Genomic DNA, 55,902 nt, shown 5'->3' on the forward strand with positions numbered 1-55,902 from the left:
GTCGTCTTTAAAGCGACGGCCAATCAGACGTTTAATGGCGTAAAGGGTGTTTTCTGGGTTAGTGACGGCTTGGCGTTTAGCGGCCTGACCCACCAGCGTTTCACCATCATCGGTATAGGCGATGATAGAAGGCGTTGTGCGGCCGCCTTCGGCGTTCTCAATTACTTTAGCGCTGTCACCATCGAGCACGGCCACACAAGAGTTAGTGGTGCCCAGGTCGATACCAATTATACGTCCCATAGCAATACCTCGAATTCGGTTGTTACAAAACTGGAAATTTATCTTTTAAAGCGTGTCTGCGGGTTTCCCCGCGGGGTTGCCCTTTATTTGGGGGCCGCCGCTGACATTTCAAGGGCTTTTTTTCACACTCTTATTTAAGACTCTGTGCCGCCGGTGGCTTAATCGGCCTTTTTACTCACTACGACCATGGCTGGGCGCACCAAGCGTCCATTGAGCAAATAGCCTTTCTGCATAACGTCCATCACGGTGTTCGGATCAAGATCCGGGTTAGGCACCATGGTCATGGCTTCATGCACCTGTGGGTCGAAGGGCTCGCCATGGGGCTCAATGCTTTCAACGCCGAACTTGTTGAGTACCCCCAACTGCATCTTCAAGGTCATAGAGACGCCTTCCCGGTGAACCTCAGAGGCCCCCTCTTCCATGGTCTCAAGGGCTTTTTCCAGGCTATCCACCACCGGCAGCAGCTCTTTAACAAACTTCTCTAGGGCAAACTTGCGCGCTTTCTCGGCTTCCTGCTCAGCGCGGCGACGCACATTTTGTGCTTCAGCGGCGGCGCGCAGGGCTTGATCCTTGGCGTCGGCCAGGCTCTGCTCTAACTCGCCTACTTGGGCGGCCAGCATTTCCGCTTCAGGGTTGTCGGAGCTGCCTTCTAGTGGCTCTTCGTCATTGATCAGGCCTTCCAGCTCGCCCTCCATCAAGCGCTCTTCAACGACCCTCTCAGCCGCTTGCTCGGCGCCCTCGGCTTCATGCTCGTGGCGGGCCAGCTCATCGTCCATGGGTGTTTGCGGTTCTTTCGCCATGTTGTGCTCCTAAAATGTAAGGCGCTGCCACACCGGGCTTCGCGCAAAAAGTGAGGGTATTAAATAGCTATGCACGCTATATGGGGGCCATAAATTCCATCTCAAGAGGTGCATTGAAGTGAGTTATTAACTACTGTATAAATCAACAACTATTGGATAAGTATCCAGCTTCTATGCTGTACCGCCTCAGGAGGCGCCATGCTTACTCAGCTAGCTATTCAAGATTTCGCCATTGTCGATCACTTAGAACTCGACTTAACCGGCGGCATGACCGCGATTACCGGGGAAACCGGGGCGGGCAAGTCGATTCTGTTAGGCGCCCTTGGGCTGTGCCTGGGCGAGCGCGCTGATGCCGGTAGCGTGCGCCACGGCCGCGAGCGTACTGACCTCTCCGCGCGCTTTGATATTCAGCACCTGCCCGCCGCCGTCGAGTGGCTGACCGCCCGGGAGCTTCCGGCAGAAGAGTGCTTACTGCGCCGCGTGGTCACCGCCAACGGTCGTTCCAAAGCATGGATCAACGGCCAACCCGCGACCATCTCCGACCTGAAATCTCTCGGCGAGCAGCTGATTCAAATTCATGGCCAGCATGCTCATCACGCTTTGATGCGCGAAGAGACCCACCTTGCCTTGCTGGACGATTACGCCGGCCTAAACGATGCCACCGCTCAATTAGCCGAAACGTTCCGCGAATGGCGCAATGCACGTCGTCGGCTGAAGAAGCTAAGCGAAGAAGGCAGCGAAGTAGAGGCCAAACGGCAATTGCTGCGCTACCAGGTAGAGGAGCTGGATCAACTCGCGTTAGCAGAGGGCGAATTAGCCACGCTAGAAGAAGAGCAGCACACCCTCGCCCATGCTGAAGAGACGCTGCGCGAAACCCAGTTTGCCGCCGACTGCTGCGCCAGCGATGAGGGCGGCGCACTGTCTTTACTCAATCAGGCCTTCGCTCACTTAAGCGCACTACCAGGGAGTGATAAAGGCACCCTGGCCAACACGCTAGCCATGCTGAGCGATGCGCGCATTCAAGTAGAAGAGGCCTCCAGCGAACTCAACCGCCTCGCCAGCACCACCGAATTAGACCCTGAACGGCTCGCCTGGGTAGAAGAGCGCATGACCGATGTCCATCGCATTGCTCGCAAGCACCACGTTGCCCCTGAAGAGCTGTGCGCCCTGCATGCCGATTTACAGCGGGAGGTCGCGCAGCTCGAAGAGGGGGGCAATGACCTGGAGGCCCTCAGTGCACGGGTAGTCGAGCTCCGCGAAGCGTACCGCCAAAAGGCGAAGAAACTCACCGAGAACCGTCAAAAAGCCGCGCTTCGCTTGGGCAAAGAGGTGCAGCAGCAGTTAGGCTTTTTGGCCATGGGTAAAGCGCGCTTTGAAGTGGAGGTCACCGCCAAAGACGCGCCCTCCCCTGAAGGCCTTGACCGCGTGCAGTTTTTAATTAGCGCCAACCCCGGCCAGCCTGCGCGCCCATTAACCAAGGTCGCTTCCGGCGGCGAATTATCGCGGATTAGTCTCGCCATTCAAGTCGTCGCGGCGACGCACTCAACGGTGCCCAGCCTGGTATTTGACGAAGTGGATGTGGGTATCTCGGGCGCCACCGCAGAGATCGTTGGCCAACTGCTGCGCAAACTGGGTGAAAACGGTCAGGTAATGACCGTTACTCACCTGCCGCAAGTAGCCGCACAGGCACACCAGCACCTACATATCGAGAAACAGGCGAAACGTGACACCACGCTAACCCAAATGGCGCTGCTCGACGAGCAGGGCCGCATCAGCGAACTGGCACGCATGCTGGGCGGTGTAACGCTTTCAGACCAAACACTCGCCCACGCGCGGGAGATGCTTCACGCCAGCCAGCGTCCGCCACACTGATACCAAATACCTGATACGCCCAATAACTGGATAAACACAAACGCCCCTATCCACTAGGCGAATTCACTTAGCGAATTCGGCCCAGTAGATTAGGGGCGCTGACATTTCGACCAACGACTAATGCTTTAAACTAGCGATGACCTAGGAGCGTTATTTCTTGTTCGTCGGCCCGCTGTCCTGGCGTGTTACGTCGGAACCACGCGGACGCACATATAGCACCAGGGCATGATCCACTAGTTCGTAGCCGTGCTCCTCAGCAATTTCTTGCTGACGACGCTCAATGATCTCATCAACAAATTCAATGATCTCACCGCTTTCAAGGCACACCATGTGGTCATGGTGATCCTCTTGGGTCATCTCGAATACCGCATGTCCTCCGTCAAAATTATGACGAATAACCAAGCCCGCTGACTCAAACTGAGTCAAAACGCGGTATACGGTTGCCAAGCCAACATCTTCGCCCGCATCGATCAGTGTTTTGTACACTTCTTCCGCGCTAAGGTGGTGCTGACCCGAAACATTTTCGAGAATTTGAAGTATCTTGACGCGCGGCAGGGTCACTTTTAGACCGGCTTTGCGCAATTCATGGTTCTGATCGGCCATGGTCGCTCTTCGCAGTAACTGGTTAGGTCGGGTATGATCAACCGAAACCACGATAGTGAAGAATAGGCCCAAATGCAAAAATTGACTCAAATCATCACGCTCTCCGTTGCTCTTACCGTCATTAGCGGCTGCAGCTACGTCGGCGTGTACAAGCGCGATATTCCCCAAGGCAACCTGATCACCCAGGAAATGGTCAGCCAGCTTCAGCCAGGAATGACCCAAGAGCAGGTGACTTATGTGATGGGCAGACCGCTGCTAGAAGCGCCCTTTGACGCCAGCCAGTGGGATTATGTGTTTCGTTTAGATAAAGCGTATGGCGATGTAGAGCAGCGCCGCGTAACGCTCACCTTCGATCCCCAGGGTCGTCTAGTGAACGTTGAGCAAGAAGGCGATTTATCTAAACCGTTGCCACTCGAAGGTGAGAGCAACATGGGGCCTGCAACGGAAGGCGTTGACCCAATGGATGCACTACCTGAAGAGAGCACCCAGACACGGCCACCAGCGAGCGTACAGCCTGTTCAACAGCTTTAGCTTTAGCGGTGCCCTAGGTCGCTCGCTTGGCGCTTAGCGCGCTCTAGTCGAGCGGCCTTGGGGTCAATGGCCAATGGCCGGTAAACTTCAACCCGATCCCCGTCACGTAACGGCTGGGTATCAGGGTTGCGTAGCGCCTTTCCGAAGATACCCAGCGGTGCCTCGGCAAACGTATCGCCGGGCACCTCAGGAAATAGTGCGGGCAAATCAGCCAAGGCAACGGCCTGGCGCGCTGTAGTGCCCTCAGGCACTCGCAGAGCCACTATGCGCTGTTTTGATGGAAGCGCATAGGCCACCTCAACGGCGAGCGTTTCAGCGACCATACAGCTCGTTAGCGCGCTTGGTGAAGGCATCAACTAGCTGTCCGGCGATTTGCTGGAAGAGTTTTCCGAATGCCATGCCGAGCAGGCGATTGGCGAATTCAAACTCCATTTCCAAACTCACTTTGCAGGCGCCCTCTCCCATGGGGATAAACAGCCAACGGCCTTTAAGTCGCTTGAAGGGGCCTTTTACCAGCGAAAGCTCTATACGCTCGGGCGCATAAAGCTCGTTGCGAGTCGTAATAGTTTGCTCGACGCCGGCGCGTCCTAGGGTCATTTCGCCGATCAGATGCACATCATCATGCTCAAGCAAACGTGCCTGACGGCAGCCTGGCAAAAACTCCGGGTAGCGCTCGAAGTCATTAACCAGATCGAACATTTTCTGGGGGGTGTGCCGCACTAAGGCGGAACGATTGACGGTTGGCATTGACCTCTCCGCTGACTTCACAGTGCCCAAAGCGTATCATGGGAAACAATTTTCAGACCTTAAATGGTATCACGCCTCCCCAAATAACGAAGGGGATGCCACTGACAGATTAATTATGAGGTTCCATGGCCACTAAGAAAGGTAACAGTAAAGGTCCCGGTAGCAGCGTCATTGCCCAAAACAAGAAGGCCCGATTTGAATACCATATCGATGAAACCTTCGAGGCAGGTTTAGCACTCGCTGGCTGGGAAGTTAAAAGCATGCGGGCCGGTAAAGCTCAGCTCACCGATACCTACATTTTGGTACGCAACGGCGAGGCGTTTCTGCTGGGTAGTCATGTGATGCCGCTTAACACGGCAAGCACCCACGAGATTGCCGACCCGACGCGCACCCGTAAACTGCTGCTGCATCGTAAAGAGATCGCTAAGATCTTTTCAGTCACCCAGGACAAAGGTCATACCTGTGTGCCCCTTAAGCTTTACTGGAAGCGCAATAAAGTGAAGTGTGAGTTGGCGCTCGTGACTGGTAAACAGCTGCATGACAAGCGCGCGACAGAAAAAGACCGCGACTGGAACCGTCAAAAAGGGCGGATTATGCGGGAACATACCAAGGCTTAACTGGTCAATCAGCTGTGAGCACGTTAGAATGCTCACCTGTATTAAGGGGGCGACATGGTTTCGACGCCGGTGACAACCCTTGCGGTGCATGCCGAGAGCGTGATGTATCTCGTAAATCCCACATCACGAAAAAATAGTCGCAAATGACGAAAACTACGCTCAAGGCGCGCTAGCAGCTTAAACACTGTTAGCTTCTTGTCTGGCCCCAAGGTGATGTGCCTATTCATCACTGCGGGGATACGAGCTAAAGCTGATAGGACCGCGTTTGGTGGTGTCTTCTCGCCAAGCGTTAAACTTTAGAAGGCTCGCGTTGCTGAATCCTGACCGTCGGAGTCAGTCGCGCTAAACTAAATGACGGAATCTAAGCATGTAGAGCCAATAGGCGCGTGCTGGCGGACGCGGGTTCAATTCCCGCCGCCTCCACCACCTTACTATACAAATCAAGCACCTACGGGTGCTTTTTTGTGCCTGTGGGGTGAAAAGGGCCTGTTTAGGAATAGCGTGTGGCGCTCATACGGCTGTCGTTTGTTCGACAGCAGATGTCGGCCAAGAGCGGTCTTTTAGGCGACACTGTGAAGCAGCGCTCAGGTCAGATTGCCTGAAAGAGCCCAATGCTCCTCAGTCAATATAACGATAGGCACTCCACTATCTCTGTACTCGACCGCCTTCTCAATTTTTCGACCAAATGTCTCGTGGGCCCAACTGTCTGTCACGTAAGTTCCGAGAACAAGGTAATTGAGATTCTTATTAACGCCTTTCGCGATAGCTCCTCCGAGGGACTCGGTTGCTTCATGGCATTGCTTCCGAGACCCGAACGCGCAGGTTCCAGTGAATAGAAACGATGTTCCCTCAAAAACTATTTCGGGAAGTGGCTCATTAATCGGAAGAGAGGAAGTCTTTGCTAATTCACCGATCTCAGTCGAATCACCTGAAATTTTACGAAGTATTGCCAATAACTCGTCTGACTCTTCCTTGTCGAGCACGCCATCTTCAAGCATAGCGGAGACTTTCTGGAGTAAATTGATAATTATTGGGTTGTCACTGGATTGACGGTTCTGAACAAGCCAACTCATCAGAAATTCAGCTTCAGCTTGATTTACATTTCCGTCAGCCAGAACTCCCTTGCTCAAACCGATGAGCGTGTCGATTTGACGGTCTTGGATGTTCTTTCTATTGAATTTCGCAAAAATGTCCATAGTAAAAACTTCCCCTCGTGCTTAACGCCGCGCTCACCGGATAATTATGAGCGTAGCGACTAATTTATCTGCGTGTAGTGCTTGGTAATACCTATTTACTCTGATATTCCGGTAACTCGCAGCTTAAGCGATAGAATTTATGTGGAACATCAATCTCTCTTTCAAAAAAAGATTTTAAGTCCTCTACATTAGTAACTTTTACATCTGCCAGTACTGTTGACTGTGATGGACCTAAGTAGACAACTGGCACCCCTCCCCGAACATTGGCGCATTGGTTTTTACTATTGAAGTCTAACATGTGAGCCAATTTGTATATTTTTGATGGTAAAGCCTCTTCACTTAGATCATTTTTTGACCACCCCCAAAAAACAACCAATAAAATAGTTGCCAATATAGGAAATACAAATGAATGAACGGGCGGCAACTCGTAGCTTCTGCCATCGCTGAACTTTGACTTAATATATCCAATGGCATTGAATGCAAAAAGTATCGCAACGATTCCCACTAAGGCTAGAAATGGAAGTACGTAATGGAAGAAAAACAAACTAGACGTAAAAGTTAAGGTAAACGGGAATGCTGATGCATCAACACCAAATACGGAATTTATAGAGCCTGCTGCTTTTCCTGTAGAAAAGACAACTAGCCCTGAAACTGCAATTGATGCAACTAGCTTAGTAAACCCGAATTTCCATAGATTGCGGAAAATTGAGAACTTTTCAATTGACACCCCAATATACAGAGTAGCTAGCAAAATCCCCCAAATCTTTATAGTAAAGCTATTTTGTTGCAACCAATTAAAGTCATGGTTTTCTCTGGAACCGTTGAAAATTAGTAAAAGTGCTATAAATGCTAGGATCCCAAGCGACCAGCTAAGATTGAAATCTTTCTGTTCTGACTCTTTTTTTCGTTTCCTATCTTCCTTTTTCTGCCTTTCAAGAATTTCATAGACGTAAGTTTTTAAAGTGCTAGCACTAATATTTGATTTTTCATTCACAGAAATTTCTTCGTAAAGTGCAGCTAAGTATTCGTCTTTGCTTGAAGGCTTTTTAAACTTAAATTCCAATTCTTTATTTTCGTACACTTTTATTCCTTGTGATGTATGATGACCGTAAAACTTGACCGAAAAGCATAGCTTTTTGGGGTCAAGTACTTACGCACATTATAGCCAACTTGACATATACTCACTTTTACTATCTATCTCCGCATTTAATTGATATTCAAATGTTTCGAGAGCATCACTAACCCTTCCAACAACCGATGAAAACACTTCTATATTAATGTGTTTCAAGTCTTTATTTGGCAATTCTCCATCTTTCATCTTACTGTATCGAAAATTCATCGACTCTGGATCAATGATGCATAGTTCATCCATGATTCTATCTATGAACTTTATTTCTTCTTGATTACTACTATTATTTAGCTTTCTGTAGTAACCTTTCACTTGCGGCCAAAGATTTTTAATCTTGTGATTATTTGGCACTTTTCCTTCTCTCTCATGGAGCTTAATATTGAGCTCCAATAATTTCTTAAGCTGCAACTCAATGTGGTGCCGATAAAGGAATACTATCGGATATATAAGATAATCTATTTCCGCTCTGTCTTTACTTATTTTCATTACCAATGAATCAGCAGCTTTCTTGTAGCCATATATGTACCCATGCGACATATCTGGCTGGAAATTTAAGCATGCATTAGTCTGCCAATCCCCATTTTCAGAAAATAACGATTCTAAATCCATACGTCCTCCATAAGCTATAACGCCTTGCTCACCGGAAAATTAGGAGCCTAGCGAGTAATTTTTCCGAGTGCAGCAACTGGTTAGGCATTCATGATGCTTGTGCATACGCGCACCTTTATACTAGGCGGGGCCATTTTATCAAACTTATGTTCCGAAACGGCGACATTTTTTAAACCGGAAAGCCCATCGCTGTCAGTCACTAAGATAACTTCATTGTATCTACTAAGCAGTTCCATGACGGGCGCCAGTAGATCTGTACTTCCTCCATCGATGTAAAGTATCTCTGAAAAGCCTAGCTCACTAGGCTCCCATTCGCCAACGACCTTAGTGTCAGCGGCAGCTAGCTTTTTGGGAAGCTCTGTTGCCGTGAGATTACGAATAAACGAACTCATCTCTTCAGACCTCATGATTAAACTCATGGATCCAGAAACATCCAGTAGCAAGACTTTATCGCTAGCAGCCGTTTCGGATGGTTTGGGCCAGCTTTTGACTGGTTCGCCTATGCATTTTTGCACTGCAGACGCAAGTTGCTCACGCGCCTCCCAGTTTGAAGTAGTTAATTTACCAATTGCAAAGCAGCGATCACGAACACTCCATGATAAGTCGTAAACAGATTCGCTTATGGGTCCATGATTAACAAGATAGACTTTTCCTTCTTCAACGGCACGAGCATAATCTTCAAACATAGCTACAAACTTCGATTTATTGGATCGTTTGTAATGTTTCACCTCAACTGCCATACCGCAAAACTCTTTCCCATTTTTGAGGGCCCAGAGTCCATAATCAGGTTGAACGCCTGCTTTTCGGCCTTCTCCCCGCGGGTTTTCCAACGGAATTCGACGTTCACTTATCAATCGGAAGGAATCTAATGAAGAATGGACTGTAGCTATGTGCGTTTCATGAAATGAGAATGCGATCCTGCCATTGTCGTGGTGAATCTCGACATCATGGGCATTTAGCGCGCGAATTATTTCAGTCGCAATCCACACAGAAAACAGATCATACCGTTTTTTCCAGATTGGGAGTGACAGTACGGACTCTAGATCTTTAATCGTGACGCTGACTTCAAGCGGCCTTGTGTGAAACCGACTAGTAATAGAACCAAGCTCTTCGCCTAGCTTCCGCAGTTCGGCATTAGATAACGAAGTAGCGGCAGATATCGCAACGACAAAAGTTTTTAGCCAATAATCAGTTTCGTTTTGCGATATATTGCGAAATTCGAGACCATCAGATGGGTCTTGAGCAATTCTGTTATCATAAAGCGCTTTTAACGACGAAGGTGTCAACCCTAGGTTTAGTAGCAACTTCAATGCGGCGTGAGCAATTGAAGCACAAGCCTCCAACTCGCTTGGACACTGTGGAGGGAGGAGAGACGCGGGTAGCGGGAGGTAATTGTCATTGTTGTACGCTACGACCCACGCTCTAACGTCGTCTTTTACATTAAGCACTTCGTTTCCAAATGACTTCCTGATCTCATTATGGATTGATTGGCGCTCACGAAATCGTTCCCAAAGTTGCCACACGGCCTTTTTGTCGATAGCGGGGACATTAATTTCTGAGTTCGCGATGGCATCCCAGTTATTCAGCCATTTGCGAAAATGTTCTAGGTCAAGATCGACGTCACCAACCCTCAGGATCCATTGGCTTTCACCTTTCGTGGCTTTCCCATGTTCGAAAAAACCCAGAATATTGCGAAACATCTCTATATAGGGATGTAATGAATGGAAGAATGCTTCAACGAATGCCTCAAGGCTTGCGGTAGAGAGCGCTTCTTCCAAAGATTCCGCATTGGGATTGAGATGATCGCAGATTCGTCCCTCTAGCCCCTCATCCCGACCATCTAGTTCTAGACCGCCCTTCTCGCACAAGTAGTGCCAGGCTGAAATAGCATCTTCGTGAATTGGTGGTTTCATGCATACCCTGCCTAACAGGTATTAGGCTTCTCATCTTATGATTGGATGAACCCGCTGGCATGTTTGTCCGAACAATCCAGCCTGTCAAACGCCTTCAAGTCTATGATTCTTTTATTAATTAGTTTTAATTAGGCCAAATATCCCCAATTCGCACGCCTGCTGCATTGCCCGGCACCTCCACCTTGGGCGATTACCTGCTTTGCTGCATCTATGATCCACATACCCAATCCAGATTATCACAGCATGCTTAAGACGACTGATTTTCTTGGGTTTGGGCTTTCAACGCCGCCGTTGTAAGGTCAGCAGAAGCTGCTATGGATAAGAAGGCTCACAGTCAGCGCGTTATCCACGCTCATTCGGTGCCCTTGCGAGAACGCAAACCGGGTGGGATAACCGCATGCAGGTGCGGGAAGAACCAACTTTTACCGCAGATTGGATTAGCTGCTCAGCTATCTGAACAATCAACTTATTGCAGGCAATAGCCATCACCTGGGTGATGGCATAGTTGCGCGGTATGGGAATAACGCGGGGTTGGAGAGAGTGGAGACTGCTTAACGCTTTTCCCTCCACTTTCGCGGATCAATTCGCCCTTCGTACATCGGTAATTCCAGCACCGGGTCATCCTCCCGGAACTGAGACCACATACGGTTCAAACCTGCGGTGCCGAAGCTGCGTACACGCTCGACCTCATCCAGGTTGAGTACATCGGTGAGAATGCCCGGGGTGGCGCCGGGCATTCTGGCGCGGATACGGCCTTCGGGGTCGACGATTAGGCTCTGCCCCTCGCCAGAGGGCGAGGCCGCATTGGCGCTGACCATATACACCTGATTGAAAATAGCATTGGCCTGCACCAGGATTTGCTCTTGTGCGCGATCGCAGGTGGTGGTGGCCACCTGATTGATGATCACGTCGGCCCCCAGCCAAGCCAGTTGGCGCACCGTCTCGGGAAACCAGATATCGTAGCAGATGGCCAGGCCGACCCGGCCTATGCCTGGCACCTCGAACACTTCAAAGCGATCTCCCGGTTGATAGGGTTCAAAAGGTCGCCAGGGGAAGCACTTACGGTAGGCGGCTACGCGCTCACCTTCGGGCGAATAGACCGGCGCGGTGTTGTACAGGTGCCCATCCTCCCCCCGTTCACATAGCGTGCCGGGCAGCAGCCATATCCCCAGGTTGCGGGCGATCCGTGACAAATGCTGGTTGCGTGGGCCATCTATGGGTTCAGCAGCGGCTTCCAGTTGCTCCTTGCGCTGCTGAGGCGTCCCCGTAGCAGCGCACAAATGGATCTCGGGATAGACCACCATTCTCGGCTGTTCAAAATCAGCGCCAAAGTCGCTCAGGTGCACCGCCAGTTCGGCCTCGAAGGCCTGCAGTTCGGTGTCAGTGCCATGCTGCCGCGAGGCTTCCTGCACCACGAGCACGGGCAAATATCTGGACATGGTCGGTCTCCGTTTTAAAGGGTCGCTTTTACCTAGCTGGATGCTGGCTCAGGCTCTGACTCATCAAAATCCACTTCCGGCGGTTCACGACGGAAAAAGCGGGTCAAATAGGCCAGTTGGGCGAGCCCGATGGAAAGCCAGATCAAGCCAAGAATAAAGGCGTTGACGTCCAGTTTACTCATCAGCCAAAGGTTAACCAGGGCGCCGATGAGCGGCACTAGCATCCCTCTAATCACACCATACTGGCGCCTTGCATCGGCGTCTTTGCTGACCAGAAAGATCACTGACAGGTTCACCATCGTGAAGGCGATAAAGGCACCGAAATTGATAAACGAGGCAGCCGATAATACATCGAGGAACAAGGCGATAACACCGATAGCGCCCGTGAGCACGATGTTGAACACCGGCGTATGAAAGCGTGAATGCAGCGCACCAAACAGCTTAGGCGGCAGTACCGCATCCCGCCCCATGGCAAACAGCAGCCGAGAGGCACTGGCTTGTGCAGCCAGGCCAGAGGTGAACTGGGCGAGCACCATACCGGCCAGAAAAATAGCCCCGAAGAGATCGGCACCGATCGTCGTGGCAATTTCAAAGGCGGCGGAGTCGGAATTTACAAAACTGCTGCCAGGATGCACCAGTTGGGTTGTGTAACCCACCAACACGTATATACCGCCGCCGATCAGCGCGGTGAGCATAATGGCCTTGGGAATATTGCGCTTTGGATCGATGGTTTCTTCGGTCAGCGTAGTGACGGCGTCGAAGCCTAGAAACGAGTAAGCGGCCACCGCGGCGCCTGCGGCAATCGCGGTAAAGCCAGCCTCTTCACCCAAGAATGGCCCCAAGCTAAAAAGCGCGTCGCTGCCGCCGGTCGCAAAGACATGACGCACCGACAGCAGCACGAAAAAAGCGATCACCAAGATCTGAAACACCATCAGCAACGAGTTCACTTTAGACGCCAGCTTGATGCCGTAGATATTCAGGAACGTCGTAATCCCAATGAAGCCGAGCAGGAATATCCAGCTTGGCACGTCAGGAAAGCGCGCGTTCAAATAAGCAGCGCCGATCAGCCAGATCACCATGGGCAGGAAGAAGTAATCCAGCAGCACGCTCCACCCCACCATAAAGCCGACCCGTGAGTCGATGGCTCTGCGGGCGTAGGTATACGCAGAGCCTGATACTGGATAGGTACGCGCCATAATGCCGTAGCTGTAGGCCGTGAATAGCATGGCTGCGGTAGTGATGAGATAAGCAGTGGGCACGGCGCCATTGCTCGTGCTGGCAATGACCCCGAAGGTGCCCAGCACGATCAATGGCGTCATATAGGCGAGGCCAAACAGCACCACCGCTTTGAGTGATAGGGTTCTTTCCAGTTTGATATTGTTATCCGTCATGATCCATCTCCAGGCAACGTTGCAACCGACACCGGACAATCGCCCTGTCGGCACAAAACGACGAAGTGGTTAACCAGGCCAGCCATTGAGGCTTGGCCCGCTTGAGCTCTCTTCTTCTAATGGGCGGTCTGGCCCCGCAGTTGCTGATATTGTTGCTGTCCAGCTAGACTGCGATGAGAGGCCGCCGACCGTCTTAGCACGTTATTGGCAGCCCATTCGATCGTATATAACCCCAGCGTGGTATGGTTTTGCAGATGTGGACCTGGTGACACATAACGAATATGACCAGTTGCTGGCCAATGCCATCATGGCGTTGGCAACGCCTGAGTTACCTCAGCACTTCTCCAGATTGGTGAAGTGTCTGGCATCATTCGATAACTTGATCATCATCGCTTACCACGGCGAATACCGACCAGCGGTGCTCTACCGTGAGTACACGGATCCTGTCGTGTACTTACCGATGGATAACCAATACCTGGGAGGGGATTACCTGCTGGATCCTTTTTACCGTGAGCACCTCAGGGGTGGCGTGCAGGGCATACGTCGATTGGTGGATGTGGCACCTGACCACTTTAAACGTACGCATTACTATAAGAATTACTACCAGCAGACAACGCTTCTGGACGAGGTGGCAGTGTTTGCTCAAATCACTGAGGATGTTACGCTAACCGCCTGTTTTGGCAGAGACCGCTCAAGTGGAGAACCTTTTAATAGGCACGAGCTTGGGACGTTACAACAGTATGCAATGACCCTGAGTACCCTACTGGAAAAGCACTGGCAAGAGTACCGCTTTGAGGGTGTGATTGAAGCGGCGCCAGCGCCTCTAGAAGAGCGCTTGCGCGAAACATTAAATCAACAACACAACATCCGACTGAGTCCCCGCCAAGCAGAAGTAGCCCTATTTATTCTGAGAGGCCACTCATCGCTTTCCATCAGTCTGCACCTGAATGTCAGCCTGCAAACTGTTAAAGTATTTCGGCGCCAGCTCTATGCTAAGTGCTGTATTTCGTCCCAGGCGGAACTCTTCGCACTACTAATGCCGCTGTTCGCTCAGTTAACTGGGCATAAATGAGATATAACCGATGCGACGCTACCAGCTATCATCTAACAGCTCAATTAAGCTGCTTTAGCTTCTGCTGATCATCTTCGATGACTTTGAAGTCACCATGTCTTAGGTCTAGCACATAACTATCTCGGGCATTGCCCTGCTGATCGTTAGTGCGCTGTAAATACGCGTGGAGATTTTCAGGCTTACACATCTGTTTTATTTTATGGATGGTGGCCGCCCAAATGCCTTCCATTTCGTTAACTTCTGTTGTTTTCCCATAACCACTCACCATCTTTACCGCCATCCAGTTCACATGATAAAGAACGATGATGCCGGGATATAACTGGAAGTACCTATCTACATCGATTTTGTTTAACGTCACCGCGTACTGAGGATTGACGCCATATTTGCGTGATTGGAAAAACGGCGTTGTTTGGCTTTTAAGGTCAACGTACCTGCCTGATTCAGTATGAATAAAATCCGGCACTGTTGGGTCACGTAACTTTTCCTCATTGAGCCTCAAGCCCAATTTTTCACCATACAACGCTAGAAAACGCGTTTCTAAACGCTCTCCGTCTTTACACCACTCCTGCTTTTTTTGTAAATCGTTGTGGATAAGTTCATTGCCATCTTTGTCATAAAGCGTATAGGTGGCCATACCCGCTCCTATATTCCCGTCACTTTACTATCGGGCAGCTTCTTGGCCCTCCCCTGCTCAGAGCACCAGGCGCCACCTCTAAATTAATTTAGAAATACAACCATATCTGCTGAAATGAGGCAACAGTGATATATAAATTATATTTAGTCAGCAGGCCGTGCAGGAAGGTTTTAGCGTTAGAAGTGGTGCAAAAAACAAAGCGCTGGCATATAGCCAGCGCTTTGTAACCTACGTTTACAGAGGGACGCGAACGCAGGTGGAGGTGCTTTTCGTGTCAACCGATGCGGCTTAATGCGCCTTCATTTCTTCAACAATTTCTTCACCGCTCAGCGCCGATGGGTAATACGTCGGCCAGTGGGTGACTTCGTCTAATAGGGCTTCGCGATCATCGCCCCAGTAAAGATGAAAGTGATGGGCATCGGTGGGGTAAATGCTGTGGTCGCTAAACTGAATATATTGAGGCAGATCGTCGGATGGTTCTTCAAGTTCGAAAATAAACCGTACGCCGCGATTACCCGCTTGGTAGGTTAAAATTTCATAGCCAGCGTATTGGTATTCGCCCGCTCTCTCTTCGCCGTTTTCAAAGAAGGTGACGCTGCTTCCGTCAATGACGATACGCTCAACATCCGTTTGATACCCGGTGTCGTAGTACGCTTTGTACTCTTCGGCCGTCTTGTCGCCATTGTCTGCTTTATTCGCAAACACATCGTCGAGGGTGCCATCTTTTAGGTAGGGGTAAACAGACTGCCAGTCACCCTCCCAGTCAGAAAGCGCGCGATCCTCAACCTGGTCATCATCAAAATAGCCCGAGTAGATATCGCTATCGTGGTCGTGGTCGTGGTCGTGGTCGTGGTCGTGGTCGTGGTCGTGGTCGTTATGAGCATGGTCGTGATCATGGTCGCTGGCGCTAACGCCCTGAATGCCTGTCAGTATCAAAGTACTCAATACCAATACGCTGGCGCCCTTAAGTGGCAATGCTGTCATATTCGATCTCTCCTTTTAGCGATTGCAAAACAATGCATCTTCGCCATAAAGATATATTATAACATAACATCAATCAAACCCATTCATACATCAGCTTGGCTCCAGGGCAAAGAAGGTACGTCTAAAGGGAAGAAAAAATTTAACAGGCACAAACGCATCGGGCCCCGCCTAAGCGGGGCCCGATCATCGAATCTAAAAGATTCGAGAACTTAAATGATCGCTAGGATCAAGAAAGAAGCTTAATGTTTGAAGCTTGAAGGCCTTTCTGACCTTGGGTAACGTCAAAAGAGACGTTAGCGCCTTCAGGCAGAGTCTTAAAGCCATCAGACTGAATTTCAGAAAAATGAGCAAAAACGTCGTCGCTGCCGTCAGAAGGAGCGATAAAGCCAAAGCCTTTAGAATCGTTGAACCACTTAACTGTGCCAGTTGCCATGATATTAAATCCTTTTCGCGAGTTGCGAATTGTAAAATCCTGGTATTACCCAGATAAATAGTGAGTAGAACAAGGAATACAATTACAGACTACCGAAAGAATTCGAATGTTTCTGGAACCATGCTTGCTTGCTAACTTACTAACTGCGGACATCTTGCCACGTAGTTGGCAGCAGGTCAAAGCCTTTGTGCTTTTTATTTTGTTGTTCTGCCTCTTATAGCCGTTTTAAAACCGCGCAAATTATTAAAAAAAGCCGTAATCTTGCTGCTGAGCTGGACACCACTAATTCGACCGTCTAGCGCGCTTGGCTTGCCCTGTGAATCCCGCGTTATTCGCGGCCTGGCGAGCTCTTTGGAAGAGGCTTTAACATGCTATATGGACTTAGTTTGTTGGCGGGTATTGCCCTGTTAACACTCGGTGGAGAGTCGCTTATCCGCGGCGCCGTGGCTGGCGCGCGAAGAGTCGGGGTTTCGCCACTACTAACAGGGCTCGTAGTGGTGGGGTTTGGCACCTCGGCCCCTGAACTTGTCGTTTCGATTGATGCCGCGATGAACCAGCAGCCTGACATTGCGGTTGGCAACATTGTAGGTAGTAATATCGGCAATATCTTATTGATTTTGGGCATGTGCGCCATTATTAGCCCAATGGTGGTTCAACCATTAGCGCTGCGCCGTGATGGTTTGGTGGTGGTACTCGCGAGCCTGCTGTTTATTGGGCTTTCGTTTAACGGCGCTTTAGGGCGCGCAGATGCCGGGATTTTACTAGCAGGGCTCGTTGCCTACCTTGTTTGGGCTTACATCAGTGAAAGCCGCCATCACGTTCCCGCCGCGGATATGCACGCCGCGGAAGCGGATGAAATGACCAAACTACCCACCACAGGGTGGATGATTGCCGTGGCACTAGTGGTCGGTTTGGGCATGCTTATTGGTGGTTCGCAGCTGCTGCTCTTTGGCGCCATTGGCATAGCGCAGGCAATGGGGATTTCCGAAGCGGTGATTGGCTTAACCATTGTTGCTGTGGGTACGTCGCTGCCTGAGATGGCCGTATCGGTAATCGCGGCCATACGCCGCCATGCTGATGTGGCGGTGGGCAACATTCTTGGCAGCAATATTTTTAACCTGCTGGGTATTTTGGGCATCTCTGCCTTCTTGCAACCACTGCCGTTGGTCGAGCGGGTCGTCATATTTGATCAGTGGATAATGCTAGGCGCAGCCGGTGTGCTGGTACTGTTCCTGTATACCGGCATGCGCTTATCACGTTGGGAGGGTGCCGCATTACTCGCAGGTTATGGGGCTTATATAGCGTTAAGCTTTACGATTTTTTGACGTTAATGGCTCTGGTAGCTCTTGGGGGCGAGCGTGCCACCTGACATAGAAGCGGTGGAGCAATAAGCTAACGCAAAGCGTCAGACACCTCGAAACCCGCTTCTTGATAGTAACGCTGCGCTCCTGGGTGGAGCAGCCCGGTCATGTTTGCCAACATATCGGGAGTGATACTGCTCCACCACGCAGCGGCTTCCGCCATTCCATCCAGGCTTTCCCAAAACGTTTTGGTTATCGTATAGGCAGTTTCGTCATCCATCGCCGTGGTGGTGTAGGCCATCACAGGGAGCGAAGTTGTTTGGACATCGTTGTTAACACCAGGGTAAGTGCCGCCGGGTATCGTTTGGCGTGAAGCCCCGGTTTGCTCGACTTGTTCGTTGGTCAGGCTGACCAACGAGATAGGCAAACTGCCAGCCGCCTCAATCACACCGGGAGAGGGATAGGCACTCGCGGTAACAAAGCCATCAATCTGGCCGCTTTTAATCGCATCGGGGCCGCTGTTAATAGCCGCATCAGCAATTCGGACGCTATCGTCCAGGTCAAACAACGCTAAGTAGCGAGCTGCCTCTCGAGCACTGAAAGTGCCTCGTCCAATCAGTATATGCTTGCCTTCGAGCGCGGAAAAATCAATGTCGCCGTTATCGCCTGCAAGCACAAAGTGCATGGTCATAGGAGGCAACGGCAATAAACCACGGATCTCTTGGAAACGAAGATGCGGGCGCTCGGCAAAAGCCCCCTCACCGGCCATAGCCTGCTCAATTAAAACTGACGGCGAGGTGAACACGTAATTGCCTTGGCGTGCCAATACTTCCATAACGTTTTGCACAGACCCCTGGCTCTCTTCCGAAGCAAAAATAATGGCGTCATCAGTCCCTTTGCGGACGACCTCAGCAAGCTCTAAGCCCATAAGGTAGTAGGACGTACCCGCCGCAGCAGATTTATAAGTTACACGGGTTTCAGCATGCGCGGAGAAAGCGAGGCTTGCCAGCGCTAGCGTCGCTACCGAAACGCCAAGCGTGTGGCGTAGGAAGCAGAAGGGGTTGCGCATCATGTTATTCCTTAGCGTAAATCGGCCTTGTTTTATCATCGCTAGCTGTTTTGGCTATTGACCAAGCTGAGAGTATGGCACTTTTCAACATAACACGACGGCGCTCAGCCAGGCACTCTTCACGGCTCGCCCTGCTTTTTGGTCATCAGGGCCGCACTGAGAGTTTTTTGCTTGAAACTTAAAATTAGCTATTAACGATATAAAATATGGGTAACATTCAAGAATGCTATTCATCGATAGTATAATACTTGCCTATTTATTCGCTCTAGGTAACAACTAATATGGCTATCGTTACTATTACCTAAAAGATTAATTTCCTAAAAAAAGATGCTATTACCTTAAGAAAATCTACTATCGTTCGTTTTTATAAGGTATTGCGACGCAATATAAACTGATAAAATAGGGTTGCTTTTATACCACTCCTGACAACTTGACCATGAGGAAGAACGTCACATGCCTACGTTGTGCCAACCCTCTTGCCAGCCTCGATTATATCGTCGCTGGCTTTTTTTGTTAGCGGCCTTACTATTAGGCGTTAGTCCCAGTGCTTTTGCCGTGACCGGTGAATTAGATCTAACCACCTCTGCGGTTGGCTTTTTTGCTGTTGCGATTTTCGTCCTGGCCTATGCGCTCGTCATGGCGGAAGAAAAGATCCACATGCGCAAGTCTAAGCCGGTATTAGTGGCGGCCGGTATCATCTGGAGCCTCATCGGCTGGGTGTATGTCCAAAACGGCATGTCGGACGCGTCTGAGTACGCTTTCCGCGTTACGCTTTTGGAGTTCACCGAGCTGATGCTGTTCTTGCTGGTGGCCATGACCTACATCAACGCCATGGAAGAGCGCCGCGTTTTCGATGCCCTTCGTTCCTGGATGCTGCGCAAGGGCTTCAACTACCGGACGCTGTTTTGGCTGACCGGCGGCCTTGCCTTTGTACTCTCGCCGATTGCCGACAACCTTACCACTGCCCTGCTGATGTGCGCCGTGGTAACCAAAGTGGCCGAAGGAGACAGGCGTTATATTAACTTAGCCTGTATCAATATCGTCGTGGCCGCTAACGCAGGGGGCGCGTTTAGCCCTTTTGGCGACATTACCACCCTAATGGTATGGCAAGCAGGCATGGTGGAGTTTCAGGAATTCTTCATTCTATTCTTCCCCGCTCTGGTCAACTTCTTGATTCCAGCATGCATCATGAGCCTGTTTATCAAGGATGAAAAACCCTCCAGCGTTTATGAAGATGTGTGGTTGAAGCGTGGCGCCCGGCGCATTGTATTGCTGTTCCTATTAACGATTGTTACCGCCGTGTTGTGCCACGTTGTGCTCCACCTACCCCCGGTGTTAGGCATGATGACCGGCCTGGGCTACTTGCAGTTCTTTGGTTACTACCTGCGCCGCAGCCTGCCCCGCTCCTTGGAGCGCAAGCGCGAGCGCTACAGCCGCCGTGGCGACAACAAGAAGCTAGAGCAGTTGGGTGGCGTGGTGCCGTTCGATGTTTTCAACCGCGTAGCGCGAGCTGAGTGGGACACACTACTGTTCTTCTACGGGGTGGTGATGTGTGTTGGCGGCCTTGGTTTTATGGGCTATCTTGGTTTGCTGTCAGAAGCGCTGTATACCGGTTGGAACGCTACGGCTGCCAACATTACGCTTGGTGTGGTCTCGGCGGTTGTAGATAACATTCCGGTGATGTTTGCGGTGCTGACCATGGAGCCGGATATGTCCCATGGCCAATGGCTGCTGATTACCCTAACCGCGGGCGTCGGGGGCAGTTTGCTATCGATTGGCTCTGCGGCCGGCGTGGCAGTGATGGGTCAGGCCAGGGGTTCCTATACGTTTATGGGCCACTTGCGCTGGTCGCCAGTTATCTTACTCGGCTACATCGCCAGCATTTTGGTGCATATGTGGCTTAACGCAGAGAGCTTTGCCCTGTTTAGTTAAGCACAGCTCAGCTAAGAACAGTTCAGTTAAAAACAGCACTTAATTAGCAGCACACTTAACCCCCTTTTTCACCTAGCTGGAAAGGGGGTTTTGCTATAAGCGCTTAATAGCTTTCAAACAGGTACTCAATGGGCGTCGGGCGACCCAATAGGTAGCCTTGATAACGATAGCAGCCATGGCCTCTTAGCCAATTAAGCTGCTCTTTTGTCTCCACCCCTTCCGCTACCACGGTTAAGCCTAAACTCACCGCCAGTAGTATCGTGGTATCGACAATCGCTGCGTCTGTCTTATCGGTCAGCAGTTCTTGAATAAACGATTGATCTATTTTCAACTCATCCAGCGGCAAGCGTTTCAGATAACTCAGCGATGAGTAGCCCGTACCAAAATCATCCAGCGCAAAGCGGATCCCCCTGGCACGCAGTTTCAACATCGTGTTGCGCACTCTAACCGGCTCGTGCATCAACAGGCTCTCGGTCACTTCGAGCACCAAGCGGCTTGGCGGCGCCTGGGTTTCGGCTAGCAGCGCCTCGACATCACGCACGAACTCTGGCTGCTGAAACTGCACGGAACTCACGTTGACGGAAATACTCAATGGCGCGTAGGCAGCTTGGTGAGACCACTTGGCTAGCTGCTCGCAGGCTGAGCGCAGCACCCAGTAACCGATCGGCACAATCAGCCGATTCTCTTCCGCAAGCGGGATAAAGGTCGCGGGTGAGACCCAGCCACGTAGAGGATGGTACCAGCGCAGTAATGCTTCTACGCCGGTAGTCACGCCCTGATGGTCGACCTGCACTTGGTAGTGCAGCGCCAGTTCGTTGCGTTCGAGCGCTTTATGCAGATCGGCCTCTAAACTGGCCCTTTCCAGTACGCTGGTTTGCATATCCGTATTAAAAAAGCACAGCGTATTGCCGCCTATGCTTTTCGCCTGCTGCAACGCCATATCAGCCTGTTGCAGCACGCTATCCATACTGTGCTCGCCCCCTCCCGTAAACAGTGCAATACCAATACTGGCACTGATCGGTAGCGAATGGTTGTTTCTTAATTGCGCAATGGTTTCCAACAGCTGTCGCGCCACACGCTCGGCTTTTAGTACAGCGTTGGTCTGTTGCTCGCCCAGGTTATTGATCAGCACCACAAACTCATCGCTACTAAAGCGAGCTAGCGTTTCCTCTGCGTCAAGCCGCTGGCGTAGCTGTTCAGCAACGCTAATCAATAGCTGGTCACCACTCTCATGGCCCTGGATATCATTCACTAAGCGGAAATTATCCAGATCAATCACCATCACCGCGCTATAGGTCTCAGCCCACCCATCATGCTCAATAGCGGCCGTTAAGGAATCCATCAGCAGCCGCCGGTTGGGCAGACCTGTTAGCGAGTCATAGAAGGCCAGGTAGTGAGTGCGCGACTGCATTTCGAGGTAGTCAGTCAGTTCAGTCGAAATACCGCACAGGGAAGGGGGAGCGCCAGGCGACATGGAAAGCGGCATTTTTATCGATAAGAATGTCCTTACCCGGCTTTCGCCCTTCAAGACATTGCTCTCTTCTACCGTCACTTTTTTTCCTGAATCCAAGACATTGCGATCAACCTGATTGATCTCAGCGGCGCTCCCAGGATCAAAAAACGCCTCATCACGCTTACCGATAATTTTTTCGGCAGGCAGGCCAAATAGATCGCTAATGCGACGATTAACGTATTGGTATTCTAAGGTCGGGGATTTGATATAAATAAACGCATCGACGCTATCCAGGATCGTTGCCAGCATCTCTTTATTGGACTGGAGTAACGCCCGGTTATGCTGCATACGCCGCTTGAGCAATAGATTGCCCAGCAGCGCCAAAAGAAGGAAAACGAGCAGCAAGGCGATCCCCCAACGCCCCAGGTAGCCATCAATACTGCGTAGCAGCTCCGCCGGAAGAGCTGCAAACGAGGCAAAATAGTTCATGGTGGCTGTTTACTGGCCCGGCATGGTAAGTGGCCCCGCCCGCTCGACCACTCGCTGCCAGGCGGCATCTTGCTCAATGCGTGAGACAAAAGCGGCAATGGCAGGATAGCTCTCCAGCGACCGTACGGCGGCCACCGCCTGTAGTGGAAAGCTCATTTGCATATCCGCGCCGCTGGGCCACTGCCCGCCAAAATTACCCTCTGCCAACAAGTGTTGATTAATAAAGTTAAGGTGCCTTTTAAGCTGCGGCGCCAGAAAGCGTTTGCTGACGGTATCGCTAATCCCTTTCGCCACTGGCTTAATCAGCCAGGGAGTCTGTTTAGGAATTTGGCTGAACACAAGCTGCATCACCAGCAACGGCATTAATGAGCCTTCGGCATAGTGCAACCAGTAGCGGTAATCTACCCAAGCACGTATATCATCCGGCGCAGGCTGACAGCGGCCCTGTCCATAGCGCTGCAGCAGATAATCAATGATTGCGCCTGACTCAGCCACGGTGATGTCGCCATCGGTAATCACCGGAGACTTACCTAGCGGATGGATTTTTTTCAGCGCATCAGGCGCTTGCTGTGTTTTACCATCGCGCTGGTAAACCACCAACTCGTAGTCCAGTTCAAGGGCTTCAAGTAGCCACAGGATGCGGTGCGAACGAGACTTTTCCAGATGGTGAACGTGGATCATAAACACTCCATGGGGGCTGAGTTGCGCGCCAGCGTTGCACTGGCGACACTTGTCCTTTGTTTACAGGCACATTTAGCTTAGTACCATAAAGCCCATCATCATAGGAGCAATAGTATCAACGCAGCGCCGAACCCCATGGAGGTATCAACAAAAGCAACGCTTATTAATTAGGTACGCTATGACCGGTGCGCGTGGCGCCAACGCGCCAATAAATCCAGCGGTGACCATTTACCTTGCAGCCAGGGCGCTAATAAACGCATAGAGAGCGGAATAAACACAAACACCATCACTGGCGTCAACATTAGCGTGCTCACCACCACCCGCGGCAGCAGCGCCCAATCGGCCAGTACGCCACCAAATACAAGTTGAAAGATTAGCGAGATAGGAAAGAAAGCCAGCCACACGGCCACGGCCTGTTTCCAGCGCGGCGGTGCGCTGCTGCCGGTTTGAAACCACGCATCCAGCCCGGTGGCACGGTGCTCATGGGGCGCTTCATACAAGCCCTTACCGCGCGCCAACCACGCATGCCGTGAGGCTGAATGTTCCCAGGCGGCTAGGGTTTCGCTACTGCTAAAGCGGAATATGATCTGATACTCGTCGTCATCGGCAGGGGGAGCCAATACGCCGGAGCCGAGGTAGCCAGCAAAATCGGCCGCCAGCTCGCGCCCTTCGTTAAGCCAACGATTAAAGTCGGCGTAGCGGCCGTGCTCAACGCGACGAGCCACCATCAATGTGACAGGTGAGGCAGACATGGTATATCTCCTAATGTGTCCACAGCCAGGGCCGGGTAGGCAGGCTGTTTGCTTTCAAGGGGGTAACCCAGAAAGTCAGAATTGCCACATTATACAAGCAATGATGATGCCATGTTGTGAATGTTACGCTATGACAGTCTGCGCAGCGTAGCTTCACGCCCAGGTACAGGGTTGGGACGCTCTCCGCGTTGAAACGCGCATACATGAATATAGATATCCACAGCACAGCGGATGGCATCGGCCTCTTGGGGGTCAGGGTCAACTACCGGGCCGGTATATTCGCCCTCGCTACGTAGCACGACATCTAGTTCCGTTCGGTAACGGCCTAGCAGGTGCTCCAGGTTGATGTGTATACGATGAACTTCCAGACTAAACGCTTGGCGCTGCTCGGTGCGTTTAAGGATATCCAAAGGGTTTGAAGCAGCTTCAATCAAGCTTTCTAACGTAGCGAAAACTAACTTTTCAGCGCTGTTTAAATTGGGAATAATGGAATAAATGAGGTCATTTAAGGTGATCGGTGTTCCATGGCGGTGCATAGGCAATTCAACGTCCGGTTAAGGGATCTATGCTAATGAATCGACCCTGCTCAGAAAAACTTAATCGATAAATACCGCGTACGCCATCACGCCCCACCACTCGGCGAATCGCCTCGGCGGGAAATATTACCCAACGACCATCAACACTGCGGGTACGTACATTGGCAATACGCCCTTCGTAATGGGCTAGGCACTCGTCGTAGTTAAGATTAATGAACACATCAATGGTTTGCATAGGGTCGGCATCGTGCAAACTTGCACTCTCGGCATTGCTCGCTAATACTTCATGGTATCCCAACTCGTACTTAGTCGGTAATTAACTATGGCCGTTTCTTCCATTAGCACTGTGTCCCTCGCTGCCTGGGCGTACCCTTCAGCGAATACAATCTCCCCGCGGGTTGAGCAAGCCGCTAAAAGCCGTGCACTTGAAGAAGATACGGCGTCTACCGACGACCCAAAAACGACTAGCGCTAGTGAAGAGAGCAGCGAAGAGATTAGCAGTGCTGAGGCTGGCCCCAAACGGGCGGACGGCACGCCTATGGCGCCGGAAGAGATTCAGTACTTAGATCAACTTAAACAGACCGACCGCGAAGTACGCCAACACGAGATGGCGCACCAAATAGCGGGCGGCGCCTATACGGGCGGCGCCAGCTACGAGTACGAAGTTGGCCCCGATGGCAAGCGCTATGCAGTCGCGGGGGAGGTACCCATCGATTATGGCCCGGTGCCCAACGACCCCCAAGCCACTATCGAAAAAATGCAGACGGTGATCGCTGCGGCAATGGCACCTGCAGATCCGTCCCCGACAGATTACCAAATTGCCGCCCAAGCACGGCAGTACCTGCTGGAAGCTAAGCTCGAAGCGTCCATGCAGCGCAGTGAAATGGAGCAAGCTCGCAGCAACGGCGCCGCGGCAACCTCACCCACTGCTACATCCACTAACACGCCCCCCTCAGATGCATCAGCCGCTGATGAGCTAGCCGCTTAGTCGGCCGCTTAGTTGGTCGACACTGCGAGGGAATTCCACTCCCCGCGACTAGGCCAATTCGCCAGCCAGGCAGGCAGTGCTTCGGCAGGCATCGGGCGGGCAATACCATAGCCTTGAGCTAACTCGCACCCCAGCGACATCAAGGCTTTGGCATGCTCTAAGGTTTCTACACCTTCTGCCAACATAGGCCGTTTAAAGCGATTAGCCATATAAATAACGCTCTCCACGATCGCCATATCGTCTTGATCGCTGAGCATGTCGCGGACAAAGCTCTGGTCTATTTTGATCAGGCTGACCGGCAGCTGCCGTAGGTGGGTTAACGACGAAAACCCGGTACCAAAGTCATCGATAGCAAAACTCACGCCCAGTGACTGACAGCGCGACATATTTTGCAGTGCGGCCTGGATGTCGTGCATTGCAGCACTCTCCAGCACTTCGAGTTTGAGCATTGCGGGCGGCACATCGGGGTGGCGTGCCAGCAGTTCGCCTAAACGTTGACTAAAGTTATCCACTAGCAAATGCGTAGGGCTTATATTCACATTGATCGGCAGCGCAATGCCTTGAGCATGCCATTTAGTTAACTGGCGCAACGCCTGCTCAATGACCCACTCGCCAAGATCCACTTCTAACGGCGTATTATCGATAATGGGTAGAAACTGCGCGGGCGCAAGCAATCCCTCTTCAGGGTGTTGCCAACGAATCAGCGCCTCCAGGCCCACCACGTTGCCACTACGCATATCAACCTGGGGCTGATAATACAGGCGCAGCTCCTGGTTATTGAGTGCATCTATAAAACGCTGGCGCTGCTCATGGCGCACCTGCAGTAAGCGGTCATGGTTCGGGTCAAAAAAGTGAAAGGTATCGCGGCCACGCTGTTTGGCACGGTACATCGCCTGATTGGCATGACGTAACAGTAGATCGCCCTGAACGTTGTCATTTGGGTAGAGCGTCACCCCCAAACTTGCCGTCAGGTGAATACTCTGCCCGTCAATCATCAGTGGTTGGCGAATGGAGGCTAACAACTTCTCAAAAAAATCGTCATCGACGCCATGGTGGAGTAACAGTACAAACTCGTCGCCCCCCACTCGCGCCAACACATCATCCCCAAACAGCAGATGGCTTATACGCTGCGAAAAAGAAGACAGCAGCGCATCGCCCACGGTGGAACCCAAACGGTCATTAATATTTTTGAAGAAATCGATATCCAGCGAGCACACCGCCAGGGGTAGCTGCTGCGCTTCTACATGCTGCATGGACTCTTGAATCAATTGGGTCAGCAGTTGCAGGTTAGGTAGCCCGGTAAGGGCATCAAAATAGACTTCTCGATTAAGGTGTCGGGCATGTGCCGGAATAGCTGAAAGGTCAGCCAACACAATCACATGGTGATCGATCTCACCGTGCTCATCGCGCACACGATTAATCGACATCATCCCCGGATAAAACTGGCCATCGTGGCTACGGTAGCTCACCTGGCTTTTGCTACGGTCACGCAATTGCAGCTCTTCACGCATCAATCGCGTGGTGCGGCTATCATCCAGCGGTAAAATGCTGAATGCTCCCGGCGTTTTGCCCTGTACATCACCCTGGGTAAACCCCGTTAACTCACAAAAAGCGGGGTTCACCTCCACCACTCGATTTTCCGCATCGGTAATAATGATCGCTTCATTGGCGTAGCAAAATACCGATTCAGCGGGAGACGCTGTCTGGTCGACGGATGCTGTTGGCATCGCGTTCACACGGGGCAGTGAAGGTGTTGGCTGGGAGTGCTGTTGAGACAAAGACTGTTCCTTCGATAAATTCAAGGATTCAAACATACGTCTTTGCTCTCCTCGTCGTTTTATTGAGCCATCGCCATATAAATTCGTTGTTATATAGAGCCGTTATTAGGTAAATAGCGTCGTTATTATGAAGGCAGTAGTGTTGCCAGGCATAATAACACCCTATGAAGGCGAAGGTACTTTACCCTGCGGAGTACTTTACCCTGAGGAGTACCTTATCGGCTGACGAGACAATAAGTTAAGGCGCTGGACTGGCCGCACCCAAAAAGCGCGCCTGCCAGTAATCGATATCTAACGGCACGCTGACTACTGCACGGCCATTGCCAGGTGCATGAATCATTTGGCCGTTGCCACGATAAATCCCGACATGAGTAGCTTTGCGGCGCTCGCCAAAGAAAAGCAGATCGCCGGGGCGAGGGGCTTCCACCTGGGGCAAGGCACGAAACTGCTCCTCAGCGGTACGCGGCACGCGAATACCCGCCGCTCGGTAGGTCATTTCCACTAGGCCAGAGCAGTCCAGACCATCGGGCGTATTGCCCCCAAAGCGATACGGTGTGCCAATGGCCTGCTGGGCATGGGAGAGAATCAGCGCACGCTCCATAGAGAGGCCTGCGCGGCTAGGCGGTGCCTCAATGGGGGTAAGATCACGGCTGGCGCAACCCGCTAACGCCAGCAGCAACAGACCGGTTAGCAGCCACCTTCCAGAAGGTGCCGACCCGCAAGATAGAGACCACAGACGAACCAACAGCATGGGCAGCCGCTCCAATAAACCAACGTGCCTTCATGATGGCCCAAAGCCTGCCTAGCCGCCAATGGTTAGCGGCCGATCCACTCGACAAAGCTGGTTTCACCCAGCGCATGGCGCTCATGACGCACCCGGCTCATTGCCGCGTAGGGTAAATCCATTGCCAATACCCGCGAAAGCGGCTGCTCAATCACCTGGCGCAGCAGGCCATTGCAGACAAATAGATGGGCCACTACCAGCACATGCTTGCCCGGCGGATTGCTTAACAACTGCTGCCAGGCCCCGGCCAATCGTGCGTCAAAGGCGTGCAGGGTTTCGCCACCGGGCGGAGACACCGCAGCGGGGTCGTGCCAGAACGCACTCATTCGCCCAGTGCCCTCTTCGGCAAACACCTGGGCATGGGTTTTGCCCTCCCAACGCCCCAGATGCAGCTCGGCAAAATCCTCTTCCACCTGAACCGGCAGATCAAACTCTTCACCCAGCCATAGGGCGAATTCGCGACAGCGCGTTAATGGCGAAGTGACAATCGCATCGTAGGGTAAATGCCCCTCTACGGTTTGGCGCATCACTGCATCGGTGACCTGCTGCCAGCCGGTTTCACTGAGCGGATGGTCGGTGGAGCCGCGGAGCATACGCCCGCCCACCGGCTCACCGTGGCGCAATAAATCTATCTTTGTTTGTTCGGCTTCAGGAAAGCGCATAGGGGTAACCTCGCCGATCTAGGCAGTTTGCAGATTAGGAAGCCGATGATTAGATAATCGCGTGGCGCACCCGCGCGGAGATCCACTCCGACACCAGCACAGTGGCAAAAATCATAATAAAAATAACGCTGACCTGATCCCAGGCGAGGCTGTTGATCGAGGCATTCAACTGCAGACCGATACCACCGGCCCCGACCAATCCCAATACCGTGGATTCGCGGATATTAATGTCCCAGCGGTAGACGCTAATGCCGGCAAAGGCGGGCATAACCTGCGGTAACACGCCGTAGTTCATCACCTGCATACGGCTCGCGCCGGTCGCGCTAATCGCCTCAACGGGGGTGGGGTGAATCTCTTCAATCGCTTCGTACAGCAGCTTGCCCACAAAGCCGATGGAGCGCAGGGCGATAGCGATAATCCCCGCCAGTACGCCGGGGCCAAGAATGGTCACCAGCAGCATTGCCCAAATCAGCGAGTTAATCGAGCGCGACGAGACAATCACCATCAGCGCCACGCTTCGAACCAGTGGGTGCGGCGTGGTATTACGAGCAGCCAAAAACGCTACCGGAAATGCCATCATGACGCCGATGACAGTGCCCAGCGTTGCAATGTTAAGCGTGTCCCACATGGGCTTCCACAGCACATTGGCATACTCCCAACGCGGCGGCATCATGCGACTAATTAAGTCACTGCCCTGGCGGCCAGCATCCTCGACGAACACCCACATGGTATTGTCGGAGATTAACTTCCAACACAGTAGAAATAGGCTGACACCCGCTAGCCACGCCAGGTACTGCAACCATTGCGCGCGCGTGGTGCGCCGTCGCCAAACCGGCAGACCCTGTGATGTAAATGAAACAGGCATTTAATGTCTCCAAAAATTACTGGGTCCAGCGACGGACATGGCTTGAGCTGTACTCGCACAGCAGCACGATGGCGATGATGATCAGCAGAATCGCCGCAGAGGTATCGTACTCATAGCGGCTTAGCGAAGTGTTCAGCGTAGCGCCGATACCGCCCGCCCCGACAATGCCAATCACCGCCGACTCGCGGAAATTAATATCCAGCCGATAAACCGAAAGACCGATCAAGCGCGGCATGACCTGTGGCTGAACCGCTTGGTTAATGATTTGCAGCCAGCCTGCGCCGGTTGCGCGTACGGCCTCAACCTGACGCCAATCCAAGTCTTCAATGTCTTCCGCCAGCAGCTTGGCCATAAAGCCAATCGTCGCAAAGGCCAGCGTGATCATGCCCGCCAGCGGCCCAAAGCCGAACATCACCACAAATAAAATCGCGATGATGATCTCTTGAAACGTGCGTGAAACGGCAATAATGGCGCGGCAGATTAAGTAGATCGGTAAGGGTGAAATATTACGCGCTGCGCCCAGGCCAACCGGTATCGCGAGCAGCACACCCACAACCGTAGAGGTGAGCGTCATGGTTAAACTTTCCATCAACCCCGCGACAATATCGTCGTAACGGCTGATAAAATCGGGCTGCATAAAGGCGCCCAAAAAATTCACCGCCCGCGCTGACCCTTCGGCAACCCGCGCCCAGTTAACCTCTACCGAGGCAAGCGCTAAAAAGAGATACACCACCGCGCCGATAGCGAGCCCCCAGCGCAGGCGTGGATTTTCGATCACCGCTAGACGCCGCCACTGGCCACGCCGCGCTGCCTGCTGCCGCCGTTCGGCCAATGTATTCGCTGTGTTCATCGTGCGCCTCCCGTCGCTAAAGCGGGCATTACCTCATGCGACGTCGAACGCACTACGGCGGGTTGCTCTTCTTCGTCTTCTTCCATCGGTTCGGGCGTGGTATCCCAATCTTCTTCACCATAAATCGTGGTGAGTATCTCGCTCGTCAGTTCGCTCGGCTGACCGTCAAAGACGATTTCACCCGCCCGCAGGCCGACGATACGATCCGCAAACTGCTTCGCCAACGCTACGTCGTGAATATTGATGATCGCCGCCAGGTCTCTCTCTGCGCACAGCTCGCGAATCAGGCGCATAATCTGGCGCGAGGTTTTTGGATCCAGGCTGGCTGTCGGTTCATCTACTAGCAGTAACTTGGGGCTTTGCAACAGCGCGCGAGCAATCCCCACCCGCTGCCGCTGCCCGCCTGATAGCGCATCGGCACGCTTATCAAGCGCATGGGGGAGGCCCACTCTTTCCAGCAACCGGAAAGCTTCAACCACGGCTTCCTGCGGGTAGCGACGTAAAAAGCTGCGCCAAAAACCGACATAGCCGAGCTGCCCTGACAGCACGTTTTCCATCACGGTGAGCCGATCGACCAGCGCGTACTCCTGAAAAATCATGCCCATCGAGCGGCGCGCATGACGCAGCTTCTGGCCTGAAAGCTTGGTGAGCTCAATGTCTTCCAGGCGAATGCTGCCCTGGGTAGGTTCAACCAACCGGTTCACACAGCGAATCAGCGTGCTTTTACCCGCGCCCGATGGCCCAATCAGCGCCATGACTTGGCCTTTGGGCAGCGTGAGTTCAATATCCGTCAGCGCTCGATCCCCGGTGGGGTAGCGCTTGCCTACGCCACTTAGTGTCAACATCGTTCCACCTCATATGTATAGCGAAACGGCCAGAAGGTGAGCCCTCCTGGCCGAATAAAACGCGTTGGCTAATCGATTAATCGCAGTCGTACGTCACGCCAGTGGCATCCGCGATGGTACGAATGACCGACCAATTTTCCTCGTAGGAGATCGGAATGAACTGTGACTCACCGGAGTTAGCAAATTCCGCTTCGAGAGGAGTACCTTCCCAGTCATAGCTGAAGAACGCGTCCTGGATGCTCTCGGCAAGCTCAGGCTTCAGGTTGTGGGCCAAACCGTAAGCCGTGGTGGGGAAGGTTTCTGAGGTATAGATAATCTCGTAGTCACCTTCATTAACGACACCACGAGCAATCATCCGAGTGCCAACAGAGTTGGCAATAGCAGCGGCTTCGTAATCTTTGTTCACTACACCGAGAATGGAATTATCGTGAGAGCCTGAGAACGCGGTGCTGTAATCTTTGTCGGCTTCCAATCCATACTCAGAGAGCAACAGTGCAGAGGGCGCGCGGAAACCAGAATTTGAGGTTTCAGCAGTAAAGGCCATCTGACGCCCTGCGAGATCTTCAACCGACGCGATACCGCTACCGGGATAAGTGATGATCTCCATTTCGTAACCAAAGCTACCGTCGTCAGAAGCCATCATGGCAAACGGGCGGAAGCCACCGCAGTTAACGGCCACAGGCGTGCTGCCGGTATTAAACCCGGCGACATGCAAACGACCCGCGCGTAGCGCTTCCAACTGTGCAGCGTTGGACTGAACCGGGAAGAACTGCACCTCTTTGCCAGTGGCTTCGCTAAGATGTTCTAAAAAGTCAGACCAGACACCAGCGTAAACCGCAGGATCTTCAACCGGGGTATAGGCAAACACCAAGGTATCGGGGTCGGCCCACTGAGACTCATCGCTAGGCGCATCGGCGACCATATCGCCATCGTTATCCACATAGCGTGATGAGAGATCTGCAGAAGCGTTCACCGCAGCTAAGGCGAAAGCACTGGCAACGGCGGCGCTAATTAATGTGCGGGGAAGCGCATGGGAAAAAAAGGATGTCTGCATGGGTCACCTGTCGCGTTGTTAGAAGATGCCGATATCCTGACGATTTAAAATGACAAATAGGGGGCACTCTTATGACCAGTTGGTGACGTCTTTATGAACACCCGGTGACAGAGCCCATCAGTTTGCCCTCGGGATCCGAGCAGTGATCACGACGCTCCACGAACAAACTGTTGCCAGGCATCTTCTTAGCTTGGCGCTTCAACTCAGACAGCTCGCTGGCGATATCCAGCGATTGACAGCGGGTCGTATCGGGAATGGGCTTCACCGCAATCGAGACGCTAACAAAGGGGAAGAACGTTAGTTTATTCTGGCGGTTTTCGATTTGAATCCCGCCCTGAAGGCGGTCGGCCTCTTCATAGAAGCCCGGCGCCATCACCTCGAATGAGTGCAGAATTTGCTGGCAGACACTCTCCCAGTGCTCAAGCGGCAGCAACATCATAAAATCGTCACCGCCAATATGGCCGATAAAGCCTCCGGCACTGTCTACCTGCGCTTGCAGTAATCGTGATAGCGAAATGATGATGTGATCGCCTCGTGCGTAGCCGTAGGCATCGTTAAAGGCTTTAAAGTTATCCAGATCAACGTAGGCCGCCGCAAACCCCTGCCCAGCGGACAAATAGGTCGCCAGGGTTTCATTGATCAGAATATTGCCCGGCAGGCCGGTCAGCGGATTTGCGTGCCGCGCCTGGCGTACCTGGATGGCGGTAATCTCGCGCAAAAGGTCAACGATGTTGCCCATCCCCAGGTAGTCACCATTGGCATTAACAATGACGAAATCTTCCTGCTCAATATCCCTGCTATCGGTCAGTTGCTGGCTTAAAATCTCCAGTGGCGTATCCGCTTCCGCCACCAGCATACGTGCGTCAGCAACGTCCAGAACGCGGCGCTTGGCATACAGCGAGTGACTAAAGGGGTTGGTAAACAGGGTTAAAAACGCATTACGACGCACCACCGCCACGGGCTTACCATTTTCTAGCACGGCCACGCAGCGCAAGCTGGGCTGTTGGCGAAACCGTTCGGAGATAGACGGCACCGCGCAATCCGTCGTTATAGCGTCAATCGCCCGTAAAATAGACCGCGCGGTGCGCCCTGCGGGGCTTTTTAGATGCGTGGTTGCGGGCAGCAGCATATTGAGTTCTAACGGCGGCTGCTGGCTGGGCCGGGCGAAGTAGAAGCCTTGCAGCAGCGCCAGCCCGCGATCGAGCTCCCACAGGCAAAGATGCTCAGCGGCGGTCTCCACGCCTTCGGCAATCACCTGGCAGTCCAGACTACGGGCTACATCAAGAATCGAGCGCAGAAATTCTCGCTTGGCCGGCTCCTGATCGATCCCGGAGATAAAGTGGCGGTCGAGCTTCACGAAATCCGGGCGTAGCTCCGACCAGTGGCGCAGGCTTGAGTGCCCGGCGCCAAGGTCATCCAGCGCCACCTGGAAGCCCATGGTGCGGTAGTGATCCACCGCCTGGCGCATTAGCTCGTAGTCATGGATCGGCACGTGTTCGGTGAGCTCAATCACCACCCGCTCTGGAGGCAAACCGCTGTCACGAATAAACCCCAGCGTTAAGCCTTCGCGGAAATCGCGCTCGACGATGGTCAGCGGCATCACGTTAAGAAACAGCAGACCGGGCAGATCGAGCTCTGCAAAACGCTGTATTGCCAGGCGCCGGCAAAGCAAATCTAACTCGACTAACTTGCCTGCCTGGGTAGCTACCTCAAACAGCCGTAACGGGGAGTGCAGCGGCGACGTTTTAGGCCCACGTATCAGCGCTTCGTAACCATAAATCGCCCGTTGGCTGGCATCCACAATGGGTTGAAAGAGCACGTGCAGCTCTTCTGCCGCAATAATTTGGTTAAGCCACTGCGCTTCTTGTGCGGTCATTTGCCTGCTGCCCTCTTCTGCCACCCTAGTAACCCTCGGTGGTGCCGATGATGTGTCACCTTCCCTGGAGGTTGTTGATAAGCTGCAAGCGTGCGTCATTTTTATGACGCTATCATGACAATCATCAAGGGCATCAAGCAGTTGGCGCTAAACGGTGGTCAAGAGAGAGGCTTCTCCGGGGCTGGAAACACCACTTCGCTGCCGTCGGCGTCAAGCTGACGGATATCGATAGGCCGGCCTTTCTCGTCAAGGGTTACCAGGCCAATACCGCTGGCATTCCACAGCCGCTCACCGGCGCTGGCACGGTCAGGGTCGCGGGGGTGAACGCTTAGCTTACGGCGCTTGGTAAATATATTGAGAGGCGACCAAGGGGCGTAGAGCCAGCGGTTGAGGCGGTCAAAGGTATTGAGCAGGTTTTTGGGGAAGGTATTTTTGATCCCGCTCGAGGTAATTTGCCACAGGTGGGGCGCGCGGCGCTGATGGCGAACCACAATGTCGTAGACAAACGAGTAGTGCACATCCCCAGACAAAATCACATAGTTGCCGGGGGTTTTGGAGTGCCGCCAAATCTGCAACAGCGTATTGGCCGCGCCCCTATGGGCCATCCAGTTTTCGGCGTCTACCACCAGCGGCTTACCGGCGAGGGTAAACAGCTTTTGGATTCCCTCTATCAGCTTGACACCGAACATCGGCGCGGGAGAGACAATCACCGCGCTCTTGGCGCCCATTAGTGCCTGCTGCATCTCCATTAGCGCCTCCCAGTCCATCAAGCCTGAAGGCCGATGCGGGCTGCGTTCGCTGCGCCAGCGGCGGGTGCGGGTATCGAGCACAATCAGCGCGGGGGTGCCCTGCACCTGAAACTCCCAACCCTGAAAACGCAGCAGCCGTTCAATTAGCCCATCCTGCTCAGCGCAGACTAGCGGTTGGTCGCCATCGCCCATCAGCGTCGAGGCGTGGTGGACTAACGGATTCATTTTATCCGGGTCATTACCCCAGGCTTGGCAGAGCAGATACGCTACCAGAGCGTTACCGATAATGCGTTTAGAGAACGGATGCCCGTAGGCGGCGCGCTCCCAATCGGCGGTCAGGTTCCAGTCGTCGGTGACATCATGGTCGTCGAAGATCATCAGGCTGGGCAGATGCGCCATCAGTCGCGCGCACTGGGGCAAACCGTCAACAAAGGTATTGATCACCGCCTGTTCCTGACGATACAGCTCGGCGTCTTTTTCATCCAAGACAGGCGCTTCAGGGGCAATCACTTGCCAGGGCGTCGGCGACCACACCAGGCAGTACATGGCGAGCATTTCGGCCAGCGTCATCAAATGGTTATGGGCATTCGCCGAGGTAAACACCGGCTTTTTGACACCGCCGAAAAAGCGTTCGCGCAGCGCCGCGTTGCTGGTCACATCGGGCAGCAGCTGCGCACGCCGGTAATAGCTATCAGGCGACTGATAAAGCGCCTGACTATCATCCACTGTAGCGCCTTCCAGCCACTCATCCACCAACCCTAGCCGTTCAATCAGCGCATGCAGGGCGCGCAGCATTGGCCCTGCCACGTCATCGGCGTACACCTGGTCACCGGTCATCAACAGCCAGGCGGGCCATTCGGTGGGCGCTGACTGCTGTTCGGCAAGCCAACTATCGGCACGCACCAAGCCATCGGCACTATCGTGATGAGGCTTGCGACAGGAGCCGTGCATCAGACGGTGATGGCGCGAGGCAATCACAAAAGCGGGATAGGCGGCACCGTCATAACACAGCCACGGCGCCCATTCGGGCAGAGAGCGCCAATCACCCTGCGGGGATTCCACCTGCAGGTCGTATTCGATGCGCTCGTCGCAGGGCAGCGCTGACTCAAGCTCGCAATCGATCAGGTAAATAAATGCTCGTTCACCGATAGCGATGCATTGCTGGTGGTGCGCCAAACCAATCGTTTGGCTATCGATGCGCCCTGGGCGCAGCACCAAGGCCATGTTCAGCGGCCGGGTGGCGACCAGCCAAAGCACCAAACGGGTAGTACTGATGCGTCTTAACAGGGGGCCGGCGACTATATCGGGCATCGTATCTGTGCCATTCATTCGATGCGGTCTCCATTATTAATATGAGACGATTATGCGCGACGAGTACGCGCAACGACGGGCAGCTCGATCACCACTTGCAGCCCGCCAGTGCTGGCACGGCTCAGCTGCATATGGCCGCTGTAGAGAGCAACAAGGTCAGTCACAATGGCCAGCCCCAGGCCGCTGCCCGAGCGTTGTTCGTCCAACCGTTTACCGCGCTGTACCGCCTGCTGGCACTCCGCTTCAGACATGCCGGGGCCATCGTCGCTAACGGTTAAGGTTAACCGCTGCTCGTCAATCGCTACTTGTAGCTGCACATCGCTGTGTGCCCAGCGCAGCGCGTTATCCATCAAGTTGCCCACCAGCTCCTGGATATCCTGATCATCCATATGCACCTTAACGTCAGGTGACCAGGTTTGGCGCAGCGCAATGCCACGGCGCTGGGCAAGTCTGGCTAGCCCATTGAGCAACGGCGTCAGGGTGGCATGTAAATCAATCGGCGCAAAGCGTACGCCCTCGCCTGCTGCTGATGCCCGCGCCAGGTGGTGGCGTACCGCGCTATCCACGCGTGCCAGCTCAACCTCCCAGGCAGCGCGGTTCGCTTCCGGCAGCTGGCGTAGCTGTAGGCGCATCACACTCAGCGGGGTTTTCAGCGCATGGGCAAGGTTGCCAGCGGTATGGCGGCCACGTTCGATCAAGCGCTGATCGCGGGCCAGCACCGCGTTCATTGAGGCAGCCAACGTCGCCAGCTCGTCGGGCAAGCGGGTATCCAGCTGTTCGACATGCCCCTGTTCTACATCGTGCAGATTGGCATGCATACGCCGAAGCGGCGCTAGCCCCCAGCGTACTTGCAGCGCCAATACACCGAGCAACAGCACGCCCAAACCCACTAAACCGCCCCACAAAAGACGTTGAAATTCACCAATATCGCGGGCTAACACATTGTCCCGAGCGGCCACGCTGATATGCAGCGGCGACTCTAGTGGCGCCAGATAAATATCCCGCTCCACCACGCGCAGCGACTGGCCCCGGGGGCCGGGTATCGAGCGGGCGCTAAGGGTGTCATTGTCGATGACCGGCAGGCGCTGATCCCACAGCGAACGCGAAGCCAGGGTATTTTCCGCGCCATCGGTGATTTGCCAGTACCAGCCGGAATAGACATTCTCAAAACGCGGGTCGCCCAGCGCCTGATCATGGACTAGCTGTTGTTCAATATTGTCGTAGGTGACGCCCGCAATGATGACGTTTAGAGTGGCGCCCAGGCGTTCGTCAAAGGCCTGCGTGGCCGAAGTACGGTAATGATGAGACAGCAGCGTGCCCGCGATGGGCAGCGCCAGGCCGACCATTACCAATACGGCCAGCAGTAGCCGCACGCTGATGGAACGTTTTGCCCAGCGATCTTTCCATGCGGTTGTGTCTTGACTCATTCGCTAGCGGGCTCTTCTGCTAATAGCCGATAGCCCTGGCCACGCAGGGTGGCAATGCGCCAACTGCCCAATTTGCGGCGCAGGCGGCTGACCTGAACATCAATCACGTTGGAGTCCGGCTCGTGGTCGCGGTCATAAACGTGTTCTGAAAGCTCGGTACGGCTGACGACCCGCGGCGCGGCGTGCATCAAATAACCCAGCAGACGGGTTTCCTGGGCGGTTAATCCCACCGGGCGACCGGCAAGCGAAACGTGCTGGGTGTGAGTATCCAAACTCAGCTCGCCCACTTTCAGCACCGGGTGGGCATGGCCATGGCTGCGGCGCACCAGGGCACGCAGGCGAAAGAGTACTTCCGCCGATTCGAACGGCTTGGTGACGTAGTCATCGGCGCCGGCGGTAAAGCCTGCGGCTTTATCGGCCCAGCGCTCACGGGCGGTCAGGATCAGCACTGGCAGGTCGATACCATCTTCTCGCCATGCGGAAAGCCAGCGGGTACCATCGCCATCGGGTAGCCCGACATCCAGAATCAGCGTGTCGTAGGCCTCCGTGCGCACTAGGAAATCGGCGTCCTGGCCTGTCGCTGCATGCTCGACTAGCCAATCTCCGTCACGCAGCGCCTGACTTAGCTCACGCGCCAGCGCCTGGTCATCCTCTACCAACAAACACTTCATTGGCTAACTACCCTTCTTTTTATATGGCAAATGATGGCAACGAGCTAGCGGCGCATATCGTTGATACGTACGCCCTCTATCGACATCAGTTGACCGTTATGGCCATCAAATTCAAACTCGACGACTTGCCCTTGCGGGCCAAGCAGCTTGATTTCGTACTCGACATATCCCCCTTCACGCTCAACCTCAACCTCAAGCACTTCACCTATATAGTGGGCTTCCAGCCAATCCAAAATAGAGTCAAGAGGCACCACTTCACCCCGGCGCACTTCGCCGTGCAACGATTCCCAATGCTGGTCACCCACAGCACTGCCCACCAGCAATAGCACTAGGGCTAAACCAGTGACGTTGCGACGAGTGCCTCGTTGGAAGCTGCGCAGCGGTTTAATAAGATGGCAGAAGAGTTTACGCATGGCGCCAGCATGCCAAAAGCAACATGAACGCTAGATGAACAGTTTTGTCAGCTTAAGGAAAGTATTGCAGTGGTATAAATTCCCTGTCGCATTCGCTGAATGCCGTTTATGCACTGTTGTATAAACATAGTTGTATAAGCATAGTTGTATAAACATTGACGTATAGACACTCACGTTTAAATACGTAAAGAAGGAATTTGCTATGAATACCATGAAAAAAATGCTGCTGATCCCGACCTCTGCTCTACTGCTTGCCGCGGCTGCTGGCAGTGCCCAGGCCGACTCGCTGCCGATGGATCGCATCGATGACGTATTGACCCACGCCAATGATTACGGTTTCAGCCACTACGAAGAAGTTAGCATTAAAAGCCGTGGCCGTGTGGAAGTAGAAGGCTGGCTGGATGATGAATGGTACGCCGATGTGGAAATCTCCCTCGACAACGGTGACACGCTAAAAGAGAAGCGTGAGCGCCTGATTAGCGGTGCCTGGGGCATGAGCGAAGACGATATTCGCCAAGCGTTAGACGTTGCCAGCCAAGAAGGCATGGTCGAGTTTGAAGACCTCGACATCGATAGAAGCGGCATCATCGATATCGAAGGCCGCGATGAAAATGGCCGCGAACTAGAAATCAGCGTTCGTCAGGGCTCTTCCGACGTTACCCAAATTGATCGCGACTAATAACGTTAGCTAAAACTGTTAGCTAATCGCTTTGCGGGCTCCCTACGGGGAGCCCGCTGCGTTTATGGTAGGCTGTTCAATCATGTAGCTAACTTTATAGTGCCAACCTTATCAAGGTGCTGGGGAGAAATCCGTGCTGAACGATAGCCTTCATGGCGTGCTGGAGAATGAAGCACTCGGCAACGCGATGTCAGTACTAAACACGGAGTCAGAATTAAGCACAGTGTCAGCACTGAGAGACTTAGCTTGGTTGGTCGCCACGCCTGACCTGGTTGAGCTGCCGCCCCCCATCCCTTGCGCTGGGCGCCCGACACTTAAAGAGCTAGGCTTGGCGAATGCTCTACTGCCCTGGCTGCGCCAGCTTGGCCGACCGCCATTGGCCGCTTTGAACGGCAGCCGCGCTACCCGCATGGGCCATTACCACGAACGCCTGTGGCACACGCTGTTAGACCATGCACCCAATACGCGATTGCTCGCCCGAAACGTGCGCATCACCCGCAAGCGCACTACCTTAGGCGAGTTGGATATGCTCTATCGCACCCGCGATAACCCGGCGCCGGTGCATTTGGAAGTGGCGATCAAGTTCTACCTGGGGCTACCTGAAGGGCCTGGCGCGCCCACCAGCCAAAGCCGCTGGATTGGCCCCGGCGGGCTGGATAGCCTGGCGCTCAAGTGCACTCATTTACAGCGCCACCAACTGCCACTCTCCAACACACTACCCGCGCTGGAAACGCTCGCCCATTGGTTAACGCCACGAGATCTGGGCGTTTCTCAAGCAAGTTTAAGCGAACAGTTAACCCAACGGCTGGCAATGCCTGGCGTGCTGTATTACCCCTGGCACGCGAAGATGCCAGCCCCGGAGGGGGCAACAGCAGATCATCGCCGAGGCACCTGGTGCTATTTGCGCGATTGGCCTGAGCTGGCAGCCAGCCTTCCCGCCATGCCGAAGATGGTATGGCTGGAAAAACCCCACTGGCTGTCACCGCCACTGCGCAGCGCTTTTCGGCCAGCGGCGGAGGTGCTGCCAGCGATTATCGAAAAGGTTCACGCTTGGCGCTCACCTCAACAGGTGATGCTCTGTTACTCGGAGGAGGCACCAGAGGAACAGCGCTATGAACGGCTCTTTTTAGTGCCCGACGACTGGCCACGGCAAGTGCCACTACCGCCCCGAGGTAGGGGTTAAATAACCACCTTCGCGGCTAAATCACCACCAAGTTATCGCGATGAATCAGCTCATGAGCTTCCACGTAGCCGAGGATCGCCTCAATCTGGTGGCTGGGCTGCCCGGCCAACTGGCGTGCTTCATCGGCGCCGTAGTTGACCAAGCCTTTGGCTACTGAGGCGCCCTGCTCATCCACGCATACCACCATATCGCCACGCTTAAAGCTGCCCTGCACATCGCGCACGCCGACCGCCAGCAGGCTTGAGCCTTTATCGCGCAGCACTTTGACCGCCCCGGCATCCAACACCAGCGTACCGCGCACCTGCAGCTGGCCCGCCAGCCAGCGCTTGCGCGCCGCCATGGGTACCTGATCAGGGCGCAGCAACGTGCCCAACGCCTCGCCGGCCATTATCCGATTAATAGCATCAGGCTGGCGGCCGCTGGCAATGACCGTGACCGCCCCAGAGCGCGCCGCCAACTGCGCCGCGCGTACTTTGGTGCTCATACCGCCGCGACCCAGCGCTCCGCCGCTGCCTGCGACGGCGGCTAAGCGCGGGTCATCGGCGCGCCCTTCGGCAATCATCTGGGCATTGGGGTTGTGGCGTGGATCGGCGTCAAACAGGCCTTCCTGGTCGGTTAGCAACAGCAGCGCGTCCGCTTCCAGTAGATTGGCGACCAGCGCCCCAAGCGTATCGTTATCGCCAAAGCGGATCTCATCGGTAACCACGGTGTCGTTTTCATTTATCACCGGCACTACGCGCATTTCTACCAGGGTGCGTAGCGCTGAAAGGGCATTCAGGTAGCGCTTACGGTTGGAAAGATCGTCGTGGGTAAGCAGGATTTGCGCGGTGAGCATGTCATGGCGAGCAAAATGATTTTCATAGCACTGGGTCAAGACGTTTTGACCCACCGCCGCAGCGGCCTGGAGCTCGTGCACAGCACTAGGGCGCACCTGCCAGCCAAGACGCACCATGCCCGCTGCCACGGCGCCGGAAGAGACCAGCACCACTTCAATCCCCTGCTGGTGCAAGGCGGCGATTTGATCCACCCAGCCGCCAATAGCGGCTTCGTCCAGGCCGCGGCCATCGTTGGTAAGCAGCGCACTGCCGATTTTGACCACGACTCGCCGTGCACGGCTAAGCGCGCTGCGTCCTAGTACTTGCTCGTTATTTTCCATGCGACCCCACCTCAATCAGGCACTTACAAAAGGGGCCGCGCGAACGCAGCCCCCTTTTAGCTTATAACTTTAAGCTTACTACCGAATGCACCCATTCAATACCACTAAGGCGCGTACTCGACTTCAACATCGTAATCATCGTCGTCGAAATCTTCGTCATCTTCATCGTCGCGCTTACGTCGACGACCCAAACGATCTTCGGTACGCGCAACCGACTCCTCTTCCATCCGGCGGCGCATCTCTTCTTCACGCGCCAGCGCCTCTTCATCTTCGTTCTCAAGGCGGCGCTGCTCGGTCAACCAGCGGTAGGCCGCTTGCACCAGCTTATCGGTGCCGTCGCTGCTGATCGCCGAAATGCGGAATACCGGGCCTTCCCAGTTCAGCGCCTGGATAATCTTCTGGGCACGCTCTTCACGCTCATCTTCCGGCAGCAGGTCAAACTTGTTCAGCACCAGCCAACGTGGCCGCTCGGAAAGCGCTGGCGAGAACTGCCCCAACTCGTGAACAATGGCCTTGGCCGCTTCCACCGGGTCAGACTCATCAAACGGCGCGACGTCGACCACGTGGAACAGCAGACGCGTGCGGGTCAGGTGCTTCAAAAAGCGCAGCCCCAAACCAGCACCTTCAGACGCCCCTTCGATCAAGCCCGGTACGTCGGCCATCACAAAGTGCTCGTGCATACCCAGCTTTACCACGCCTAGGTTAGGCACCAAGGTAGTAAACGGGTAGTTGGCGACCTTGGGCTTGGCAGCGGACACCGAGCGAATCAGCGTCGATTTACCCGCGTTGGGCATGCCCAGCAGGCCCACATCGGCCATCACCTTCATTTCCAGGCGCAAATTGCGACGGTCGCCATCGGTACCTGGCGTGGTGCGACGCGGCGCGCGATTGGTCGACGACTTAAAGTGGATATTACCCAACCCACGTCGACCACCTTCACCTACCAACACGACCTGACCAATTTCGGTCACATCAGCGATGACTTCCAAGGTGTCTTCATCAATCACCGTGGTGCCCACCGGCACTTTAACGTGCAGGTCTTCACCGGCCTTGCCGCTCATCTGACGGCCCATGCCGCCCTGGCCGTTCTGGGCTTTATAGAAGCGCTGGAATTTAAAATCGATCAGGGTGTTAAGCGCGTCGTCACCAATCAGGTAAACGCTACCACCATGGCCGCCATCGCCCCCATCGGGGCCGCCCCTGGGCACATATTTTTCGCGGCGAAAGCTCAGACAGCCATTGCCGCCTTTGCCTGCCTCAACAATAATCGAGGCTTCATCGACGAACTGCATTGGATTCTCCCGGCCGCTTCCGCCGCCCTAATATGCACTACTTTTTTTCTTCACCCTGCATTCCCAACAGCCTGCTGATATAGAACTGTGGAAACACGGATTGGAAAACAGATTTAACCGACAAAAAAGCCCCGCCATAGCGGGGCCTTTTTTTCTCGCAACCGCGAGCATAGCACTAGCCGTTTAGGCAGAAACGATGCTAACAAACTTGCGGTTTTTCGGGCCTTTGGTCTCGAACTTCACAAAACCGTCGCTCAGTGCGAACAGTGTGTGGTCACGACCAAGGCCAACGCCTGTGCCCGCGTGGAAACGCGTGCCGCGCTGACGAACGATGATGTTACCCGCAGTCGCCGCTTGGCCACCGAAGAGTTTCACACCTAAGCGTTTGGACTCGGAATCGCGACCGTTACGCGTGGAGCCAGCTGCCTTTTTATGTGCCATTGCAAAATCCTCCTAAGGGAATTGACCGCTTACGCAGAAATTCCGGTAATTTTGACTTCAGTGAACCACTGGCGGTGGCCCTGACGCTTCATGTGGTGCTTACGACGACGGAACTTAATGATGGTAACTTTATCGCCACGGCCGTGGGAAACCACTTCGGCAGAGACTTTAGCACCACTGAGCATCGGCGCACCGATGTTGAAGTCATCGCCGTCTGCGACCATCAGCACTTCGTCAAACTCAATCGTTTCGCCGGTAGCGACTTCGATTTTCTCAAGCTTGAGGGTTTGACCTTCTTGAACGCGGTACTGCTTACCACCGCTTTTGATAACTGCGTACATGTCGCTCTCCGGACTGTCGTTAATGCCGTTCTAACGGTTAAACGGCACTCATCTCCTACGCTCTTTCGAGTCGTGCTCTTATCGACCTGCTGCGAGTGGCGCCCCTTTTGGAGCCATCTGACAGGGAGCAAGATGAGTGGGTCGCGGATTATAGCGACTATCTACTCTTACCACAAGACTACTGATCAATGTCAATTGCCAATGATGACTAATGCGATACCTTAAACCTTGTACGTATCTTGACGCCCAACAGGCAGCCCCATAGCATGGCTCCAACGACGTAACCACAGCTACGTGAAACAACTACGTAACACAAACTACGTAACACAACTTCGGGCGGCACTTCCCGCCTCCATCTGCCGCGATGAACGTATCCCATGACCGCTAACGCTTCCTCAGCACAGCCTGACAGCCCAACGCCTTCACCGCTGCACGCCGTGGTGGCCGATGATTTCGCAGCCGTCAACCGGACGATTGTCGAACAGCTTAACTCCAAAGTGCCGTTGGTCGAAACCATCGGCCAGTACATCACCGAAAGCGGTGGCAAGCGTTTGCGCCCTTTGTTGGCGTTACTCGCCGCCCGATCCCTCAACTATACCGGCGATAAACATATTCCGCTGGCCACGTTGATTGAGTTTATGCACACCTCCACGCTGCTCCACGATGACGTGGTGGATGAGTCGCATATGCGCCGGGGCAAGAAAACCGCCAACGATGCCTGGGGCAATGCACCTTCGGTACTGGTCGGTGACTTTCTTTATGCCCGCTCGTTTCAGATGATGGTGGATGTGGGCTCCATGCGCATTATGGCGATTCTCTCTGGCGCCACCTGCATCATCGCGGAAGGGGAAGTGCTGCAGTTGACCAACATTGGCAACCCCAGCATCTCTGAAGAAGATTATTTCGAGACCATTTTGGGTAAAACCGCCAAATTATTCGAAGCGGCTTCCCACAGCGGCGCGGTGCTGGCAGAAGCTACGCCGGAGCAGGAGCAGGCGCTCCAGTATTATGGCCGCTACCTGGGCCTCGCCTTCCAGCTTATTGACGACCTGCTGGATTACCAGGGCGACGCCGAGGCCATGGGCAAAAATGTCGGCGACGACCTCGCCGAAGGCAAGCCAACGCTGCCGCTGATCCACGCCATGGAGCAAGGCACACCGGAACAGGCCAAGCTGATTCGTCAGGTGATTCGCGATGGCGGGCTTGAGCAGCTCGACGCCGTGCTGGAAATTGTTCACGCTACCGGCGCACTCGACTACACCCGCCAGCGCGCCGAAGAGATGGCCGATAAAGCGCTACAGCAATTGGATGCCCTACCGCCCAGTGCCTACCGCGACAGCATGGCCCAGTTAGCCCGCTTAGCGGTTGATCGCCAAGCATAAAATTTGCCGCACCACGCCGCCGAGGACTTGAAAAAACACCTCTAGCTAAGTATGATCCACCTCCGTTGTTGAGCACAGGCAAACACAGCTCGGCAACATTCGGAATATAGCTCAGCTTGGTAGAGCGCTGCCTTCGGGAGGCAGAGGTCGTAGGTTCGAATCCTGCTATTCCGACCAAATATTCTATGAAAAACGGCCACTTAGCTAACACAGCAGGTGGCCGTTTTTTTTGCGCAATGTTTTCTATTCCTAAACTCAGCTTGACTCCCAAAAAGGGAGAAACTAAAATACTCCCAAAATGGGAGGCCGCATGAGGGTTATCGCTAAGCGAACGTTGCGTCAGTTTTGGGAGCTGGGTTTCGTCGATGCCGAAACACCTCTCACTGAGTGGTACAACATGATGAGTAAAGCCTCATGGGCAACTCCTCAGGCGCTCAAAGCTGAGATTGGCACGGCCAGCATCCTCAAAGGAAGCAGGGTCGTTTTTAATATCGGCGGTAACAAATACCGAGTGATTGTCTCTATTCGATACACGCAGCAGATTGCCTGGATTCGATTTGTTGGCACGCATCAACAGTACGATCAGGTAAATGCGGAGACTATATGATGAATATCCAACCTATCCGAAACGATGCCGACCTTGATCGCGCATTTGCCCGCCTGGAAGAGCTGTGGGCCGCAGAAGATGGGACTGCAGAAGCTGATGAGCTTGAAGTACTCTCTATTTTGATCGAGAAGTACGAAAATGAGCACTATCCTATCGGCCCCTCGGATCCCATAGAAGCAATTAAATTCCGCATGGAGCAGCAGGGGCTGACCCAGCGTGACTTAGAGACTTATATCGGTAGCAGTGGTCGTGTATCAGAAGTACTTAATCGTCGCAGGGGCTTGAGCCTCGCCATGATCAAACGCCTGCATAACGGGCTGAAAATCCCATACGAGAGCCTTATGGCTGATACCGCCGCTTGATCCGATCAGCTGCATTTCCCCTAATTAGCATCAATCTCATTATGCCGCGATTGACGCGGCATAATCATTTCTAATTGAGCGGAGTCAAACACTGTCGATTAGCAACGTTGAGTAAAGTAGCCTGCTAACAACTATGCTACGATGAGCGTTTGTGTATGAACCTTCTTACTTTTCATTTGATGTGGAAGCCGACCCATTAGCCAGTTAACGCATATTAAGGCCGTACTCCTCTTCGCCAGCACCATGACCGTGATGTCGGGGGCGATTATCGCGCCTGCGCTGCCGGGTATCAGCCGTCACTTTCCTGACCAGCCGCAGGTGCTGATCCAGCTCATTCTGACCATTCCGGCGCTGATGATTACCCTGTTCAGCCCGCTGATGGGCTATTTGGCCGATCGGTTTGGGCGCAAAAAACTGCTGCTGACGATGCTGTTTATCTACGGTTTTGCCGGGGTATCGGGCTTTTTCATCGACCGAGTGGACTTGCTACTCAGCTCGCGGGCACTAATGGGAATAGCGGTAGCGGGCATTCTTAGCATTAGCACCACGCTGGTGGGGGATTATTTCGATAGCGCCGAACGCGCGCGCTTTTTGGGATTGCAGAGCAGCTGCATGGCCTTGGGCGGGGTTATCTTTATCAACCTTGGCGGGATACTTTCCGACTGGAGTTGGCGGGGCCCGTTTTTACTCTACCTAACCGGCGTGCTGTTACTGCCCTATGCCTGGGCAATGCTTAAAGAACCTCGCATTCAGAGCACCACGAACACTGGCGTTACCGATGCCCCCGTTAAGGTGGATGTTGGGCGTACTGCGCTGGGTTACTTTATCGCCATGATCAGCATGGCGATGTTTTATATGTTCCCCGCCCAGTTGCCCTTTTTGCTCTCTCAGCAAGGCCAAATCAGCGGCATGGCAATTGGCATTGCGCTCTCCATGTCAGCACTGACGGCGAGTATCGTTGCCTTTGGTTATGGCTACTACAAACCGTTTCTGTCGGTGATGACGATCTACGTTTTAGGCTTCTTGCTTTCGGCCGCTGGCTTCTTGATCGTTGGTTTTACCAATAGCTACGCCATGGCCATTGTGGGCGCGGCCATCTCGGGCTTTGGCCTGGGCGCCTTTATGCCCAACACTACCACCTGGCTGATGCGCATTACCCCTCAGCGGGTGCGGGGCCGAGTATTTGGCGGCTTTACCTCAACCTTCTTTTTCGGCCAATTTATCTCCCCGGTGGTGGTCGCCTCGGCAATGATTTGGCTAGACTCGTTGCGCAGCGTCTTTATCGCCATGGCGCTGATCTGCTGCCTGTTCGCTATCACCCTGACTATTTTGAGTAAAACGACGCTCCAGGCAGACAGCCAACTTTAAACAGAGACGACGCCCTCCCGGCTAACCAGGGGGGTGGATTAACCCCACCACGCTGACCAGAATCAACACCGCGCCCAGCACACGGAAGAACAGCCCAGTATCCGCTTTCAACATATAGCGGTGGGCTCTTTCGCCCACTAAATGGCCAATAAAAGCGCAGGGCAACAGCCACAGCTGATGAATCAGTTGAAGGTCGACGCCTGCAATCAAGAACGACACCATTTTGATCACTACCAGGATAAACCACAGCACAAACATGGTATCCCGCAGTTGCTCTTTGGCGACGTGAGTGGCGAATACCGCCACAATCAGCGGCGCCCCAATGAGCGAGGTGCCGCTGACATAGCCGCCCAGTGCCAGCAGCACGTAATCCACGTATTTATTCTTGCTCTTAAATGGCCGGTTCAGTACGTAACCAATGGCATAGATGAACACAATGCCGAAAATGATGCTGGTCATGACCTGGGCGGGCAGCGTCAACAGCCCCACCACCCCAATAAGTTTGGGGATAATCATGATTTTCAGAGCTTTGCGTAAATAAACCCAATCAATATTGCTTTCTGCGGGGCTTGTGGCACTGCCCTCTCTTTGCAGTTGGCGATGCCCGTTCCAGGCAATCCAGCTAGAGAAAATCAGCAGATGGATGGCGATAATCGGCAAGAACACCAGGGGTTGATTGGTCACTAAAAGCAAGAAGGGCAACGCCAGCACAGCGCCGCCAAAGCCCAGGCTCGTCCTCACAAAGCCGCTCCAGGCAAAAATCAGCCCGATCAGCGCGTACTGGTACCAGAGTAGATCTGTCATTGGTTCGCCTAACCATCGTCGTTATTGAAAGCCGTTAGTGGGTCATCGTCTCCACGGCCCACCAGGAAGGGAGTAGCGCACATACATTAGCTTGTGCGAAACGATCATCCATTAATACCACAACGCCTTCATCTTCTGGACTGCGAATCACTCGACCTGCGGCCTGAACGACTTTAATCATGCCAGGAATGCGGTAGGTGTAGTCATCCCCCTGACCAAATCGCGCGCTTAAACGTGCTTTAAGCGCTTCGTTGAAGTCGTTAAACGGCGGTAACCCCAGGGTGGCGATAAAGGCGCCGATTAGCCTGTCGCCGGGCAGATCGATACCCTCTGCGAAGGCACCGCCCAGCACCGCAAAGCCGATACTTTTTCCACCGGGGGTAAAACGCGCCAGAAACGCCTCGCGTTCGGCCTCCGGCATCCCGCGGGTTTGGCTGAACACGGGCACCTCCGGGTGCGCCTCGCGAAACCGCGCCAGCGCTGCCGCCAGGTAGGCAAAGCTACTGAAGAACGCCAGGTAGTGGCCTGGTCTGCGCTGATACTGCTGCGCCATGGTGGCGACAATTGGCTCAATGGAGGCGTCCCGATCACGAAAACGGGTGGAAATATCGCACCGTATGCGCACCTCAAGCTGGCGGGCGGCAAATGGCGAAGCTACTTCGCGCCAAACGGTCTTTTCCGGCAAGCCGAGCAGATCCCGGTAGTAGTGGGCAGGTGTTAGCGTTGCCGAGAACAGCACCACCGAGTGAGCGGCGTTAAAACGCGGGGCCAGAAAATCAGCGGGTATCAGATTGCGGAGACCTAGCACCGCCCGCCCCCGCCCGTAGCGGGTAAGATCGCACAGCGAATGCTCGCCAAAGCGCTCAGCGAGGCGGCAGAACGCCAGCGCTTCGAACAGCAGTTCCTGGAGCTCTAGACTGGCGTCTTCAGGGTGCTCACCCAGGTGATCGGTCACCGACGCCCCCACTTGCTGAGCGGCGGATACCAGCTTATCGGGCAGTGTCGTGAGCAGCCGATAGCCTGGCTTACCCGGCTCGCCTGCCTCATCCAGCCCCGCGTCTTTAAGCGACGTGTCATTAAAGAACGTCTCTTTAAACAGTGCCTGCCACTGGCGGGCTAAACGGTTCAAAGGCCGTGAAAGCGCTGGCGGCGCGCCACGGCGCACCCGGTTAAGGCGCTGCTGGTCGAGCTCGGCGCTGTACATGCCGCGGGCGCGCTCCACCAGGTTATGCGCCTCATCGACCAGTACGCCCGTTCGCCAGTCGTTGGCCTGAGCCAGGCCGTGCAGCAACGCGTGGCTGTCGAACCAGTGGTTAACGTCGCCGACGACCACATCCGTCCAACGCGCCAGTTCCTGGCCCAGGTAATACGGGCACACGTCATGAGCCAGTGCCACTTCCCGCAGCGCCTCGCGATCCAGCCAGGCTTGTTCTACGGCCGCTTGCCGGGCGGCTGGCAGCCGGTCGTAAAAGCCTGCCGCCAACGGGCACGACTCGCCGTGGCAGGCGCGGTCGGGGTATTCGCAGGCTTTATCCCGGGCCACCAGTTCCAGCACCCGCAGCGGCTGCGCCTCCTCGCCCGGGCTAGCGCGCAGGGTGGCAAGCGCATCCAGCGCCAAACGGCGACCGGGGGTCTTCATGGTGAGAAAGGCGATACGGTCGAGTTGCTGGCGCGGCATGGCCGAGAGCATGGGGAACAGCGTCGCCACCGTTTTGCCAATGCCCGTGGGCGCCTGAGCAAGCAGGCAGCGCCCGGTACTGGTGGCTTTATAGACGTCTTCAGCGAGCTCGCGTTGGCCAGGGCGAAACGTGCTGTAAGGAAAACGCAGCGTTTGCAGGCGGCTGTCTCGGCGCTGGCGATGGTCGGACTCCTGCTCCGCCCAGGCGAGAAAGCGTTGGCACTGGTCGATAAAAAACGCCTGCAACTCGGTAGCGGACGCCTCCTGACTAAGCAAGGTCTCCTTGCCACTGGCGATCTCCAGGTACACAAGCGTCAAGGTGATATGCTGCAGGCCGCGCTCGGCACACAGCAGCGCGCCGTAGACTTTCACCTGCGCCCAATGCAGCGCGCGCTGGTTTTCGGCCATGCGCTCCAGGCTGCCGCGGTGGGTTTTGACCTCTTCCAGGCGGTTGGCCGTAGGATCGAATCCATCGGCGCGCCCCGTCACCGTCAGCCCCTCAAAGGTGCCTGACAGCGGCAGTTCGGCTATATAGTCTGCCCCGCGGCGGCTGGCCACCAGCGTATGCCCTTGTATACCTTCCTGTGCGCTAGGCGCGGGGGTAAAGCGGTGATCGAGATCGCCTTCTCGGGCGGTAAAATCGCACAGCGCCCGCACTGCCACGCGATAGGTCGCGCTCATGGCGTTGGCTCGGCGCTATCCGCCCAGCGGACATAACATACCGCGACGGGGATCTCGTGACGGTGAAAGAACGTTAGCCAGCGGCGCTGGTTATCCTGCAGCCGGTCACCGGGGCCTTTGACTTCGATCATCCGGTAGCGGGGCTCGCCTGCGGGTGCGTCAGGTATAAACTTAATTAAATCAGGTAGCCCTGTCCGGTTGGCCTTGAGATCGCCCAGCAGCCGCTCAAAACAGACCCGTAAATGTTCAGCTGGGATACACTCAAGCGCCAGCTCGACAAGCGCCTCATCGACAATGGGCCAGTGGACAAAGGGCGACGCCAAGCCGTATTTTTCCTGCCAAGTCGCCTGAATCACCTCGCGGTAGCTGCCGTCTTCCAGCCGCGCCAGGCACGCATCGAAGGCATCACGCCGCCGCGCCACGAAATCGTCGCGGTATAAATCCGCGGGGCCATTGTGAAAGGGGTGAAAGAAAGCACCGGGCAACGGCGCAAATACCGCGGGCCAGCAGAGCAGGCCAAACAGCCCGGTGATCAGGCTGTTTTCCACATAGTAGACCGGCGCGTGCGGCTCACTAAGGGCTTCCACCACAGCCCGCTCGACAAATTGCGGCCCCGGCAGGGTGAGATCCCAACGCTCATGGGCCGGCTCAATGTCGCTCGGCACAGCAGGCAGCTTAAGCCGCCGCCGCAGACGGGGCAGCATCCGCGCCAGCGCCTGGCGCTCGGTTTCGTTGGGGCTGCTCTCAAGGGCTTGGGTGGCCAGCTCAAACGCCGTTTGGTGCTCGCTCAACCGCTCTAGCACCCGCAGCTGGCGAATGCGCGCCTCACTACTACCCGCTTCGTCATAGAGCGTCAGCGCGAGCACTGATTCGCCACTACGCTCCGCCTCGCGGCCCAACTGCAGCAGCAACCGTGCGCGCCGCGTGGCCAGCCAGCGGTTATCCGACGGCGGCGGCACTTCAGGGTGAAGATCGGCGGGAAGCTCGCCCTCATCGAGACGTTGGCGCAAATAATGGAGCGCCAGGTAAGTATCGACTTCCTGGCGCGTTTGAAAGGCGCGGGATTGCGGCGTAAAAGGCACCACCTCAAACCGCTGCAGGCCAAGCTCGGTCAGCACGAACTCCGCCCAATCCTGGCGCAAGTTGCCAAAGAACATTAGGCGCAGCCGGTCACAAATCTCCATTACCTTGAGGCAGACGATTTTATCGTTGCTGTCGGGCCACCATGTTTGCAGCGGTGAGACGCGTGTCAGTTGGCTCGCTAAGGTGTCGTAGAGTGCCGTTTTGGCACTCGACGCGCTAAGCCCAGCGGCACGTACCTCATCGGCTAAAATGTGGCGAAGTTCAGCCAGACGCAGCTGATTAAACAGCTCGCCAATCCCCAGCGCTGGCTGATCATCGACCCACTCCAGCGCTATCAATGGCGCCATCGCAGTCGCGCTGTCGCCAATCTCGGCATAGCTGAGTTTGCTGAGCCGGAACAGCTCGCCTTTGCGCATCACCATGCGCACCAGCAGCGCCTGGGACGCGCGCGGCAAGTTGTCGAATTGATTCAGGAAGTCGCGCTCGCCTGCCGAAAGCAGATCAGCGTGGCGCTCCCCTATCCAATCCACAACGAAGCGGAAGTTCGTCAGGTAGTAGAAGGGATCATCAAGGGAGGCAGTAGGTGTCGCGAAAGCACTGTTCATTTATCCATTGTAACAGTGCGACGCCATTGTGACAGTGCAGCAGTTTCGTCATCATGGCGTTGAGGCCCGCTTACCCCACCCGATGCTGCTTAAGCACGGTAAGGCTTCGCTCTTCTTCGTTTTGCGGCAGGGAGGGCGCTTGGCGGGTGCCGACCAGCACATACCACTCTGCCTCACTTAGATAGTTTTCGCACCAGCGGCCAAGGGCGGCGGCACTCTCTTCGCGGCTGGACTCACCGCAGCGATAGTCGTTAGCCAGGTGGAGGAGATCTTGACGGGCGGTACGCGCACGGGCATTGCCACCGTGCACTTTTACCAGCGGGCAGCGTCTATCGTAGGCGGCGTTGGTTAACGCATTAAGCCAACGTTCCAGTTCGTGCGCCTGAATTCCACCATACACTGCCACGCTTGAGCTCCCTGCCCCGTTGAAAGGGCAATAGCCTGCCCGAATTAGGGGCCGCTGTCACGGTTAACCTTTACCCTTGTGTCAATGCTGTTCAAGACCTTGTTAAAGGGTCTGTTCAAAACCTTGTAACACGTTGACTACATTGACACCTATTTCATCTACCGCATAGCCCCCTTCCATCAGAAATACGCTGGGCAAGCCTGCTTGGGCCAAGCGTGCACCTAAAACGGTGAAATCTGCGCTGGTAAAGGTGAAGGCGCTGATCGGGTCATCCTCAAAGATATCGACCCCTAGCGATACAATCAGCAGCTCGCACTCGGCGGCTTTAATCTGCGCCAGCGCCTGTTCAAGTGTCGCCATCCACGTGGTCACGCTAGTGCCCGGCGGTAACGGGTAGTTGACGTTAAAGCCCTCGCCTCTGCCTTCGCCATTTTCATCAGCGTAGCCCAAATAGTAAGGAAAGGTGACCTCGGGGTCGCCGTGTAACGAAATGAACAGCACATCGTCACGCTGGTAGAAAATCTGCTGGGTGCCGTTGCCGTGGTGGAAATCGACGTCAAGAATCGCCACCCTGCGTTTGCCTGCATTCAGCGCTCGTTGGGCGGCAATGGCGGCGTTATTAAAAAAGCAGTAACCACCAAACTGATCAAAGGCGGCGTGGTGACCTGGCGGTCGGCATAAACCAAAACTGGGCTCGCCAGTTTGTAGCGTATGTTCTACCGCGCCTAACGCCACATCTTTGCTCGCCATGGCGGCTTCAAAGGTACCTTCTGAGATCGACGTTTCCGCCGCCAACGCGTAGTAGCCTAACTGTCCGCTGATAGAGCGCGGAATGCGGTCACTGCGCATGGTGCGCGCTGGCCAAATATTGGGAATCGCCTCACCCTGATGCCCGGCCGCGCCCCATGCTTGCCAGCAGTTGGCTAGAAACGTCACGTAATCCTTATCGTGCACCGCCAACACCGGCGCTAGCCCATACACTTTGGGCGCACAAATATCGCCAAGCCCAGATTGGCGAAGGTGCTTAAGCACCAGATCAAGGCGTTCAGGGCACTCAAACGGGGTCACCAGCGCGCCGTCATGTAACTCGGTTCGCGCTTGGCGTAAACGGCTATCCTGTGAGTAAAAGGTCAGCATTGCGGCTCCTTAATCGGCATCTAGCTGGATAGGCCACTGTTTGGCCCAGCGACGTTTTTGGCTGGCGGTTTGTTGCTTTAACTGATATTCAGCCCGGCTTGCAGCGGCGCGATCTTCAAACGGTTCGGCGCCCAGCAGCGCGACAGGGGGATTTGCACGGGTATAACGCGCCCCTTTGCCTGTGCAGTGGGCTTGATAGCGCTTCGCCAGGTTATTGGTAATGCCCGTATAGGTGCCGCGCTGGCACTCCAGTAAATAGAGATACCACTGAGGTTCGGTTTTCTGAGGCTGAAAGATGCCACTATTCACCGCAACATACCTTTAATTTGCGCCCACTACCACATAAGCATGGGTCGTTTCGGCGTGGCTTCAGGCGGGTAAGCGTGGGGGTGCCATCGATATACCACCAGCGCTGTTGCTCTTTAACAAAGCGCGACACCTCGGCTAATACATGCCAGCCTTTTTGCGCTCGCCCTCGCCCATAAAAACAGGCGTTAAAATGTACATAACCGGTATTGTCGAGCGGCGGTTTTGCGCCAACAATGGATAGCGACTTCCACTCGGTTTCAGGATCAGGCGCGAGCTCTACCGGCCGAGTAGTGGGGTGCCATGTAGCTAACAGATAGTCATTGAGCCCAAGCACAAAAGCCGCATAGCGCGAGCGCATCAAGGCCTCAGGCGTGGGGGCAGGCTCGCCGTGATGATAACGGCCACAGCACTTATCTAGCGTTAATTGGCTGCCACAGGGGCAACGTTGATCCATCGTGGGGGTCATAAAGAAGCTCGTTAACTACATCACCTATAGCCTAACCGATACATCCTATGCACGTCGCCCGGCATATATCACTATTGTTTCGATATTTTTACTGAGTTAGGTATATAGTGGTCGAGCAACATATTCAGACGATGGGGTACAAATCACGATTGATCATTCTTTCCAAAATTTCTGGAGGTTCTCCTATGAAGGTCTTTAAACCGGAATGGCAGTGCACGTTTAGCGTAAACGAAGGCGCGGAAGAATCAGCAACTTGGAAAGAGAAAATCGCGTGGCGACTCAGGGGAGTTGCGGATCGGCTGGAAGGTGGCGGGCGCACGGTGAAAATCGATTACCGAGTGACGCCAGCGGTCAGCCAACATGAAGTCGACACTTGCTTAGGCAAGGGCTTCGAAGTAACTCAGCGTCTGCTGACGCAATTAGCCCAACAGCAGGCGTGCGAAGATGTGATGCGCCATGCCAAAGCTGAGCTGTTTGAAGAACATCCTCAGCACTGAAATAGCATTAAAATCAGCATGGTATAAAAGCAGTATGCAAGCGCTTTGAAAACAGTCCCACTCCTTAATAAAGGGGTGGGATTTTTTTTGAGCGGGCACTGGGTTTATTCAATAGACCGTTCCAGCGCTTTGCCCATCTTAGCTAGAAACGCCTCACACGCTTCAAGCTGCTCAATATCGATATACTCATCGGGCTGATGCGCCTGGGCAATGCTGCCAGGGCCGAGAATGATGGTTTGCAGGCCTTGGCCCTGGAACTGCCCCGCCTCCGTGGCGTAAGCCACCGCGTGGTTGCAGCAGGCGGTAGGCAAGTGATCTTTAGCCAGGCGAAGCACATGGTCATTATCACGGTCGGCCAGCCCCGGTACCGTTACATTAAGCGGCTCGGTGGTGATTTCCACCTGCTTGCCCTTGGCCTGTAGCTCAGCGCTTAGCTGGGCACAATAGGTCTCAAACCGCGCATAAATCTCGTCAAAAGTATCGGTCGGCAGATGGCGGATCTCCCACTCGAACTGGCACTCCCTGGCCATAATATTGATCGCCGTACCGCCTTTGATTTTACCGACGTGCAGGCTGGTGTGGGGCACATTAAACGCCTCATCGACTCGACCTTCTTCCACCAACGCCGCCATGGTGTCTTCAATAAAGGTGACCAAGCGCGCGGCGACATGAATGGCCGAAGTGCCCTGGTTGACCTGGCTGCTGTGCGCCTCTCGGCCTATCACCGTG

General features: G+C 54.2%; 58 protein-coding genes, 1 tRNA gene and 1 other RNA gene (2 of these 60 running past the window's edge). 16 read left to right on the forward strand and 44 right to left on the reverse strand.

Annotated elements, in window-relative coordinates:
• Nucleotides 1–240, reverse strand: partial view of a molecular chaperone DnaK gene (gene dnaK, locus A6R74_RS13220; protein ID WP_064234960.1) — the beginning only. The gene continues 1,692 nt to the left of window position 1, outside the view; only the first 240 of its 1,932 coding nucleotides appear in the window; its start codon is at nt 238–240; its stop codon lies beyond the left edge, outside the window.
• Nucleotides 241–398: 158 nt separating this feature from the next.
• Nucleotides 399–1,040 carry a nucleotide exchange factor GrpE gene (grpE, locus tag A6R74_RS13225; RefSeq protein WP_064234963.1) on the reverse strand — a complete coding sequence of 214 codons (642 nt, stop codon included), beginning with the start codon at nt 1,038–1,040 and terminating at the stop codon, nt 399–401.
• A gap of 198 nt (nt 1,041–1,238) precedes the next feature.
• Between grpE and recN the strand changes: the two genes are divergently transcribed.
• Nucleotides 1,239–2,912 carry a DNA repair protein RecN gene (recN, locus tag A6R74_RS13230; protein ID WP_064234966.1) on the forward strand — a complete coding sequence of 558 codons (1,674 nt, stop codon included), beginning with the start codon at nt 1,239–1,241 and terminating at the stop codon, nt 2,910–2,912.
• Between the two features lie 150 nt (nt 2,913–3,062).
• On the opposite strand, the gene fur is transcribed toward recN, so the two are convergent.
• Nucleotides 3,063–3,515, reverse strand: a complete 453-nt coding sequence (gene fur / locus A6R74_RS13235) for a ferric iron uptake transcriptional regulator (RefSeq protein ID WP_007111850.1) — start codon at nt 3,513–3,515, stop codon at nt 3,063–3,065.
• A gap of 72 nt (nt 3,516–3,587) precedes the next feature.
• Between fur and A6R74_RS13240 the strand changes: the two genes are divergently transcribed.
• A complete protein-coding gene (locus tag A6R74_RS13240) occupies nt 3,588–4,046 on the forward strand; it encodes an outer membrane protein assembly factor BamE (protein ID WP_064234968.1) in 459 nt (152 codons plus the stop codon).
• A 2-nt stretch (nt 4,047–4,048) separates the two neighbouring features.
• Here A6R74_RS13240 and A6R74_RS13245 read toward each other — a convergent pair whose 3' ends face one another.
• Both A6R74_RS13245 and A6R74_RS13250 read right to left on the reverse strand, forming a co-directional pair.
• The gene (locus tag A6R74_RS13245) at nt 4,049–4,369 is read right to left on the reverse strand and encodes an RnfH family protein (RefSeq protein ID WP_064234970.1); all 321 of its coding nucleotides are present in this window, start codon (nt 4,367–4,369) and stop codon (nt 4,049–4,051) included.
• Nucleotides 4,359–4,793: a type II toxin-antitoxin system RatA family toxin gene (locus A6R74_RS13250; RefSeq protein WP_064234972.1), complete on the reverse strand. Its 435-nt coding sequence runs from the start codon at nt 4,791–4,793 to the stop codon at nt 4,359–4,361. Before A6R74_RS13250 ends, A6R74_RS13245 begins: the two co-directional genes overlap by 11 nt.
• A gap of 125 nt (nt 4,794–4,918) precedes the next feature.
• Between A6R74_RS13250 and smpB the strand changes: the two genes are divergently transcribed.
• Nucleotides 4,919–5,410: an SsrA-binding protein SmpB gene (gene smpB / locus A6R74_RS13255; RefSeq protein WP_064234974.1), complete on the forward strand. Its 492-nt coding sequence runs from the start codon at nt 4,919–4,921 to the stop codon at nt 5,408–5,410.
• Between the two features lie 45 nt (nt 5,411–5,455).
• Nucleotides 5,456–5,836: a transfer-messenger RNA gene (gene ssrA, locus A6R74_RS13260) on the forward strand.
• A gap of 158 nt (nt 5,837–5,994) precedes the next feature.
• Here the strand turns inward: ssrA and A6R74_RS13265 are convergent.
• From A6R74_RS13265 to A6R74_RS13290, 6 genes are all read right to left on the reverse strand, one after another.
• Complete coding sequence (locus A6R74_RS13265) at nt 5,995–6,606, reverse strand: BRCT domain-containing protein (RefSeq protein ID WP_064234976.1); 612 nt, start codon at nt 6,604–6,606, stop codon at nt 5,995–5,997.
• 91 nt (nt 6,607–6,697) lie between these two features.
• A complete protein-coding gene (locus A6R74_RS13270; protein ID WP_064234978.1) occupies nt 6,698–7,687 on the reverse strand; it encodes a hypothetical protein in 990 nt (329 codons plus the stop codon).
• 78 nt (nt 7,688–7,765) lie between these two features.
• A complete protein-coding gene (locus A6R74_RS13275) occupies nt 7,766–8,344 on the reverse strand; it encodes a hypothetical protein (RefSeq protein ID WP_064234980.1) in 579 nt (192 codons plus the stop codon).
• Nucleotides 8,345–8,424: 80 nt separating this feature from the next.
• Nucleotides 8,425–10,257 (reverse strand): hypothetical protein, encoded by a 1,833-nt coding sequence (locus A6R74_RS13280; protein WP_064234983.1) that lies wholly within the window; start codon nt 10,255–10,257, stop codon nt 8,425–8,427.
• A 551-nt stretch (nt 10,258–10,808) separates the two neighbouring features.
• Entirely contained in the window at nt 10,809–11,696 is an 888-nt protein-coding gene (locus tag A6R74_RS13285) for a carbon-nitrogen hydrolase family protein (protein WP_205634192.1), read from the reverse strand.
• A gap of 32 nt (nt 11,697–11,728) precedes the next feature.
• Nucleotides 11,729–13,087, reverse strand: a complete 1,359-nt coding sequence (locus A6R74_RS13290; RefSeq protein ID WP_064234986.1) for an APC family permease — start codon at nt 13,085–13,087, stop codon at nt 11,729–11,731.
• 265 nt (nt 13,088–13,352) lie between these two features.
• Between A6R74_RS13290 and A6R74_RS13295 the strand changes: the two genes are divergently transcribed.
• The gene (locus A6R74_RS13295) at nt 13,353–14,159 is read left to right on the forward strand and encodes a helix-turn-helix transcriptional regulator (RefSeq protein WP_240488231.1); all 807 of its coding nucleotides are present in this window, start codon (nt 13,353–13,355) and stop codon (nt 14,157–14,159) included.
• Nucleotides 14,160–14,199: 40 nt separating this feature from the next.
• Here the strand turns inward: A6R74_RS13295 and A6R74_RS13300 are convergent, their stop codons facing one another.
• From A6R74_RS13300 to A6R74_RS13310, 3 genes are all read right to left on the reverse strand, one after another.
• Complete coding sequence (locus A6R74_RS13300; protein ID WP_064234988.1) at nt 14,200–14,793, reverse strand: hypothetical protein; 594 nt, start codon at nt 14,791–14,793, stop codon at nt 14,200–14,202.
• Nucleotides 14,794–15,081: 288 nt separating this feature from the next.
• Entirely contained in the window at nt 15,082–15,777 is a 696-nt protein-coding gene (locus A6R74_RS13305; RefSeq protein WP_064234990.1) for a metal-binding protein ZinT, read from the reverse strand.
• Nucleotides 15,778–16,003: 226 nt separating this feature from the next.
• Nucleotides 16,004–16,210: a cold-shock protein gene (locus A6R74_RS13310; RefSeq protein WP_007111857.1), complete on the reverse strand. Its 207-nt coding sequence runs from the start codon at nt 16,208–16,210 to the stop codon at nt 16,004–16,006.
• A 368-nt stretch (nt 16,211–16,578) separates the two neighbouring features.
• Here A6R74_RS13310 and A6R74_RS13315 point away from each other — a divergent pair, with 368 nt between their 5' ends.
• The gene (locus A6R74_RS13315; RefSeq protein ID WP_064234992.1) at nt 16,579–17,535 is read left to right on the forward strand and encodes a calcium/sodium antiporter; all 957 of its coding nucleotides are present in this window, start codon (nt 16,579–16,581) and stop codon (nt 17,533–17,535) included.
• 67 nt (nt 17,536–17,602) lie between these two features.
• Here A6R74_RS13315 and A6R74_RS13320 read toward each other — a convergent pair whose 3' ends face one another.
• On the reverse strand, nt 17,603–18,580 hold the full coding sequence (locus A6R74_RS13320; RefSeq protein WP_064234995.1) for a TAXI family TRAP transporter solute-binding subunit: 978 nt from the start codon (nt 18,578–18,580) through the stop codon (nt 17,603–17,605).
• Nucleotides 18,581–19,033: 453 nt separating this feature from the next.
• Between A6R74_RS13320 and nhaD the strand changes: the two genes are divergently transcribed.
• Nucleotides 19,034–20,512, forward strand: a complete 1,479-nt coding sequence (gene nhaD / locus A6R74_RS13325) for a sodium:proton antiporter NhaD (RefSeq protein WP_064234997.1) — start codon at nt 19,034–19,036, stop codon at nt 20,510–20,512.
• A gap of 103 nt (nt 20,513–20,615) precedes the next feature.
• Here the strand turns inward: nhaD and A6R74_RS13330 are convergent, their stop codons facing one another.
• From A6R74_RS13330 to A6R74_RS13350, 5 genes are all read right to left on the reverse strand, one after another.
• Nucleotides 20,616–22,454, reverse strand: coding sequence for a putative bifunctional diguanylate cyclase/phosphodiesterase (locus tag A6R74_RS13330; protein ID WP_064234999.1), 1,839 nt, complete (start codon nt 22,452–22,454; stop codon nt 20,616–20,618).
• Between the two features lie 9 nt (nt 22,455–22,463).
• Nucleotides 22,464–23,135, reverse strand: a complete 672-nt coding sequence (locus A6R74_RS13335) for a glutathione S-transferase (RefSeq protein ID WP_064235002.1) — start codon at nt 23,133–23,135, stop codon at nt 22,464–22,466.
• 176 nt (nt 23,136–23,311) lie between these two features.
• A complete protein-coding gene (locus tag A6R74_RS13340; protein ID WP_064235004.1) occupies nt 23,312–23,887 on the reverse strand; it encodes an antibiotic biosynthesis monooxygenase in 576 nt (191 codons plus the stop codon).
• A gap of 128 nt (nt 23,888–24,015) precedes the next feature.
• The gene (locus A6R74_RS13345; protein ID WP_064235006.1) at nt 24,016–24,423 is read right to left on the reverse strand and encodes a hypothetical protein; all 408 of its coding nucleotides are present in this window, start codon (nt 24,421–24,423) and stop codon (nt 24,016–24,018) included.
• Nucleotides 24,424–24,430: 7 nt separating this feature from the next.
• Entirely contained in the window at nt 24,431–24,658 is a 228-nt protein-coding gene (locus A6R74_RS13350; protein ID WP_064235008.1) for a DUF2835 family protein, read from the reverse strand.
• Nucleotides 24,659–24,745: 87 nt separating this feature from the next.
• On the opposite strand from A6R74_RS13350, the gene A6R74_RS13355 reads away from it, so the two are divergent.
• Complete coding sequence (locus tag A6R74_RS13355) at nt 24,746–25,411, forward strand: putative metalloprotease CJM1_0395 family protein (RefSeq protein ID WP_064235010.1); 666 nt, start codon at nt 24,746–24,748, stop codon at nt 25,409–25,411.
• An 8-nt stretch (nt 25,412–25,419) separates the two neighbouring features.
• Here the strand turns inward: A6R74_RS13355 and A6R74_RS13360 are convergent, their stop codons facing one another.
• The 12 genes from A6R74_RS13360 to A6R74_RS13415 form a co-directional block, all read right to left on the reverse strand.
• Nucleotides 25,420–27,225, reverse strand: a complete 1,806-nt coding sequence (locus A6R74_RS13360; protein ID WP_082906679.1) for a putative bifunctional diguanylate cyclase/phosphodiesterase — start codon at nt 27,223–27,225, stop codon at nt 25,420–25,422.
• A 202-nt stretch (nt 27,226–27,427) separates the two neighbouring features.
• Nucleotides 27,428–27,940 carry a C40 family peptidase gene (locus tag A6R74_RS13365; protein ID WP_064235012.1) on the reverse strand — a complete coding sequence of 171 codons (513 nt, stop codon included), beginning with the start codon at nt 27,938–27,940 and terminating at the stop codon, nt 27,428–27,430.
• A 65-nt stretch (nt 27,941–28,005) separates the two neighbouring features.
• Complete coding sequence (locus A6R74_RS13370; protein ID WP_064235014.1) at nt 28,006–28,635, reverse strand: histidine phosphatase family protein; 630 nt, start codon at nt 28,633–28,635, stop codon at nt 28,006–28,008.
• 49 nt (nt 28,636–28,684) lie between these two features.
• Nucleotides 28,685–29,500: a phosphonate ABC transporter, permease protein PhnE gene (gene phnE, locus A6R74_RS13375; protein ID WP_040479492.1), complete on the reverse strand. Its 816-nt coding sequence runs from the start codon at nt 29,498–29,500 to the stop codon at nt 28,685–28,687.
• Nucleotides 29,501–29,516: 16 nt separating this feature from the next.
• Nucleotides 29,517–30,350, reverse strand: coding sequence for a phosphonate ABC transporter, permease protein PhnE (gene phnE, locus A6R74_RS13380; protein WP_064235016.1), 834 nt, complete (start codon nt 30,348–30,350; stop codon nt 29,517–29,519).
• The gene (phnC, locus tag A6R74_RS13385) at nt 30,347–31,195 is read right to left on the reverse strand and encodes a phosphonate ABC transporter ATP-binding protein (RefSeq protein ID WP_007111875.1); all 849 of its coding nucleotides are present in this window, start codon (nt 31,193–31,195) and stop codon (nt 30,347–30,349) included. Before phnC ends, phnE (A6R74_RS13380) begins: the two co-directional genes overlap by 4 nt.
• A gap of 76 nt (nt 31,196–31,271) precedes the next feature.
• Nucleotides 31,272–32,249, reverse strand: a complete 978-nt coding sequence (gene phnD, locus A6R74_RS13390; protein ID WP_064235018.1) for a phosphate/phosphite/phosphonate ABC transporter substrate-binding protein — start codon at nt 32,247–32,249, stop codon at nt 31,272–31,274.
• A gap of 91 nt (nt 32,250–32,340) precedes the next feature.
• Nucleotides 32,341–34,125, reverse strand: a complete 1,785-nt coding sequence (locus tag A6R74_RS13395; protein WP_064235019.1) for a bifunctional diguanylate cyclase/phosphodiesterase — start codon at nt 34,123–34,125, stop codon at nt 32,341–32,343.
• A 158-nt stretch (nt 34,126–34,283) separates the two neighbouring features.
• Nucleotides 34,284–36,203 (reverse strand): alkaline phosphatase D family protein, encoded by a 1,920-nt coding sequence (locus A6R74_RS13400; RefSeq protein WP_064235020.1) that lies wholly within the window; start codon nt 36,201–36,203, stop codon nt 34,284–34,286.
• A 32-nt stretch (nt 36,204–36,235) separates the two neighbouring features.
• Complete coding sequence (locus A6R74_RS13405; RefSeq protein ID WP_064235021.1) at nt 36,236–37,612, reverse strand: sensor histidine kinase; 1,377 nt, start codon at nt 37,610–37,612, stop codon at nt 36,236–36,238.
• Nucleotides 37,609–38,283 (reverse strand): winged helix-turn-helix domain-containing protein, encoded by a 675-nt coding sequence (locus A6R74_RS13410; RefSeq protein ID WP_007111880.1) that lies wholly within the window; start codon nt 38,281–38,283, stop codon nt 37,609–37,611. The genes A6R74_RS13405 and A6R74_RS13410 overlap by 4 nt, the downstream gene beginning before the upstream one ends.
• Nucleotides 38,284–38,327: 44 nt before the next feature.
• Complete coding sequence (locus A6R74_RS13415; RefSeq protein WP_064235022.1) at nt 38,328–38,696, reverse strand: PepSY domain-containing protein; 369 nt, start codon at nt 38,694–38,696, stop codon at nt 38,328–38,330.
• Between the two features lie 202 nt (nt 38,697–38,898).
• On the opposite strand from A6R74_RS13415, the gene A6R74_RS13420 reads away from it, so the two are divergent.
• On the forward strand, nt 38,899–39,375 hold the full coding sequence (locus tag A6R74_RS13420; protein ID WP_064235023.1) for a hypothetical protein: 477 nt from the start codon (nt 38,899–38,901) through the stop codon (nt 39,373–39,375).
• 187 nt (nt 39,376–39,562) lie between these two features.
• Nucleotides 39,563–40,558 (forward strand): DUF1853 family protein, encoded by a 996-nt coding sequence (locus A6R74_RS13425; protein WP_064235097.1) that lies wholly within the window; start codon nt 39,563–39,565, stop codon nt 40,556–40,558.
• 16 nt (nt 40,559–40,574) lie between these two features.
• Here the strand turns inward: A6R74_RS13425 and proB are convergent, their stop codons facing one another.
• From proB to rplU, 4 genes are all read right to left on the reverse strand, one after another.
• Entirely contained in the window at nt 40,575–41,714 is a 1,140-nt protein-coding gene (gene proB, locus A6R74_RS13430) for a glutamate 5-kinase (RefSeq protein WP_064235024.1), read from the reverse strand.
• A gap of 104 nt (nt 41,715–41,818) precedes the next feature.
• Nucleotides 41,819–43,006, reverse strand: a complete 1,188-nt coding sequence (gene cgtA / locus A6R74_RS13435; protein WP_035582832.1) for an Obg family GTPase CgtA — start codon at nt 43,004–43,006, stop codon at nt 41,819–41,821.
• Nucleotides 43,007–43,189: 183 nt separating this feature from the next.
• Nucleotides 43,190–43,447 carry a 50S ribosomal protein L27 gene (rpmA, locus tag A6R74_RS13440; protein WP_008957069.1) on the reverse strand — a complete coding sequence of 86 codons (258 nt, stop codon included), beginning with the start codon at nt 43,445–43,447 and terminating at the stop codon, nt 43,190–43,192.
• 29 nt (nt 43,448–43,476) lie between these two features.
• Complete coding sequence (rplU, locus tag A6R74_RS13445; RefSeq protein ID WP_035582831.1) at nt 43,477–43,788, reverse strand: 50S ribosomal protein L21; 312 nt, start codon at nt 43,786–43,788, stop codon at nt 43,477–43,479.
• Between the two features lie 377 nt (nt 43,789–44,165).
• Here rplU and ispB point away from each other — a divergent pair, with 377 nt between their 5' ends.
• The 5 genes from ispB (at nt 44,166) to A6R74_RS13470 (ending at nt 47,507) form a co-directional block, all read left to right on the forward strand.
• Nucleotides 44,166–45,170 (forward strand): octaprenyl diphosphate synthase, encoded by a 1,005-nt coding sequence (ispB, locus tag A6R74_RS13450; protein WP_064235025.1) that lies wholly within the window; start codon nt 44,166–44,168, stop codon nt 45,168–45,170.
• Between the two features lie 100 nt (nt 45,171–45,270).
• Nucleotides 45,271–45,347: transfer RNA gene (locus tag A6R74_RS13455), tRNA-Pro, on the forward strand.
• A gap of 133 nt (nt 45,348–45,480) precedes the next feature.
• Entirely contained in the window at nt 45,481–45,777 is a 297-nt protein-coding gene (locus A6R74_RS13460; protein WP_064235026.1) for a type II toxin-antitoxin system HigB family toxin, read from the forward strand.
• The gene (locus tag A6R74_RS13465; protein WP_064235027.1) at nt 45,777–46,139 is read left to right on the forward strand and encodes a helix-turn-helix domain-containing protein; all 363 of its coding nucleotides are present in this window, start codon (nt 45,777–45,779) and stop codon (nt 46,137–46,139) included. Before A6R74_RS13460 ends, A6R74_RS13465 begins: the two co-directional genes overlap by 1 nt.
• Before the next feature lie 213 nt (nt 46,140–46,352).
• Complete coding sequence (locus A6R74_RS13470) at nt 46,353–47,507, forward strand: MFS transporter (RefSeq protein ID WP_373557064.1); 1,155 nt, start codon at nt 46,353–46,355, stop codon at nt 47,505–47,507.
• Between the two features lie 21 nt (nt 47,508–47,528).
• On the opposite strand, the gene A6R74_RS13475 is transcribed toward A6R74_RS13470, so the two are convergent.
• The 7 genes from A6R74_RS13475 to A6R74_RS13505 form a co-directional block, all read right to left on the reverse strand.
• Nucleotides 47,529–48,311: a sulfite exporter TauE/SafE family protein gene (locus A6R74_RS13475; protein ID WP_064235029.1), complete on the reverse strand. Its 783-nt coding sequence runs from the start codon at nt 48,309–48,311 to the stop codon at nt 47,529–47,531.
• Nucleotides 48,312–48,345: 34 nt separating this feature from the next.
• Complete coding sequence (locus tag A6R74_RS13480) at nt 48,346–50,670, reverse strand: ATP-dependent DNA helicase (RefSeq protein ID WP_064235030.1); 2,325 nt, start codon at nt 50,668–50,670, stop codon at nt 48,346–48,348.
• Nucleotides 50,667–52,358 (reverse strand): VRR-NUC domain-containing protein, encoded by a 1,692-nt coding sequence (locus A6R74_RS13485; protein WP_064235031.1) that lies wholly within the window; start codon nt 52,356–52,358, stop codon nt 50,667–50,669. The genes A6R74_RS13480 and A6R74_RS13485 overlap by 4 nt, the downstream gene beginning before the upstream one ends.
• Nucleotides 52,359–52,428: 70 nt before the next feature.
• Nucleotides 52,429–52,764: a hypothetical protein gene (locus A6R74_RS13490; protein ID WP_064235032.1), complete on the reverse strand. Its 336-nt coding sequence runs from the start codon at nt 52,762–52,764 to the stop codon at nt 52,429–52,431.
• Between the two features lie 102 nt (nt 52,765–52,866).
• Complete coding sequence (locus tag A6R74_RS13495; protein ID WP_064235033.1) at nt 52,867–53,901, reverse strand: histone deacetylase family protein; 1,035 nt, start codon at nt 53,899–53,901, stop codon at nt 52,867–52,869.
• Nucleotides 53,902–53,910: 9 nt separating this feature from the next.
• The gene (locus tag A6R74_RS13500; protein ID WP_064235034.1) at nt 53,911–54,210 is read right to left on the reverse strand and encodes a GIY-YIG nuclease family protein; all 300 of its coding nucleotides are present in this window, start codon (nt 54,208–54,210) and stop codon (nt 53,911–53,913) included.
• Nucleotides 54,203–54,676 (reverse strand): YchJ family protein, encoded by a 474-nt coding sequence (locus tag A6R74_RS13505; protein WP_064235035.1) that lies wholly within the window; start codon nt 54,674–54,676, stop codon nt 54,203–54,205. The genes A6R74_RS13500 and A6R74_RS13505 overlap by 8 nt, the downstream gene beginning before the upstream one ends.
• Before the next feature lie 185 nt (nt 54,677–54,861).
• Between A6R74_RS13505 and A6R74_RS13510 the strand changes: the two genes are divergently transcribed.
• Nucleotides 54,862–55,173, forward strand: coding sequence for a hypothetical protein (locus A6R74_RS13510; RefSeq protein WP_064235036.1), 312 nt, complete (start codon nt 54,862–54,864; stop codon nt 55,171–55,173).
• A 104-nt stretch (nt 55,174–55,277) separates the two neighbouring features.
• On the opposite strand, the gene argE is transcribed toward A6R74_RS13510, so the two are convergent.
• Nucleotides 55,278–55,902, reverse strand: the 3' portion of a protein-coding gene (gene argE, locus A6R74_RS13515; RefSeq protein ID WP_064235037.1) for an acetylornithine deacetylase. 542 nt of this gene lie beyond the right edge of the window; only the last 625 of its 1,167 coding nucleotides appear in the window; its start codon lies beyond the right edge, outside the window; the stop codon is at nt 55,278–55,280.

Origin of the sequence: Halomonas sp. ALS9, from assembly GCF_001651035.1 — a bacterium.
In the GTDB taxonomy this organism is placed as follows: domain Bacteria; phylum Pseudomonadota; class Gammaproteobacteria; order Pseudomonadales; family Halomonadaceae; genus Vreelandella.

What these genes read in the sequence shown, in the direction of transcription:
- A6R74_RS13420 (WP_064235023.1), top strand. Translation starts at nt 38,899, where the DNA reads ATGAATACCATGAAAAAAATGCTGCTGATCCCGACCTCTGCTCTACTG.
- A6R74_RS13245 (WP_064234970.1), bottom strand. Translation starts at nt 4,369, where the DNA reads ATGGTCGCTGAAACGCTCGCCGTTGAGGTGGCCTATGCGCTTCCATCA.
- grpE (WP_064234963.1), bottom strand. Translation starts at nt 1,040, where the DNA reads ATGGCGAAAGAACCGCAAACACCCATGGACGATGAGCTGGCCCGCCAC.
- A6R74_RS13495 (WP_064235033.1), bottom strand. Translation starts at nt 53,901, where the DNA reads ATGCTGACCTTTTACTCACAGGATAGCCGTTTACGCCAAGCGCGAACC.
- A6R74_RS13290 (WP_064234986.1), bottom strand. Translation starts at nt 13,087, where the DNA reads ATGACGGATAACAATATCAAACTGGAAAGAACCCTATCACTCAAAGCG.
- A6R74_RS13505 (WP_064235035.1), bottom strand. Translation starts at nt 54,676, where the DNA reads ATGACCCCCACGATGGATCAACGTTGCCCCTGTGGCAGCCAATTAACG.
- cgtA (WP_035582832.1), bottom strand. Translation starts at nt 43,006, where the DNA reads ATGCAGTTCGTCGATGAAGCCTCGATTATTGTTGAGGCAGGCAAAGGC.
- A6R74_RS13395 (WP_064235019.1), bottom strand. Translation starts at nt 34,125, where the DNA reads ATGACCGCACAAGAAGCGCAGTGGCTTAACCAAATTATTGCGGCAGAA.
- A6R74_RS13400 (WP_064235020.1), bottom strand. Translation starts at nt 36,203, where the DNA reads ATGAATGGCACAGATACGATGCCCGATATAGTCGCCGGCCCCCTGTTA.
- smpB (WP_064234974.1), top strand. Translation starts at nt 4,919, where the DNA reads ATGGCCACTAAGAAAGGTAACAGTAAAGGTCCCGGTAGCAGCGTCATT.
- A6R74_RS13280 (WP_064234983.1), bottom strand. Translation starts at nt 10,257, where the DNA reads ATGAAACCACCAATTCACGAAGATGCTATTTCAGCCTGGCACTACTTG.
- A6R74_RS13350 (WP_064235008.1), bottom strand. Translation starts at nt 24,658, where the DNA reads ATGCAAACCATTGATGTGTTCATTAATCTTAACTACGACGAGTGCCTA.
- A6R74_RS13370 (WP_064235014.1), bottom strand. Translation starts at nt 28,635, where the DNA reads ATGCGCTTTCCTGAAGCCGAACAAACAAAGATAGATTTATTGCGCCAC.
- A6R74_RS13355 (WP_064235010.1), top strand. Translation starts at nt 24,746, where the DNA reads ATGGCCGTTTCTTCCATTAGCACTGTGTCCCTCGCTGCCTGGGCGTAC.
- A6R74_RS13510 (WP_064235036.1), top strand. Translation starts at nt 54,862, where the DNA reads ATGAAGGTCTTTAAACCGGAATGGCAGTGCACGTTTAGCGTAAACGAA.
- A6R74_RS13340 (WP_064235004.1), bottom strand. Translation starts at nt 23,887, where the DNA reads ATGTCTGCCTCACCTGTCACATTGATGGTGGCTCGTCGCGTTGAGCAC.
- proB (WP_064235024.1), bottom strand. Translation starts at nt 41,714, where the DNA reads ATGGAAAATAACGAGCAAGTACTAGGACGCAGCGCGCTTAGCCGTGCA.
- phnE (WP_064235016.1), bottom strand. Translation starts at nt 30,350, where the DNA reads ATGAACACAGCGAATACATTGGCCGAACGGCGGCAGCAGGCAGCGCGG.
- rplU (WP_035582831.1), bottom strand. Translation starts at nt 43,788, where the DNA reads ATGTACGCAGTTATCAAAAGCGGTGGTAAGCAGTACCGCGTTCAAGAA.
- A6R74_RS13410 (WP_007111880.1), bottom strand. Translation starts at nt 38,283, where the DNA reads ATGAAGTGTTTGTTGGTAGAGGATGACCAGGCGCTGGCGCGTGAGCTA.
- A6R74_RS13240 (WP_064234968.1), top strand. Translation starts at nt 3,588, where the DNA reads ATGCAAAAATTGACTCAAATCATCACGCTCTCCGTTGCTCTTACCGTC.
- A6R74_RS13310 (WP_007111857.1), bottom strand. Translation starts at nt 16,210, where the DNA reads ATGGCAACTGGCACAGTTAAGTGGTTCAACGATTCTAAAGGCTTTGGC.
- A6R74_RS13285 (WP_205634192.1), bottom strand. Translation starts at nt 11,696, where the DNA reads ATGTCCAGATATTTGCCCGTGCTCGTGGTGCAGGAAGCCTCGCGGCAG.
- A6R74_RS13345 (WP_064235006.1), bottom strand. Translation starts at nt 24,423, where the DNA reads ATGCACCGCCATGGAACACCGATCACCTTAAATGACCTCATTTATTCC.
- phnD (WP_064235018.1), bottom strand. Translation starts at nt 32,249, where the DNA reads ATGCAGACATCCTTTTTTTCCCATGCGCTTCCCCGCACATTAATTAGC.
- A6R74_RS13305 (WP_064234990.1), bottom strand. Translation starts at nt 15,777, where the DNA reads ATGACAGCATTGCCACTTAAGGGCGCCAGCGTATTGGTATTGAGTACT.
- A6R74_RS13250 (WP_064234972.1), bottom strand. Translation starts at nt 4,793, where the DNA reads ATGCCAACCGTCAATCGTTCCGCCTTAGTGCGGCACACCCCCCAGAAA.
- A6R74_RS13300 (WP_064234988.1), bottom strand. Translation starts at nt 14,793, where the DNA reads ATGGCCACCTATACGCTTTATGACAAAGATGGCAATGAACTTATCCAC.
- A6R74_RS13485 (WP_064235031.1), bottom strand. Translation starts at nt 52,358, where the DNA reads ATGAACAGTGCTTTCGCGACACCTACTGCCTCCCTTGATGATCCCTTC.
- nhaD (WP_064234997.1), top strand. Translation starts at nt 19,034, where the DNA reads ATGCCTACGTTGTGCCAACCCTCTTGCCAGCCTCGATTATATCGTCGC.
- A6R74_RS13335 (WP_064235002.1), bottom strand. Translation starts at nt 23,135, where the DNA reads ATGATCCACGTTCACCATCTGGAAAAGTCTCGTTCGCACCGCATCCTG.
- A6R74_RS13320 (WP_064234995.1), bottom strand. Translation starts at nt 18,580, where the DNA reads ATGCGCAACCCCTTCTGCTTCCTACGCCACACGCTTGGCGTTTCGGTA.
- A6R74_RS13480 (WP_064235030.1), bottom strand. Translation starts at nt 50,670, where the DNA reads ATGAGCGCGACCTATCGCGTGGCAGTGCGGGCGCTGTGCGATTTTACC.
- ispB (WP_064235025.1), top strand. Translation starts at nt 44,166, where the DNA reads ATGACCGCTAACGCTTCCTCAGCACAGCCTGACAGCCCAACGCCTTCA.
- A6R74_RS13465 (WP_064235027.1), top strand. Translation starts at nt 45,777, where the DNA reads ATGAATATCCAACCTATCCGAAACGATGCCGACCTTGATCGCGCATTT.
- A6R74_RS13275 (WP_064234980.1), bottom strand. Translation starts at nt 8,344, where the DNA reads ATGGATTTAGAATCGTTATTTTCTGAAAATGGGGATTGGCAGACTAAT.
- A6R74_RS13415 (WP_064235022.1), bottom strand. Translation starts at nt 38,696, where the DNA reads ATGCGTAAACTCTTCTGCCATCTTATTAAACCGCTGCGCAGCTTCCAA.
- fur (WP_007111850.1), bottom strand. Translation starts at nt 3,515, where the DNA reads ATGGCCGATCAGAACCATGAATTGCGCAAAGCCGGTCTAAAAGTGACC.
- A6R74_RS13265 (WP_064234976.1), bottom strand. Translation starts at nt 6,606, where the DNA reads ATGGACATTTTTGCGAAATTCAATAGAAAGAACATCCAAGACCGTCAA.
- rpmA (WP_008957069.1), bottom strand. Translation starts at nt 43,447, where the DNA reads ATGGCACATAAAAAGGCAGCTGGCTCCACGCGTAACGGTCGCGATTCC.
- A6R74_RS13360 (WP_082906679.1), bottom strand. Translation starts at nt 27,225, where the DNA reads ATGTTTGAATCCTTGAATTTATCGAAGGAACAGTCTTTGTCTCAACAG.
- phnC (WP_007111875.1), bottom strand. Translation starts at nt 31,195, where the DNA reads ATGTTGACACTAAGTGGCGTAGGCAAGCGCTACCCCACCGGGGATCGA.
- A6R74_RS13405 (WP_064235021.1), bottom strand. Translation starts at nt 37,612, where the DNA reads ATGAGTCAAGACACAACCGCATGGAAAGATCGCTGGGCAAAACGTTCC.
- A6R74_RS13425 (WP_064235097.1), top strand. Translation starts at nt 39,563, where the DNA reads ATGTCAGTACTAAACACGGAGTCAGAATTAAGCACAGTGTCAGCACTG.
- A6R74_RS13460 (WP_064235026.1), top strand. Translation starts at nt 45,481, where the DNA reads ATGAGGGTTATCGCTAAGCGAACGTTGCGTCAGTTTTGGGAGCTGGGT.
- A6R74_RS13330 (WP_064234999.1), bottom strand. Translation starts at nt 22,454, where the DNA reads ATGAACTATTTTGCCTCGTTTGCAGCTCTTCCGGCGGAGCTGCTACGC.
- A6R74_RS13315 (WP_064234992.1), top strand. Translation starts at nt 16,579, where the DNA reads ATGCTATATGGACTTAGTTTGTTGGCGGGTATTGCCCTGTTAACACTC.
- phnE (WP_040479492.1), bottom strand. Translation starts at nt 29,500, where the DNA reads ATGCCTGTTTCATTTACATCACAGGGTCTGCCGGTTTGGCGACGGCGC.
- recN (WP_064234966.1), top strand. Translation starts at nt 1,239, where the DNA reads ATGCTTACTCAGCTAGCTATTCAAGATTTCGCCATTGTCGATCACTTA.
- A6R74_RS13365 (WP_064235012.1), bottom strand. Translation starts at nt 27,940, where the DNA reads ATGCTGTTGGTTCGTCTGTGGTCTCTATCTTGCGGGTCGGCACCTTCT.
- A6R74_RS13475 (WP_064235029.1), bottom strand. Translation starts at nt 48,311, where the DNA reads ATGACAGATCTACTCTGGTACCAGTACGCGCTGATCGGGCTGATTTTT.